Source organism: Pseudomonas sp. NFACC39-1 (assembly GCF_900110355.1).
In the GTDB taxonomy this organism is placed as follows: Bacteria; Pseudomonadota; Gammaproteobacteria; order Pseudomonadales; family Pseudomonadaceae; genus Aquipseudomonas; species Aquipseudomonas tehranensis.
The window spans coordinates 57,672-115,342 of the sequence record NZ_FODL01000007.1; the positions used below are offsets into that span (position 1 = coordinate 57,672).

Genomic DNA, 57,671 nt, shown 5'->3' on the forward strand with positions numbered 1-57,671 from the left:
ACTCGCCACTAGGCAACGGCCCAGTCAGCCGCTACATTGGCTGACTTGTGCCTGCCTTTTCAGGCACTCATTTCTAATCCTTTCGAATATACGGAACCCGCAAAACTCCATCATGGACCCTTCCCCTGGCTTGTCCCTGGCAACACTCTTCGCCGAATTCGGCATGATTCTTTTTGCTCTGATCCTGGTTCTGCTCAACGGCTTTTTCGTTGCGGCCGAATTTGCCATGGTCAAACTGCGCTCGACCCGGGTCGAGGCCATCGCCGAGAAAAACGGCTGGCGCGGGCACATCCTGCGTACCGTTCACAGCCAACTCGACGCTTACCTGTCGGCCTGCCAATTGGGCATCACCCTGGCTTCCCTGGGCCTGGGTTGGGTCGGTGAGCCGGCGTTCGCCCACGTTCTGGAGCCGCTGCTAGGCGCGGTCGGCGTTGAGTCGCCGGAAGTGATCAAGGGCGTATCGTTCTTCACCGCGTTCTTCATCATTTCGTACCTGCACATCGTGGTCGGTGAGCTGGCGCCCAAATCCTGGGCGATCCGCAAGCCCGAGCTGCTGTCGCTGTGGACCGCCGTGCCGCTGTACCTGTTCTACTGGGCCATGTACCCGGCGATCTACCTGCTCAACGCCAGCGCCAACGCCATCCTGCGTATCGCCGGCCAAGGCGAACCCGGCCCGCATCACGAGCATCATTACAGCCGTGAAGAACTGAAACTGATCCTGCACTCCAGCCGTGGCCAGGATCCAAGCGACCAAGGCATGCGCGTGCTGGCCTCGGCGGTGGAAATGGGCGAGCTGGAAGTGGTGGACTGGGCCAACTCCCGGGAAGACCTGGTGACGCTGGAGTTCAATGCGCCGCTCAAGGAGATCCTGGCGATGTTCCGTCGCCACAAGTTCAGCCGCTATCCGGTGTATGACAGCGAGAGCCAGGAGTTCGTCGGCCTGCTACACATCAAGGATCTGCTGCTGGAACTGGCCGCCCTGGATCACATTCCCGAGTCGTTCAACCTGGCCGAACTCACCCGCCCGCTGGAGCGCGTGTCGCGGCACATGCCGCTGTCGCAGCTGCTGGAGCAGTTTCGCAAGGGTGGTTCGCACTTCGCCCTGGTTGAAGAAGCCGACGGCAACATCATCGGTTACCTGACCATGGAAGACGTGCTGGAAGTGCTGGTGGGCGATATTCAGGACGAACACCGCAAAGCGGAGCGCGGCATCCTGGCCTATCAGCCGGGCAAGCTACTGGTGCGCGGCGACACGCCACTGTTCAAGGTTGAGCGCCTGCTGGGCATCGACCTGGACCACATCGAGGCCGAGACCCTCGCCGGGCTGGTCTATGAAACCCTCAAGCGCGTGCCGGAAGAGGAAGAAGTGCTGGAAGTCGAAGGCCTGCGGATCATCATCAAGAAGATGAAAGGGCCGAAGATTATTCTGGCGAAGGTGTTGATGCTCGGTTGAGCCTTAATTGGCTCAAAAGATCGCAGCCTTCGGCAGCTCCTACAGGGTTATGTGTACGCCTGTAGGAGCTGCCGAAGGCTGCGATCTTTTGCTTTATGGTCTCATTGCTTGCCCAACGCAAAGTTGGGCAAGCCTCCCACCGGTTGATTGAACTGGTAGGGAATCGACACCAGCCCCAACCCGGTATTGCGCTGCACCACGAAATGCAGGTGCGGACCTGAACTGTTGCCGGTGTTGCCCGACAACGCCAACGGCGTTCCCACCATCACCCGTTGCCCCTCCCGCACGCTCACCGAGCCCTTTTGCAGGTGCAGGTACACACCCATGGTCCCGTCATCGTGCAGCACCCGCACGAAGTTGCCCGACGGGTCGGTGCCACGGCCGGTCTGGTGATTTTCCGTCTTGACCACCACGCCGCCGCGCGCCGCGATGATCGGCGTGCCCTCGGGCATGGCGATGTCCATGGCATAACGGTTTTTCGGGCCATAGTGGCTGTATTGACCGTTGGCCCCCTGACTCAGCCGAAACGGACCGCCACGCCACGGCAGCGGGTATCGATAGGCCTGCGCCGTGCCTGCAGGGTCGCCCAGGGAGTATTCGAACCGTGGGGTGTACACCAAAGGCTTTCCGGGGCGCGTGGCCGTGAGCAGCGCCAGACGCAGGTTACTGCGCGCCGGCAGCACCCGCCGGATCGGCCGGCTCGGTGCCCCGCTGACGTTGCGTAGCCCGGCAAAACTCAATTCGATCTCCACAGGCGCGTACAGGTCGTTGCGCACGAACACCGCGTCCGCGCCCTTCTGTTTCTTGATATCGAGAAACACCTGGCGCTCGAGACGTTCAACCATGCGATCACGGAACACGAACACCTGCGCACCCTTGCTGGGGCGGTCGCTGTAGGACACCACGCCATTGGCATCGGTGGATTTGTAGATCGTCATCGCCACGGCCGAGGTGGAGGCCAGGACAAGACCACAGGCAAACAGCAGGGGCAAAAACATGGGCAAAAATTCTGTCGAAATGAAGGCCTGCACTGCAGCCTAGCAGCTGGATGGACCAGCGTAGTCGACGGATGTTTCAAAATGGGTTGGCCGATAGGGCTCTATTGCCGCTGGTGGCCCCATCGCGAGCAGGCTCGCCCCCACATTCTGATCTGCGGTGGGCACACATTTCGTGGCGACCAAAGATCAATGTGGGAGCGAGCCTGCTCGCGATGACTGACTGAAGTGCGCCGCCGAATCAGGCGCCAGGTACGAAGTGCTTCTGCGCTGTACCGCGGGCGATCAGGCGGGAGATGTAGTCGAGTTTCTGTGGGTCTTTATCGACGAAGCGGAAGGTCAGTTGCAGCCATTCGCTGTCGGGGGTCTGCTCGTGAGCAACAATGGCGTGCAGGTAACCGTTGAGACGAGCGGTTTCGGCGTTGTCGCCCTGCTCCATGTCCAGCACGGCGCTTTCCAGCACCTGTGGCAGGGTGTCGGTGCGTTTGACCAGCAGCAGCGCTTCCTTGAGGCTCAGGGCCTTGATCACGCATTGCTGGGTGCCGCTGGAGAGGCGCAACTGGCCCTGACCACGATTGGCACCGGCCGGGGCGGCTGAAGGCGCCTTGACGGGCGGGCTGTTGAGCATGCCGCGGGCTGGAGCCGCAACAGCGGCAGGCGCGGCAGCTGCAACGACAGCAGGCTTGGCAAACGGATTGACCGCCGCAGCCGCGGCCGCAACCGGAGCCGCCTTGCCGCCGGTCAGCGCGCTGAGCGAATCATTGCCGAACGCCGAGTTCATTTTGGTCGGCGCGCTGTTCATCAGCGTGTCGAGCTTGCCCACCTTGTGCAGGGCCTGTTTGACCTTGGTCAGCAGTTGCTCGTTGGTGAACGGCTTGCTGACGTATCCGGAAACACCGGCCTGGATGGCCTGGACCACGTTTTCCTTGTCGCCGCGGCTGGTGACCATCACAAACGGCATGCCCTTGAGGTTATCCTGCTGGCGGCACCAGGTCAGCAGCTCCAGGCCCGACATTTCCGGCATTTCCCAATCGCACAGCACCAGGTCGAACGCCTCACGGGCCAGCAGGGATTGGGCTTTCTTACCGTTCACTGCATCTTCGATGCGGATGCCCGGGAAGTAATTGCGCAGGCACTTCTTCACCAGGTCACGAATGAACGAAGCGTCGTCCACGACCAACACACTGACCTTACTCATCCAGATACACCTCTAAAAAATCCCGGCAAGCATACCGCTTTTACTGATGGCATATTGCCAAAAACCTTCAGTCACGCCGGGACTCTTCGTTCGCGGGGTGCTGCTTTCGATTAAAAAAGCCGCAAAAAAAAGCCCGACCAGAAGGCCGGGCGCTTTTCTTGGGCAATCTTACTTATCGTCAGTTTCGCCCGGAACATTAGCGGTTTCGGACGAGGTGCCCTCCACTTCGGCCTTCATACGCTTGAGCCCCAAGTGCCGCACGTCGGTGCCGCGCACGAGGTAGATCACAAGTTCCGAGATGTTGCGGGCATGATCGCCGATACGCTCCAGCGAACGCAGTACCCAAATAATGCTCAACACCCGGGAGATGGAACGCGGGTCTTCCATCATGTAGGTCGCCAGCTCACGCAGCGCGGTCTTGTATTCGCGGTCAATGACCTTGTCGTACTGGGCCACCGACAACGCCAGATCGGCGTCGAAACGGGCGAAGGCATCCAGTGCATCGCGAACCATGTTGCGCACCTGGTCGCCAATGTGGCGAACTTCGACGTAACCCCGCGGCGCCTCGCCTTCTTCGCACAACTGGATGGCGCGACGGGCGATCTTGGTGCTTTCGTCGCCGATTCGCTCCAGATCGATCACCGATTTGGAGATGCTGATGATCAAACGAAGGTCGGAAGCGGCCGGTTGACGACGTGCCAGGATGCGCAGGCACTCTTCGTCGATGTTGCGCTCCATCTGATTGATCTGGTCGTCGATCTCGCGCACTTGCTGGGCCAGGCCGGAGTCGGCCTCGATCAGCGCGGTCACCGCATCGTTGACCTGCTTTTCCACCAGCCCGCCCATGGCCAGCAGGTGACTGCGCACCTCCTCGAGCTCGGCGTTGAACTGGGCGGAAATGTGGTGAGTAAGGCCTTCCTTCGAAATCATGGTTTTGCTCCGCAAAAGCTGTGAGCTGCAAGCTTTAAGCTGCAAGCTGATGTATGTCGTTACCCGGATCGCTTTTACTTGCCGCTTGCAGCTTAAAGCTTGCGGCTCTACGGCTAGCCGTAGCGACCGGTGATGTAGTCTTCGGTCTGCTTCTTGGCCGGGTTGGTAAACAATGTGTCGGTGTCGCCGAATTCCACCAGTTTGCCCATGTACATGAAGGCGGTGTAGTCGGAAACCCGCGCTGCCTGTTGCATGTTGTGGGTCACGATGACGATGGTGAATTTGGATTTGAGCTCGTAGATCAGCTCTTCGACTTTCAGCGTCGAGATCGGGTCCAGGGCCGAGCAAGGTTCGTCGAGCAACAAGACTTCCGGCTCAACGGCGATGGTACGGGCAATCACCAGACGTTGCTGTTGACCACCGGACAGACCCAGTGCCGATTCGTGCAGGCGATCCTTGACCTCGTCCCACAGCGCCGCGCCCTTGAGCGCCCACTCCACCGCTTCGTCGAGAATGCGCTTTTTGTTGATACCCTGGATGCGCAGGCCGTAGACCACGTTCTCGTAGATGGTTTTGGGGAACGGGTTAGGCTTCTGGAACACCATGCCCACACGACGACGCAGCTCGGCTACATCTTCGCCCTTGCGGTAGATGTTACTGCCGTAGAGGTTGATTTCGCCCTCGACGCGGCAGCCGTCCACCAGATCGTTCATGCGGTTGAAGGTGCGCAGCAAGGTCGACTTGCCGCAGCCCGACGGACCGATGAACGCGGTAACGCGCTGCTTCGGGATGTTCAGGCTAACGTCATACAGCGCCTGCTTCTGGCCGTAGAACAGGTTCAGACCGGGCACTTCGATGGCGACGGTTTCCTGAGCCAGGTCCAGGCTCTGCTTGTCGCGGCCCAGGGCCGACATGTTGATGCCGCGTGCTTGTGTCTCGGGTTGCATGGGAGGCTCCCTGTGCTAACAAATTCGGTTCGGTTGTGTGGGAGCGAGCCTGCTCGCGATTCGGGCGACTCGGTTTGGCTTTAAAACCGAGGTGATGCCATCGCGAGCAGGCTCGCTCCCACAAAAGATCAGTGTGAAATCAGCTATCGAGTGCTTTGTACTTCTCGCGCAGGTGGTTACGGATCCACACCGCCGACAGGTTGAGCGTGGCAATCACCAGCACCAGCAACAGCGCCGTGGCGTACACCAACGGTCGCGCCGCTTCGACGTTCGGGCTCTGGAAGCCTACGTCATAGATGTGAAAGCCCAGGTGCATGATCTTCTGGTCCAGGTGCAGGTACGGGTAGTTGCCGTCCAGCGGCAGCGATGGGGCCAGTTTCACCACGCCCACCAGCATCAATGGCGCCACTTCACCTGCGGCGCGAGCCACCGCGAGGATCATGCCGGTCATCATCGCCGGGCTCGCCATCGGCAGCACGATTTTCCACAGTGTCTCGGCTTTGGTCGCGCCCAGGGCCAGGGAGCCTTCGCGCACGGTACGCGGGATACGCGCCAGGCCTTCTTCGGTGGCCACGATCACCACCGGCACCGCCAGCAGCGCCAGGGTCAGGGACGCCCAGAGCAGGCCCGGGGTACCGAAGGTCGGCGCCGGCAGGGCTTCGGGGAAGAACAACCGGTCAACCGAACCACCCAACACATAAACAAAGAAGCCCAGGCCGAACACGCCGTAGACGATGGCCGGTACGCCCGCCAAGTTGTTCACCGCAATACGGATCAGGCGGGTCATCGGTCCCTGACGAGCGTATTCGCGCAGGTACACCGCTGCCAGCACACCGAATGGCGTCACGACCATCGCCATGATCAGGGTCATCATGACGGTGCCGAAAATCGCCGGGAAGATCCCGCCTTCGGTGTTGGCTTCACGAGGATCGTCGCTGAGGAATTCCCAGACCTTGCTGAAATAGAAACCGATCTTGGTGAACGTCCCCATGCCGTTCGGCTGGTAGGCGTGAACCACTTTGCCGATTTCGATTTCCAGTTCTTTGCCATTGGCATCGCGGGCGGTCAGGCTGTCGCGGTTGAACTGCGCGTGCAGATCACCCAGACGCGCTTCGATGTCCTTGTAACGGGCATCGAGCTCAGCACGGTCAGCGTCCAGGTCCGCTTGTGCAGCAGCGTCCAGTTTGCCTTCCAGCTCCAGCTTGCGGCCTTTGAGACGAATGCGCTCAAGCCCTGCGTTGATGGAGCCGATGTCGGATTTTTCCAGGGTCTTGAGCTCGGCCGCGAGCTTGTTGACCCGGGCCACGCGAGCTTGCAGCTCCGGCCAGGCCGCTTCGCCTTCGGCGATGACCTTGCCGTTCTCTTTGACGTTGACCAGATAGCCGTAGAAATTACCCCACTCGCGACGCTCGATGGCCATCAGCTCCGGCGGCGTGGTCTGGTTGGTCAGCCAGTCACCGACGATCCAGGTAAAGTCAGTGCCGTTGAGGTCCCGGTTACCGACCTTGATCAACTCGCGGGTCATGAACTCGGGGCCTTCGTCCGGCACCGGCAGGCCAGCGCTTTTCAAGCGCTCGCGGGGCACTGATTCCTTCTGCACTACTTCGCCTACAACCAGATGCGCGGGCATGCCCGGCACGTTGTAGCTGGCGTGGATCAGGTCCGCCGGCCAGAAATGGCCCAGACCGCGCACGGCAATCACTGCCAGCAGGCCAATGGTCATGATGACCGCGATGGACACCGCGCCACCGCTGATCCAGACGCCGGGGGCGCCGCTCTTGAACCATCCTTTCAGGGAGTTCTGTTTCACAGACTTCTACCTTTCTTAAAGCGACGAATATTTCTTGCGCAGACGCTGACGGATCAGCTCGGCGAGGGTGTTCATGATGAAGGTGAACAGCAGCAGCACCAGCGCCGACAGGAACAGCACGCGGTAATGACTGCCGCCGACTTCCGATTCAGGCATTTCCACCGCCACGTTGGCCGCCAGGGTGCGCAGACCTTCGAACAGGTTCATTTCCATGACCGGCGTGTTACCGGTGGCCATGAGCACGATCATGGTTTCACCGACCGCACGGCCCATGCCGATCATCAGCGCCGAGAAGATGCCGGGGCTGGCGGTGAGAATCACCACGCGGGTCATGGTCTGCCACGGCGTGGCACCGAGGGCCAGCGAGCCCAGGGTCAGGCCACGCGGCACACTGAACACGGCGTCTTCAGCGATGGAGTAGATGTTCGGGATGACCGCAAAACCCATCGCCAGGCCGACTACCAGGGCGTTGCGCTGGTCGTAGGTGATGCCCAGGTCATGGGAGATCCACATGCGCATGTCGCCACCGAAGAACCAGGCTTCCATGTACGGGCTCATGTAGAGCGAGAGCCAGCCCACGAACAGGATCACCGGGATCAGCATCGCGCTTTCCCAGCCTTCTGGCACTTTCAGACGCACGGACTCAGGCAAGCGGCTGAAGACGAAACCGGCCACCAGGATGCCGATCGGCATCAACATCAGCAGGCTGAAAATACCCGGTAGATGCCCTTCGACGTAAGGCGCCAGGAACAGGCCGGCGAAGAAACCGAGGATCACCGTCGGCATCGCTTCCATCAGCTCGATCACCGGCTTGACCTTGCGGCGCAAGCTTGGGGCCATGAAGTATGCGGTGTAGATCGCGGCAGCAATCGCCAGCGGCGCAGCCAGCAGCATCGCGTAGAACGCAGCTTTCAGGGTGCCGAAGGTCAGCGGCGAAAGGCTCATCTTGGGTTCGAAATCGGTGTTGGCCGCGGTCGATTGCCAGACGTACTTAGGCTCGTCGTAGTTTTCGTACCAGACCTTGCCCCACAACGCGCTCCACGAGACTTCCGGGTGCGGGTTCTCCAGCAGCAACGGTTGCAATTTGCCGCCTTGCTCCACGAGCAGACGGTTGGCCCGAGGCGACATACCGAACAAGCCCTGGCCGTCGACCACCTGGTCCACCAGCAAGGTGCGGTGAGCGGTGCTGTGGAACACGCCGAGTTTGCCGGACGCGTCCAGGGCCACGAAACCTTTGCGCCGTTCCTCGGCGGTGATCTCGATGACCGGCGCAGTGCCCATCTGGAAGGTACGAATCTGCTTCAGACGCTGTTCGCCGTCCGGGTCACGGGCCATGAACCATTGAGCCAGGCCACCGGTGGAGTCACCAATGATCAGGGAGATCCCGCCCACCAGCTGCGTGCTGGCAGTGACCTGGGCATCGCCGTTCTCAAGCAGCTTGTAGCGGCCGTTGAGGCTCTTGTCGCGCAGGCTGAACACGTCGGCCTGGGCACGTCCGTTGACGACATACAGCCATTGCTGACGTGGGTCGACGAAGATGTTTTTGACCGGTTCGGTCATCTGCGGCAGATCGATACGCGTCTGCTCGCTGGTGACTTCACCAGTCATCATGTTTTCTTCACTGGTGATCGACAACACCTGCAGTTGCGCGCCCGTGGAGCCGGCGAGCAACAGGGTCGAATCAGTGGCGTTGAGCGATACGTGCTCCAGCGGCGCGCCCTGCTCGTTGAGCACAATCGGCGTTTCACCGTAGGGGTACTCAATGGCGGGCGAGATGGTTTTCTTGCCGTCTGGATAGCTGACTTTATAGGTATGGCGCAGCACCAGCGCCTGGCCGTTGGACAGACCGATCACCACCAGCGGGCTGCCGGGCTGGTCTTCGCCGATGGAGGTCACGCTGGCACCCGCCGGCACCGGCAGGTCGACACGACGCAGCTCTGCACCGGTATCGATGTCGAAGAACAGCGCCTGGCCCTTGTCGGAGATCCGCATCGCCACCTGGTTTTGCTCTTCGATGGCGATCATCAGCGGTTTGCCGGCGTCCTGCATCCAGGCAGGGGTAATCGAGTCCTTGGAGGTCAGGTCCGCGCCCTGAAACAGCGGGAGGACCACGTACGCCAGAAAGAAGAAAATCAAGGTAATGGCCGCCAGCACGGCGAGCCCGCCGACCAGAACGTACCAGCGGGTCAGGCGATCCTTGAGCGCACGGATGCGGCGCTTGCGTTGCAGTTCAGGCGTATTGAAGTCAATGCGCTTGGGAGGGGAAGTCGTAGTCATTGTGGAATTGGCCAGATCATTCATGCGCACACCCTAGCGATCCTGTATGACAGAAAGATGACAATGCAGTGACGCAACAAATCCGCCGCCCGTGGGCACCGGCAGCGGACAGGAAATTGGTCTGTGGGAGACGGCTCGCGAAGGGGCCAGATTCAACAGTGATGTTGACTGTCCCACCGCTATCGCGAGCAGGCTCGCTCCCACAGGACCCGGGCTAGGCCGGGCAGTTACTTCTTGGCGACGTTGGCGCCTTCGGACAGACCCAGGTCAGCCAGGGCCTTGGCGGCAACCTTGGCTGGCAGTGGGATGTAACCGTCCTTGACCACAATGGTCTGACCTTGCTGGGACAGGACCAGCTTCAGGAACTCGGCTTCCAGCGGGGCCAGAGGCTTGTTCGGTGCCTTGTTGATGTAGACGTAGAGGAAACGCGACAGTGGGTACTTGCCGTTCAGGGTGTTTTCTTCGGTGTCTTCGATGAACTCGCCGCCTTCTTTCTTGGCAAGGGCAACGGTTTTCACGCTGGCGGTCTTGTAGCCGATGCCCGAGTAGCCAACGCCGTTGAGCGAGCTGCTGATGGACTGTACAACCGACGCCGAACCAGGCTGTTCATTGACGTTGGACTTGTAGTCGCCTTTGCACAGGGCTTCTTCTTTGAAGTAGCCGTAGGTGCCGGATACCGAGTTACGACCGAACAGCTGGACTGGCTTGTTGGCCAGGTCACCGGTCACGCCCAGGTCGCCCCAGGTCTTGACGTCAGCCTTGGCGCCGCACAGACGAGTGGACGAGAAAATAGCGTCGACCTGAGCCATGGTCAGACCCTTGATCGGGTTGTCCTTGTGTACGAACACCGCCAGGGCGTCTACGGCAACCGGTACGGCGGTAGGCTTGTAACCGTATTTGGTTTCGAAGGCCTGCAGCTCGTTGTCCTTCATCTTGCGGCTCATCGGGCCCAGGTTGGAGGTGCCTTCAGTCAGCGCAGGTGGCGCAGTGGAGGAACCGGCGGCCTGAATCTGAATGTTTACGTTCGGGTATTCTTTCTTGAAGTCCTCTGCCCACAAGGTCATCAGGTTGGCCAGGGTATCGGAGCCGACGCTGGACAGGTTGCCCGACACACCAGTGGTCTTGGTGTAGCTCGGGATGGCTGGGTCGACAGCGGCAACCGCGTGGGCGGTCGCAACGCCAGCGGCGACAAAGGTCATTGCCGTCATCAAACGCTTCAGTTTCATGCCTTACTCCTAGCAGATAGGTGTGTTAAGTCGGCCAAGTATCGGTAAGCCGTGTGAACACTCTATGGCTGAAATATGACAATTGGATGAAAGGCCATTATTGCGATTGAAAAGACAATCGCGCAGGTCCAATCGCGAGCAGGCTCGCTCCCACAGGGACCGCGTAGATCCTGTGGGAGCGAGCCTGCTCGCGATGAGGTCAATACCGTCGATTAAGGCCTAGCGACCTTTCTTCCAGAGATACGCCCCCACCGCAATCCCGATGCCGCAGATAACGGCCACGTAATAGGCCGGCCCCATCGGGCTTTCCTTGAGCAGGAGGGTGACGATCATCGGAGTCAGGCCGCCGAAGACTGCATAGGCCAGGTTGTAGGAGAACGACAGGCCGCTGAAACGCACCACGGCCGGGAACGCCTTGACCATGACGTAGGGCACCGCGCCGATGGTGCCCACCAGCAGCCCGCTCAGGGCATAGAGCGGAAACAGCCAATCGGGATGATTGAACAGGCTGTGGTAGAAGGTCCAGGAGGTGATCAACAGCAACGCGCTGCCGAACACGAACACTCGTCCGGCCCCGAAGCGGTCGGCCAGCATGCCGGAACCGATGCAGCCAAAGCTCAGGAATACGATCGCCAGACTGTTGGCCTGCAACGCGGTGGTCGGGCTGAAGTGATACACCGTTTGCAGCACGGTCGGGGTCATCAGGATGATCACGATGATGCCGGCCGACAGCAGCCAGGTCAGCAGCATCGAAATGACGATGGCGCCACGGTGATCGCGCATCACGGTGCGCAACGGCACTTCTGCGGCCAGGGCCTTGCGCAGTTGCAGCTCGGCGAATATTGGGGTTTCGTGCAGCCAGCGACGCAGGTACACCGAGAACAGGCCGAACACACCTCCCAGCAGGAACGGAATCCGCCAAGCGTAATCCGCCACTTCTACGGGCGTGTAGATGCTGTTGATGGCAGTGGCCATCAGCGAACCGAGCAAAATGCCTACCGTCAGGCCGCAGGTCAGCGTGCCGCAGGCATAACCGATGTGGCGCGCCGGGACGTGCTCGGAAACGAATACCCAAGCCCCCGGCACTTCACCGCCAATGGCCGCACCCTGGATCACCCGCATCAGCAACAGCAGAATCGGTGCCCACATGCCGATCTGGGCATAGGTCGGCAGCAATCCCATGATGAGGGTCGGCACGGCCATCATGAAAATGCTCAGGGTGAACATTTTCTTGCGTCCCAGCAGGTCACCGAAGTGCGCCATGATGATCCCGCCCAGAGGCCGGGCCAGATAACCGGCGGCAAAAATGCCGAACGTCTGCATCAAGCGCAGCCACTCAGGCATTTCGGCGGGGAAAAACAATTTGCCGACCACGGTGGCGAAGAACACGAAAATGATGAAATCGTAGAACTCCAACGCACCGCCCAAGGCAGAAAGCGACAGGGTCTTGTAATCGTTACGGGTCAACGGACGAGCCGATTGAACGGGTGTCGCCGTGCTCGAAGGCGCAGTGGTCATGGCAAGGGCTTCTCTTATAGTCAGTTCTGCAACCCCGGACAACGGTGGGCAGGCTCGGCACGATAGCAAATTGTTCAAAAAAGCACATAGAGGTGCGTAATTGACAGTCAAAATCGGAACCGGATGGTCGTCTCGACGTCTATCGCTCGATATACTCGCAACCTTGCAACACTCTGTAAGGGGTTGCTGTGCGAAAACGTCGTTGGTGGCGTAGTAACCTGCCAGCCGGTTTCGCAGAGTTTCCCTTTGGCACGCCTTTATGAAAAACGTGACGAACGCATGTTCGGGCTGAATCGTTTTTTTCAAAGACGGCTATTCACCTGATACATCAGACAGAGTTACGGGTCAGAGGCCCCCCCGGCATGATAGAGCTCGAACAGGAAGATCCAATCCCGCAAGGCGACCTGGCCCTGCAAATCACCGCGCTTCCCCGCGAAACCAACGGCTTTGGCGATATTTTCGGCGGCTGGCTGGTTTCTCAGATGGACCTGGCCGGCACGGCCATGGCCAGTAAAGTGGCCGGTGGACGCGTGGCCACCGTGGCGATCGATCGCATGGCGTTTCTGGTGCCGGTGGCCGTGGGTGCCCAGCTGTCTTTTTATACCCAGGCGCTGGAGATCGGCCGCAGTTCGATCCAGATGATGGTCGAGGTCTGGAGTGACGACCCGCTGTCCAGCGAATGGCGCAAGGTCACCGAGGCAGTGTTTGTGTTCGTCGCCATCGATGGCAGTGGCCGTACCCGCTCGGTTCCGCCGCGCGCCCGTTAAACACGGGGGCCGTTTTGCGGTCCATTGCAGTTCATGTTCCTGAGCGAGATTTGCAGTATGCCTACGCCCCATGTCGAAGCCGTCAAACTGGATGAACTGAACGGCTGGCGCATCCGCCACGGTCAGGCCGAGTTGCTGGTGGCCCAGCAAGGCGCGCACATCCTCAGCTATCAGGTCGACGGCCAGCCGCCGCTGATCTGGCTCAACGACCAGGCAACGTTCAAGGCGGGCAAGAGCATCCGTGCCGGGGTGCCGGTGTGCTGGCCGTGGTTCGGCAACCTGACGCGCAACCCCGACAGCGTGCAGGCCATGCGCGTGAGCAACGAACCGGCCACCGCTCACGGCCTGGTGCGGGCGATGGATTGGGAGTTGAAGGGCATCGAAACCGAAGGCGAAAGCCTCAAGGTGGAATTCGTGCTGCCCTACCCCGAAAATGGCCTCTCGGGCTGGCCCCATCAGGTGGACCTGACGCTGACTATCGTGATGGACGAGCAGTTGCACATCCACCTCACCAGCCATAACCGCGGCAGCGAAATCGTCAGTCTGAGCCAGGCACTGCACAGTTACTTTGCTGTCAGTGACGTGCGCAACGTGCATGTCGAAGGCGTGGATGGCTTGCGTTATATCGAAACACTGGACGACTGGAATACCGTAACCCAGGCCGGCGATCTGCACTTTGCCGGCGAGACTGATCGCATCTATCTCGATACCCCACCGAAGCTGAGCATCGTTGACCCGCACTGGGAACGACGCATCGAACTGACCAGCAGTGGTTCACGCTCGGCGGTGATCTGGAACCCCTGGACCGAACGCGCCAAGGCCTTCAGCGACATGGCCGACGACGGCTGGCAGCGCATGCTGTGTATCGAGACGGCGAATGTGATGGACGATGTGGTAACGCTGCTGCCGCAGGCCAGTCATACCCTTGGCGTCAGCATCGGCAGCAAGCCGCTCTAAGCCACACTGAAAATCCCCTTGTGGGAGCGAGCCTGCTCGCGATGGCGGAGTATCAGTCAACATCTGCATCGACTGACACACCGCCATCGCGAGCAGGCTCGCTCCCACAGTGGATCTACGCCAAATTTACTGGCACCTACAGATCCGCCTCCTGCACCACCCTCACCTTTTCCGCTTCCAGCGCGTACGCCGCGCTGGCCAAGTCGTTGTCGACCTTTTCGATCTTCAGCGTGCCGGTCACCCAGAGCGGTGTGTAGATGTCGTCCAGCTTCAAACCCTTGGGATAGCGCACCAGTACCAGTTGATTGGGCGGTGGTGGCGGGACGTGGATGCAGGCGCCAGGGTAAGGCACCAGGAAGAACAGCGTGCTGCGGCCCTTGGCGTCGGACTCCAGCGGCACCGGGTAGCCGCCCAGGCGGATATGCCGGTCGTTCATCGACGCTACGGTCTTGCTCGAATACATCACCGCTGGCAAGCCCTTGCTTTGTTTCAAGCCACCTTTTTCGGTGAAAGTGCCGCTGGCTTCGGGGGTGTTGTGGTCAATCTCGGGCATGGCCTCGAGGGCTTTCTGGTCCGACTTGGGCATCAGTTCGAGCCAGTCGGTTTCCGGCAGTTCGGCGGCGTGGGCCAGGCCGCTGCCCAGCAGAAGGAGGGTCAAGACTAAACGGCGCATGAATGGGCTCGGCAATAAGTAGGAAGTGCGACGCCGGGCATTCTAGCCCTCCCTGCGCGCCAACGCAGAGGGGGCTTTGTCACAGAATAGAATCAGTTTCTTTTGATCAGACCGTAGATCACCAGCAACACCACCGCGCCCACCAGGGCACCGATGAAACCGGCGCCTTCGCCAGCCTGGTAGATGCCCAGGGCCTGGCCGCCGTAAGTGGCTGCCAACGAACCGCCGATACCGAGCAGGATGGTCATGATCCAGCCCATGCTGTCATCGCCCGGTTTCAGGAAGCGCGCCAGCAGGCCCACGATCAAGCCGATAAAGATGGTTCCAATGATTCCCATGGCATTTCCCTCTGAGATAAGTAGCCAGACCAAAGCCCGTTGAGACTTTGGCACCTAGCCATCAGAGAAGTTAGCCGACCAATGGTTCCACCGACGCTTGAGACTATTGTTCGGCGATCAGTGTCTCGACCTTGATGATCTGCTGGGCCAGCGTGGCCCGGTCAGCGCAACGCAGGTTGGCGTGACCGACCTTGCGCCCGGCCTTGAAGGCCTTGCCATAGTGGTGCAGATGGCAGTCGGCAATCCTCAGGACTTTTTCGGTGTCCGGCACCTTGCCGATGAAGTTGAGCATCGCGCTTTCGCCGACTTTGGCGGTCGAGCCCAGCGGCAGCCCGGCCACCGCCCGCAGGTGGTTTTCAAACTGGCTGCACTCGGCGCCTTCGGTGGTCCAGTGCCCGGAGTTGTGCACGCGCGGGGCGATTTCATTCGCCTTGAGGCCGCCGTCCACTTCAAAGAACTCGAACGCCATGACGCCGACATAGTCCAGTTGCTTGAGCACCCGGCTGGAGTAGTCCTCGGCCAGGGCCTGCAGCGGATGATCGGTGCTGGCCACGGACAGCTTGAGAATGCCGTCCTTGTGGGTGTTGTGCACCAGCGGATAAAAACGGATTTCACCATCGCGGGCACGCACGGCGATCAACGAGACTTCCCCGGTGAACGGTACAAAACCTTCCAGCAGGCAGGCCACGCTGCCCAGCTCGGCGAACGTGCCGGCCACATCCTCAGGAGTGCGCAGGACTTTCTGGCCCTTGCCGTCGTAGCCCAGGGTGCGAGTCTTGAGGACGGCAGGCAGGCCGATGGAAGCAACGGCGGCTTCCAGGTCGGCTTGGGATTGGATGTCGGCGAACGCGGGTGTAGGGATGCCCAGGTCCTTGAACATGTTCTTTTCGAACCAGCGGTCGCGGGCGATGCGCAAGGCTTCGGCACTCGGGTAAACCGGGACGAACTGGGACAGGAAGGCAACGGTTTCGGCAGGGACGCTCTCGAACTCGAAGGTCACCAGATCGACTTCATCGGCCAGTTGGCGCAGATGGTCCTGATCACCGTAGTCGGCCCGCAGGTGTTCACCCAGCGCGCTGGCGCAGGCGTCCGGCGCCGGATCCAGGAAAGCGAAGTTCATTCCCAGCGGCGTTCCCGCCAGGGCCAACATGCGACCCAACTGGCCGCCACCGATTACACCGATCTTCATTCGTCAACCACCTCAGGCAATGCGTGGGTCTGGATTGTCCAGGACGCTGTCTGTCTGCTCAGCGCGGAATTTTTTCAGCACGGTATGAAATTGTGGGTGCTTGGCGCCCAGGATGCTCGCCGACAGCAGGGCCGCGTTGATCGCACCGGCCTTGCCGATGGCCAGGGTCGCGACCGGAATACCGGCCGGCATCTGCACGATCGACAGCAGCGAGTCGACGCCCGAGAGCATCGACGACTGCACCGGCACGCCCAGCACCGGCAGGTGGGTCTTGGCCGCACACATGCCTGGCAGGTGGGCCGCGCCACCGGCACCGGCGATGATCACCTCAATGCCACGAGCCTCAGCCTCTTCGGCGTACTGGAACAGCAGATCCGGGGTGCGGTGGGCGGAGACCACTTTCACCTCGTAAGGGATGCCGAGCTTTTCCAGCATATCGGCGGTGTGGCTAAGGGTGGACCAATCGGACTTGGAGCCCATGATCACGCCAACCAGTGCACTCATCGTCGTGCCTCTTCTCTCTGGGCGCCCGCAGGCGCGTCAAAAAACAACAAGCCACGCAGGAAACCGGCGTGGCTTGTTGTACGAATTATGGCCGATCTGGACCGGCCGAAGGCCGCGCAGTATACCTCAATGAAATAGATAAACAGCCCCTGTCGCGACCATCTGTCATTTGTGGTTAAACAGCGGTTTTATTGACTCTCAGGTCAGCGAACAAGCACCACAATTCCCCTGTGGGAGCGGGCTTGCTCGCGATAGCGGACTGACATTCAACATCATCGTTGCCTGACACACCGCTATCGCGAGCAGGCTCGCTCCCACAAAGAGTTTTCGTGGTATCAGGAGCCAGTCACCCCCTGCGCTGCGCCACCCTCGAGCTTGCGCCACAACAATCGCACATTGGCCTTGCGCACCAGTGCGCAGCGGTACAGGCGGATTTCCAGGGGCACGTGCCATTGGGCGCCGCCGCAGACCACCAGTTCGCCCCGGGCCAGTTCGGCGCGCACGCTCAGTTGTGGCACCCAGGCGATACCCAAGCCTTCCAGCGCCATGCTTTTGAGGCTGTCGGCCATGGCCGTTTCGTAAACCGTGGTGAAACGCAGGGCACGCTGGCGCAATAACTGGTTCACCGAGCGACCGAGAAAGGCACCGGCGCTGTAGGCCAGCAAGGGCACGCTGGCCTCGCCTTCAAGGTCGAACAACGGTTTGCCGTCAGCATCGGCGGCACACACCGGCAACATTTCGGTCTGACCCAGGTGCAGCGAGGGGAAGATCTCCGGGTCCATCTGCATCGCCGAATCCGGGTCATAGAAGGCCAGCATCAGGTCGCAACCCCCTTCGCGCAATGCATGCACGGCGTCGCCGACGTTGGTCGCCACCAACCGCGTGGCGATGTTCAGGCCTTCATTGCGCAGTTGTGCGATCCAGCGCGGGAAGAAGCCCAGCGCCAGGGAGTGTGCGGCCGCCACTTGCATCACTTCGCCCTGCCCGCCTTCCAGATGGTGCAGATGACGCAGCACTTCACCCAGTTGCTCGACCACGGTACGCGCCGTCACCAGGAACAGCTGCCCCGCTGCTGTCAGTTCGATCGGTGTGCGGGAGCGGTTGACCAGGGTCAGCCCCAGCGCCGCCTCGAGGCTGCGGATGCGTCGGCTGAAGGCCGGTTGCGTCACGAAGCGCCGTTCGGCCGCCTGGGAAAAACTGCGCGTCGCAGCCAGGGCACTGAAGTCCTCGAGCCATTTGCTTTCTAGATTCATCACGTCCTCCCAAGGCACGCACCAAAACAGGTCACACGCTCACCGTACGGTCGGCGTCACACTCCCATTATGCCGAATGTGCATAGGGCAGTGTTTAACAGCATTGGCTCTAATTTTTCTGAAAGCCTAGGATTCACAGCGTTCCGGCTCAGACCGGGTCCTTATCGAGATGATTTCTATCATGTCTTCCGCTGCATCATTCCGCACAGAAAAAGACCTGCTTGGCGTACTTGAAGTACCGGCGCAAGCGTATTACGGCATCCAGACCCTGCGAGCGGTGAACAACTTCCGTCTCTCCGGCGTCCCGATCTCGCATTACCCCAAGCTGGTAGTCGGTCTGGCAATGGTCAAACAGGCCGCCGCTGATGCCAACCGTGAGTTGGGCCAGCTCAGCGAAGCCAAGCATGCCGCTATCAGCGAAGCCTGTGCACGACTGATCCGCGGCGATTTCCACGAAGAGTTCGTGGTGGACATGATCCAAGGCGGCGCTGGCACTTCAACCAACATGAATGCCAACGAAGTCATCGCCAACATTGCGTTGGAGGCCATGGGCCACAACAAAGGCGAATACCAGTACCTGCACCCCAACAACGACGTGAACATGGCGCAGTCCACCAACGACGCCTACCCGACCGCGATCCGCTTGGGTCTGCTGCTGGGTCACGATGCGTTGCTGGCCAGCCTCGACAGCCTGATTCAGGCCTTTGCCGCCAAGGGTGAAGAGTTCAGCCACGTCCTGAAAATGGGCCGCACCCAACTGCAGGACGCGGTGCCGATGACCCTCGGCCAGGAATTCCGTGCCTTCGCCACCACCCTGAGCGAAGACCTGGCACGCCTGAAAACCCTGGCGCCTGAATTGCTCACCGAAGTGAACCTGGGCGGCACCGCCATCGGCACCGGCATCAACGCCGACCCGCGCTATCAGGCCCTGGCCGTGCAGCGCCTGGCAACCATCAGCGGCCAGCCACTGGTACCGGCCGCCGACCTGATCGAAGCCACCTCCGACATGGGCGCCTTCGTGCTGTTCTCCGGCATGCTCAAGCGCACCGCAGTCAAGCTGTCGAAGATTTGCAACGACCTGCGCCTGCTGTCCAGCGGTCCTCGCACCGGCATCAACGAGATCAACCTGCCGGCTCGCCAGCCAGGCAGCTCGATCATGCCAGGCAAGGTCAACCCGGTGATCCCGGAAGCGGTCAACCAAGTCGCGTTCCAGATCATCGGCAACGACTTGGCCCTGACCATCGCGGCCGAAGGCGGGCAACTGCAATTGAATGTGATGGAGCCGTTGATCGCTTTCAAAATCTTCGACTCGATCCGCCTGCTGCAACGGGCCATGGACATGCTGCGCGAACACTGCATCGTTGGCATCACCGCCAACGAAGCGCGCTGCCGCGAACTGGTCGAGCATTCGATCGGTCTGGTCACCGCCCTGAACCCGTACATCGGCTATGAAAATGCCACCCGTATCGCCCGTGTTGCGCTGGAAAGCGGCCGCGGCGTGCTGGAACTGGTGCGCGAAGAAGGCTTGCTCGACGACGCCATGCTCGACGACATCCTGCGCCCGGAAAACATGATTGCTCCGCGTCTGGTCCCGCTGAAGGCGTGATCGAGACGATGACTGCTCACCAGGTCGAGGGACTAGACACCTCTCACCTTTTGAGGGCTTGGGGACTTGTTCCCCAGGCCCTTTTTTTTAACTGACTCGAGGCTGCAAAGAAGTCTGGAAGCTGAACTGTGTGGGAGCGGGCTTGCTCGCGAAGGCGGTGCGTCAGCTTGCCCCCCTACCGGATGGGCCGCCGCTTTCGCGAGCAAGCCCGCTCCCACAGAGAAGCAGCCTCCCCACAACCCTGGTCATAAAAAAGCCAGGTGATTCAAAGGTCCGTTTCGTCGCACGCACCACAATCGTGCAGACGGGCGCCGCACTGGTAGGTATAGTGCCGCCCCTCTTCGCGTGAGCGGTCGTCAGAAACGAGACCCCCAACACATGCGAAAACCGAACTAATAACAACCCGCGAAATGGACCAGGACGAAACATCGCCTCACCTGTCGTGCCGCGCGCCGACCGATGTAACAGGATGTTTCCAAATGGCCAGCATTCGCTTAAACAAAAAACAGCGAGGAATACTCATGCTAGAAGTCATCAACGACTTCCTCTCAGGGAAAGTGCTGATCGTGCTCATTGTCGGGCTTGGCAGCTACTTCACGATCCGCTCGCGCTTCGTCCAGTTCCGTCATTTCCTTCACATGTTTGCGGTATTCCGCGACAGCCTCAAAAGCAGCGCTGGTCAGCTCAGTTCCTTCCAGGCCTTGATGCTCAGCCTGGCCGGTCGTGTCGGCGCAGGCAACATCGCCGGTGTCGGCATCGCCGTCACCCTCGGCGGGCCCGGCGCTGTGTTCTGGATGTGGGTGACCGCGCTGGTCGGCATGTCCAGCAGCTTCTTCGAATGTTCCCTCGGCCAGCTCTACAAGCGCTGTGACGCCGAAGGCCAGTTCCGTGGCGGCCCGTCCTATTACATCCAGCACGGTCTGCAGAAGCGCTGGTTGGGCATGATCATGGCGTTCCTGCTGCTGATCACCTTCGGTTTCGCCTTCAACGGCCTGCAAGCCCATGCCGTGACTCACTCGCTGAACAACGCTTTCGGTTTCGACACCACCTACACAGGCATTGGCCTGGCAGTGCTGTTGGGCCTGGTGTTCATCGGTGGGATCAAGCGCATCGCCAAAGTCGCTGACCTGCTGGTGCCAGTCAAAACCCTGGCGTACATCGGTGTAACCCTCTACGTGATCGTGCTGCAGTTCGATCAGGTGCCGGCCATGCTGACCACCATCGTCAAAAGCGCCTTCGGCCTTGACCAGGCCTTTGGCGGCCTGATCGGCAGCGCCATTGTCATGGGCGTCAAACGTGGCGTGTTCGCCAACGAAGCGGGCCTGGGCAGTGCGCCAAACGTCGCCGCCGTGGCCTCGGTCGAGCACCCGGTGGCTCAGGGTGTGATTCAAGCATTCAGCGTGTTCCTCGACACCTTCTTGATCTGCACCTGCACCGCACTGCTGATCCTGCTGTCGGGCTTCTACACCCCGGGCTTCGAAGGTGACGGTATTGCCCTGACCCAAAACTCCCTCGCCGCCGTGGTCGGTGACTGGGGACGGATATTCATCTCCGTGGCGCTATCGTTGTTCGTGTTCACCTCGATCCTCTACAACTACTATCTGGGCGAAAACAACCTGCGCTTCATGGTCGGCGAAAACCGCAAGGTGCTGATCGGCTACCGCACCCTGGTACTGGTGTTGATCTTCTGGGGTGCCATCGAGAACCTCGGCACCGTGTTTGCCTTCGCCGACATCACCATGACCCTGCTGGCGTTCGTGAACCTGATCGCGCTGTTCCTGCTGTTCAAGGTCGGCATGCGTATCCTGCGCGACTACGATGACCAGCGTTCGGCCGGCATCAAGGTTCCGGTTTTCGACTCCAGCAAGTTCCCCGACCTGGATCTGGACCGCAAGGCCTGGCCAGCGAACCCTTCGGCACCGGTAGCCGCGCCTGGAAAGGCTCCGGCAGGCGTGGCCGCTGCGCAACCCTGATTCGGCAGGCTGATTGGAGAAAACCGGGCGCACTTTTTCTGCGCCCGGCGTGACACAGCCTGAGGTCGGCGTCATGCTCGGCCTTATGTTGTGGCAGCCCGATGAGCTGCCGTTTTCGTCCTCGGAGAACACCCATGAATTTCTCGACCTACCCTGCCGCCCAGCACGTCATGGTGCTCTACACCGGCGGCACCATCGGCATGCAAGCCAGCGCCCATGGCCTGGCTCCGGCATCCGGTTTCGAAGCACGGATGCGCGATTACCTGCACAGCCAGCCCGAACTCGTCATCCCGCAATGGCGTTTCCGGGAAATGTCGCCGCTGATCGACAGCGCCAACATGACCCCGGCCTACTGGCAGCAACTGCGCGAAGCAGTGGTCGATGCCGTGGATGTGCAGGGCTGCGACAGCGTGTTGATCCTGCACGGCACCGATACGCTGGCCTACAGTGCAGCGGCGATGAGCTTCCAACTGCTGGGCCTGCATGCCCGGGTATGTTTCACCGGCTCCATGTTGCCCGCCGGCGTGACCGACAGCGACGCCTGGGAAAACCTCAGTGGCGCGCTGGTCGCCCTCGGCCAGGGGCTCGCGCCGGGGGTGCATTTGTATTTCCATGGCGAGCTGTTGGCCCCGACCCGCTGCGCCAAGGTGCGCAGCTTCGGCCGTCATCCGTTCAAACGCCTGGAGCGTCAGGGCGGTGGTATCAAGGCAACTTCGCTGCCGGCACAGCTGAATTACGACCAGCCCAAGCAACTGGCGAATATCGCGGCGCTGCCGCTGTTTCCCGGCATCAGCGCCGATATCCTCGATGGCCTGCTCGGCAGTGGTATCCAGGGCCTGGTGCTGGAGTGCTACGGCAGCGGCACCGGGCCAAGCGACAACCCGGCCTTCCTCGCCAGCCTGGAGCGGGCGCGGGACAGCGGCGTGGTAGTGGTGGCGGTGACTCAATGCCATGAAGGCGGCGTGGAACTGGACGTGTACGAAGCCGGCAGCCGCTTGCGAGGCGTTGGCGTGCTGTCCGGTGGCGGCATGACCCGCGAGGCGTCGTTCGGCAAGCTGCAGGCGTTGATCGGCGCCGGGCTGGCCGTGGAGGACGTCCGCCGGCTGGTTGAGCTGGACCTATGCGGCGAGCTGAGCTGAGCCCTGCAAACCGCTGAGGCGCGAATCTCCTCGCGCCTCACACCGCTACACCGAGAGGAACAACGCCTTGGCGGCGGCGCTGCCAATGTCGGCACGCCAGATTCTCTCAACCGCCTGGCCGGCCTTCTGCTGGGCTTTCTGGAACTCAAGCCCCCGCCCGCCCTGCTCGAATGTCTTCAGGTGAGCCTTGGTAAAGGCATCCGCCGCTGCATCCTGTTTCAGATAATGGAAGTGCGCGAACCACAGCACGCGGTTGTTGCGCCTCTCGCGAATCTCGTAGACCTGCAGGAAGTCGTTGCCTTTATTGTCTGAAATATCCACCCGGCCACCGGCCTTGCGGATGCTGATCTCCTGCTCCTGTAACAAATACTCCACCGCGCCGACGTTGGGCAGCTTCGCCTTGGTCATCACGATGCGGGTGGTTCGCCCCAACTCCCGCAGACGCCTGGCACCGGCCCTCAGCTCCTTGATCAACGTTCGCGGAGCCTGGTCACCCAGCGCTTGCGTCAACTGCTCGATCTCCTCGGCACAGCGATCGAACCCGGTTGCCTTGCCTACGATGAGCTCCTCTACGTCGATAGGCGGACGCTCACTTCTGGACAACCAACCGACGTCAGACATTTGTTGATCAAGTGTGCCCAGCAGATCGCGCCCCTTCTTCTCCAGGCTCTTGAGTTTTTTTGCGGCACGGATACTCAACCCACCCGCACCACCGAGCAATCGCGGGCGGTGTCCCAGGCTCCAGCGACCTTGCCCATCATGTTCAAGCCAGGGACCGGTCCGCGCCGGATGGGCGGCGTCGATGATCACCACCCCCTCAAGGCGGCGTGACACTCGATACCACTTGCCTTCGACCTGGGCAAACCACAGGCTGCCCCGTTGATAGAGCCCCTGGTATTCACCCGAAACCACCCGACCTTGCAACGTGGAAGGAGCCGCCAGTTGGAAAGTATCGAGGCGGGCCAGCTCAGGGGCGGAAAAATGGGTACGAGGGCTCGACCAACCATAGACCAGCCGCGCTTTCGCCCCGTAAGGGCTAGCGGACGCAGGTAACGCCGGCTCTTTGATGATCGCATTGCCCGGCAAGACAACCAGAGCCTCATGCTCGAACATTGCCAGCGCCTCCAGTCGGCTGATCGCTCCCAGGCGCGCCCCTCCCTGTACCAGTACCAACGCCAGGCCCATCAGCGCCGCGGCCAAGGCTTCCCCGCTGTCTTCCACCCCCTCGCTGTCAACGAACTCATCAAGCTGCTCCGTGAGCTGGGCCAGGAAGCCGATCATCATTACCGGACCATCCAGCAGCGGCAGCAACAGGTTGAACGCTACCCAGCCAAACTGCATGAACCTGTCCCAGCGCGCCTGCGAGTCGGACACCGAAGCCCGTTTGGCCTGTTCGATCAAGGCCTGGGCACAGGCTTTGTACAACGCACCGACGATATCGCCTTGTAACGGCTCGCGGCCGAGCAACGCAGGTTCCGGAGTCCGGGGAGCGGTGGCATCCGAAAGCAGCACCCGGCCGATGTGCGGCTCCTGGAAACCGCCGTTGGCATAGACCCGACGGGCAGAAGGTTCAAGCCCGGCAAGCACGCTGTCCTGTAACGCTCCGGCCTGCTTGATGGCATCGAAAAGAGCGGCTCGCGAGGCAAATTCCATCAGGGGCGTTGACGAAGCAGGCCTGTAAAGCACATGAGGCCCCAGGCTGACATCCTCGGGGCCGATCACAAACATGTCGGCGACCACATTGGGCGTTGCCTGGGCATCGGTCAGGAAAGCCAGGGGCCTGATGACCGGTTTGTGCCCGGCAGCGAAACCGGCCGACAGGGTCGGTCGCAACACCGCCACGACAAAGCGATAAGCCATATCGGTAAGGTTCTTTTTGATCTTCAGTTCCAATGCCTGCAATGGCAGCAGGATGGCGAGGCGATCAGCGAAATGTTGCTGCCTGCGGGCCGCATCCAGGGGATCATTCAGTAACTTGCGCTGCAGCAGTTCGGGATAGTGCTGGCCGATGTCGGCTCGCGAGGTCAGGTCCCGCAGATACTCATAGGTCATCCAGGCGGGTGGTTCGCCCCCTCGGTAGGTAATCTTCGAAGGGACCCAGGGAAAAGCTCCGAGATTTCTGATCGCCATCTCGGGGAAAGTCCGGGTTTGAGTTGCACTGTGAGGGGGCGGAAACGGCGGATCGATGATCTCGAACGGGGAATTGCTCGACCGAAATAACGTCACTTCAATTTCGTTCACCGAGATATCCGTGCGCGAGGGGTCATCCTCCAGCATCTTTTCCTTCAAGGCCTGGTCAGCGAACTCAAGGATGTTCGAAATACCCGCCATGAATGACACGGACCTTCGATGCTGCGCCGCCAGCGATAGCAACAAACGACTGTAGGCGCCGCGATCCGCCAACGGTGCATTCCTCAGCCAGGATGGAAGCACCTGCTGCAGTTTCGACAGCCTGGCCTCATGCCCCGAGCGAAAGGCCCCCAGCAGCGTGCCGGGACCGGAAACCAGCGCCACTTCGCGTTCAAGACTGGCCGTGTCGGGATAAGCCGAGGGTTTGATCCTGGCGAGCAGTTGCAACTGACGCTCCAGGAGACAGAGGGTCAAGGCGTCGAAGATGTCCTGCTCGGGGGTGTAGTTTCTCAGCTTCGAATCGTCCGCCCGGCGCGCACCAAACCAGGACGCTTCCATTGCCGCCACCGAGCCGAACACCTCGATCCCGCCAGCCGATGTGTAGAGCAAAGCGATTTCTCGCTCACCCAGACGGCGCGACATGGCCAGCACCAGCACATCCCCCGGATGAGGAACGTTGCTGTCGCCCTCGTAGACAAACGTGACGTAGGCTCGGGTGGTGCCCTGCCCCAGGGCTCGTTGTCGCCGAGCCGGCTCCGGGTAGTCGAGGACGGCCTGGACGGTGGCGAGCTCCTCGCCTACGAGCGCCGAAGCGGCCTGTTGCAACTGCGCCTTGAACAGATCGGACAGTTGTCGCCAGACGCTGGGAGCGTCTGTGCTCCAGAAATCCACCAAGTGCTGTTGATAGCCCTCAAGCAGCATGGAGGCCCCTTCATCGAGCATTTGCTGGAGTTCATCCAAGGGGATCTTTTCGCCCTGGGGCGTCTCTGCGCCAGGGAATTTCGCAAGAAAGCTGCCCTGGCTGAACGTCCTTGCCCCCACGCCCCTGCAGCGCTCGAGCAACAGGTCGGCCAATCCATGGGTGTCGTACCCGACCTTGTGCGGTTGCCCGCCGTCCATGCGCCATTGAGGTTCAAGGATCACGGCGGTTGCGGCGGCTGGTGCCAACGTTGGATAACGTTCATTGAGGAGCGCTTGAAGCGTCGTCCGTGCGACGTCCTTCAGCGACGGGCGTGACGCGAACAGCAGGTGCACGTTCAGGGCCCATGAGGTGATCTCATCATCGGTTCGCAGGGGGCGTGGCGAGCTTGTCATCGAAGGGGTGGGACTCGAAGTCGACATGGCTTTTTTCCATTGGCAGGCAATGAGTGGAAGTCTTCAGCCCGCCTAAAGAAGCGAGCCGCGACCGTTACCTGCGAGCGTAAGCAGCCCGTTGGGGGGGTGTGCGGTATCGGGTTATCGCTTTTCCCGGCATACAACTTGCTCGATATCCAGCCTCCCCAAGGCTGGAAACGAACATGCTGCACTCCCACCTCACCACCCTCAACGCTGTCTCCCTGGTGCTCAACACCTTCAAGCGCGAAGGTCTGCCCAGTGAGGTGTTGCTGGCCGGTAGCGGCATCAGCGCGGCGGACCTGAACCGGGCCGATACGTGCATCACCACCAATCAGGAGATGCAGGTCTGCGCCAATGCCGTGGCCCTCAAGCGCGACATCGGCCTGGAACTGGGCTTGCGCATGCACGTGTCGTCCTACGGGATGCTGGGTTACGCCCTGCTCAGCAGTGCCACTTTGGGTGACGCTTTGCGTTTGGCACTGCGCTATCCGGCGCTATTGGGAACACTCTTCGAGCTGCACCTGGAAGAAGGCCATGAAACGGTCTGGCTCAGCGCCAGCGATTATCGGGAGAGCCCGGCCCTGGCGGTGTTCAACGCCGAGTTCTGCATGGTGTCGCTAAAAGTCATCTGCAACGACCTGCTCGGCCAGACACTGCCCCTGCGCGCGGCGCGTTTCGAACATTCGGCGCCCGATTATCAGGCGCGCTACGCAGCGCTCTTTGACTGCCCGGTGCGTTTCGACAGCGTCGATAACGCCTTCGCCTTCGACCGCCACTGGCTGGAACAACCGCTGCCACTGGCCGACCCCATCACCCACCACGCCATGGCCGAACGCTGCCGTCGGCAGAACACCGAGTTCACCGGCCGCCAGGCCTGGCTGGGACGGATTCGCCAGTTGCTCAGTGCACAATTGAATGCCGCACCCGGCCTGGAAGGCCTGGCAGAACAGATGAACTGCTCGTCGCGCACCTTGCGCCGTCACCTCAAAAGTATGGGCTGCAGCTATCAGGAATTGCTCGACGAACTGCGCTTCGAACGGGCCAAGCAGATGCTGTGTGAGGACCAATTGCCGATCCATCGGATTGCTGAAATGCTCGGTTTCAGCGAAACGGCCAGTTTTCGCCATGCGTTTGTACGCTGGAGTGGCGTGGCGCCGAGTCAGTTCAGATCTTGAATCGCAGCTTTCGTGTACAACACCCAACCCCGTGGCGGGCGGGGGAGCTTGCTCCCGCTGGGCTACGCCTGTAGGAGCTGTCGAGCGAAGCGAGGCTGCGATCTTCCCCAGACCCTTGAGCCTCAAGCGAAAGATCAAAAGATCGCAGGCTTCGCCAGCTCCTACAAAGCCGAACGGGAGCAAGCATCCTCACCACAAATTCCCGGGCAGTCACGAGCCCTGTTAACCCTCCCTCAGCCAAGCTTCCAACCAGCCACGCATTCTTGCGCCATTGCCTACAACTACGCCAGAAACCGTCGGCTTGTGCGCCTTGCTCCCGGGCTCTATCGTTTCCCTGCCGCTGCCCATCAGTGGTCGGGCTTAGTAGCCCGGATGACCTACCGGTTGCATGAGTCTCATCAGTCAGGCATTGCCTGCACTCGATGGTGGCTGTGCGCATGGCGCCTTCGGGCGCGCCGGTTTGGGTATATCACCGGGCTACTAACCCGCGCACAGCTGTCACCCTGCTCTCCACCGTCGTAAAAACATCAACAACGAGTCCCTGCTCGCCAACCTCAGCGAAACCCTGGCTTCTACCGAAGCGACGGTCAGCCCTGGCCGCAGAGCGCGGAGGCGTAAGACACCACTTCGTCCTCGGTATCCAGCAACTTATCGAACTGAGTTCATTGCTGGCGAACCGGATGCTGGATAACGTTGAGCCGCGCTAGCAGGGTCTCGGTGCAAAGAAGGGCGACAAATTCGTTGAAACAAGGATTGAGAAGTGGCAAGAGTTTCACGGCGCAAGTATGAGGAATGGCGGGCTTATGCCAATGCAGCCCGCACAGCTTCCAATGAGCTATTGGCATTGCTAGCACAAGAATCAGCAGATCCTGAACGAGCGGGTGAGGTTGATTTCGCACTGGTGCGCTTCGGAGACATCGATGCTCGCGCACTCGAACAATTTGATCTATGGGAGTCAGACCACGGTTTCCCCTGGCATGATTCTCCGGGGGTCATCAAAAGCGATGCCCGGCATCTCGATCTCGCGCTTTGGTACGGGGATTTACTGTGTGGCCTATGCTTCGCCACGCCCAGCGGCAAACGCGCTGTTGTGCGGATCAAATTACTGGAGGGGCATCCCAAACGGGAGGATGGCCCGCATCCTTTAAAGAGAAGAGTCATCGAACTTTGCGTGCTTGCTGTTACTCAGTATTGCAAGATCATCGGAGCGGAACTCATTGAAATCGATAGCCCATTGCCCGGAGCAGTCCCGGTATACGTCGAGAACGAGTTCCAGATGGTAAACGGCGCCCTTGTGTTGACTCTTGATGAGTAATAGCATCATTTCAGAGGTGATCGAAAAATGAGCAAATTGAAAGCAACCCAAAGCGGTAAGGCCGGCAAGCACAAAGGGCAAGATACCTTTGGCTGCTTGTACGTGCGCGGCTTGCGCAAAGCTCGTGTCACTAGCTCGATGGATCTGCGGATGCTCGACCGTATCCGTCGTGGTTCGTCCGATGAGCCAGAGGGTGCGCTCGCTGGTTCGCGTCAGACCAAGCTTTCTGCCAGTGCGTAAGACCACGACAGAGTGAGAACTGGGCGACCTTGGTCGCCTTTTTTGTGTTTATCCTGTGACGGCCAATAGCCCTGCCCGCCCATCTCAGCGAAACCCCGGCTTTTGCCGATGCGGTGGTCCACGAACTGCCTCCGAGCTGGAAGGCTCCCGCCGCCCCATCGCCCTCGGCATCCAGCAAATGATCGAACTGAGTTTATTGCTGGCAAACCGTGCACTGGATAACGTCGACCCACGATAGCCGCTACACCCCAACCCCGTGGCGAGGGAGCTTGCTCCCGCTGGGTGGCGAAGCCGCCCCAAAAAAGCCAGCGCATTCCTACAGAAAAACCGCTGCGCCACCGAGCGGGAACAAGTACCTTCGCCTCGAATCCTGAGCATTACGAAGGCTTGTTTATTCTCCCTGTGCAACGCTTCCACCAAGCTACGAATCCTTGCGCCATTGCCTACAACTACGCCAGAATCCGCCCGCTTGTGCGCCTTGTCTCCGGGCTCTATCGTTTCCCTGCCACTGCCCATCAGTGGTCGGGCTTGGCGGCCCGGTACACGAAAGGCGCAACAGCCCCTCAATATGATTGCGATGCCTCTGGCATTGGCACTCCGATGTTATGGCGGGTTGCGCAAGGATCCCTTCGGGGATGCCGGGTTCCTTTCGTTCCGGTCCGCCAACCTTGTGTAATCCGTCACCCTATCTGCTTGGCGGCAGACGGTGATGGTTCCTCTTACGAAAGGAACTCCACCATGTTCAAAATCACACCAAATCCCCCCGAAGCAGATCACACCTCTGCGTCCACTCAAACCAAAACGAAGAAACAAGACGAAGCAGAAAAGCGCGCCTTGGATTACTACCTGCTACCGAAACCGGAAAAGTCCGAAGATGCATCCAAACCGGGCCAGCTATTCACCGTGGCAAAAAACGCCGACAACGAATGCCTGCTCGCCAACCTCAGCGAAAACCTGGCATCCGCCGACGCGATGATCAGCAACCTGGCTTTCGACCTGGAAGGCCCCCGCCGCCACATCGCCCTCGGCATCCAGCAACTGATCGAACTGAGTTCACTGCTGGCCAGCCGTGTGCTGGATAACGTCGACCAACGCTAACCGCTACACCATCAATCCTGTGGCGAGGGAGCGATCTCTCGCCACGAACCATGTATATCCTCGGAGCGGATAATAAACGTTCTATCGCCTTCGCTAGCTAGCACACACAGGATTGGCGATGACCCTATTTTGTAAAAGCTCAGCCTGAACAGTCCAAGGGTGAGCTATCTCTCCTCTTAACAGCAGGGGACGATTATCCACGTTCGTCACGATCAACTTTAGGTTACCCGCCGTAACTGGGAACGGTTAGAGCTAATGATCGGAAATACCTAGGAGGCAATTCCCCTTAAACTACCTCTACGCCATACACATCAGGAGACGCACAAAACACTTGTAACGCAGCCTCTCTAACGCAAACTTTATTATATCCAGCAAGCATCGCCTCGTCGTTAATACGAAGCGTGCCGTACACGTTTGTTGCAAGAATTTTCATTAAACGCAGTCGCTCGCTCTCCGGTAATGATAGCTTAGCCATAAGCTCATCTAAGTGATGTCCATCCACAAATGTTTGCTGCAGTAAAATTATGCAATTTTTAGTTATATTCATATATATTGCCGGCCCAGCTTTAAGCGGCTCTTTAACGACCCCGGTATCAGATAGTAGCGCACACTTTTCATCAAACACGAAGGCCAGGATGCTCGTGCTAAACTCTTTCGCCAAAAAAAACTCATCAACAAACCCATCAAGGCTCGTCGATTCATCACCTTCAGCGTACAAAAACAACAGCAGCAGTCGAATCCATTCCTTATATTCCTTTGGTGAGACTCCGTAGGAGTCGCAGATATATTTTTCTTCTGCGTTACTTTTCTCTGTTAGAGCTACATATAGCGCAAAGGCTCCGGGCTTATCGATACAATGATCCACATAAGAGTCAAAATTTTTCAAGACCTCCTTAATTTTGTATGGATTTCTTAGCCAGTTCATTATTTATAGATATATATACTTAACATGCTTTAAAAATACTGCAAAATCACACCCTTTAATTTTTTGTAGGTCAATCGATTCGCTAGTAACATCAACACTTGCTCTAGCAGTACTGACCATTATATGCACCCAAAAATCCGATAAAAAATTCCAGGTAACAACTCAAACCGATCGCAAATGTGGTTTCGCAAACCTAGTTTTTTCTAATGCAAGGAACTTAGCTAACCCTTCTTCCATTGCTGATACAAAGCTCCCTCAGGCCACAATCTTTTCATCCCGGCCACTAAAGCATTTTCTAATGCTTCCAACACAGGCTCAAATTTTTCTAAAAAATCGTAGTTTGGCGAAGCCTCAGCCATTCCAAGCATTGTTAACATAAATTGATTTTTATGAACCCCACCAACTTTGAACTCACTTACGCCACCCGCAGCATCAGGCATAAATACTTCAAACCATCCAGGATGTTTCTGGTGTAGCTCTACAACCCAATGATCTGGGAACAATCCCTCAATCGCAACTTTATTGGGAATAATTACGTAGTCCTGATTACCATTAAAACACCCCCTCTTTCCAAAATAACCAGATAACTCCTGAACGCTTCTTCTTCCGGCATCATCACCGTCGAATAGCGAAACTGCTGCTACTTCTTGCCGCATTAGCTCATAATTTGCACGCAAAAAACCTTTCAGCTCTGTAACTCCACCAAACTCTCGAAACTGGACAATATCTGACGCCAACAACATAGGCGTAGCATATGCACCCTGATAATAATCCGCCATCGTAGTCAAATAATTAATATCAGTCTCACCCTCAACAAACACATTGAGATCAGTTAATCCAAAATAGTCTGAAAACTTAACTCCTAACGACACACGAATATCCTCAGTTGCCTGCTGCATAGTGTCATATACGTGAAGACGTGTTCCAGCACCTTTCGGCCCGGTTGTAACACCTTGAACGTCTGCAACTGATTGCGGCATAAAACTTAAGGAGTGTGTGGTTTTTATCACAGTGGAGATGCTGGAAAGCTGCTCTAATATTTTAGAACTTTGATAAGCGAGTGAAGGATGCATATACGTCTCCGGCTCCTCGATTAACCAAACTACAGACTTCTCCGGATTTTGTTGGGTAATCCATTTAAACGACGACAAAAGTACCGCCGACTGCAACCCCATGCCTTTCGTAAAAATAGAGCTTTTACTTGTATCATGCACCATCAACTCGAAACCTGAGATCAAATGTTCCAGCGCATTTCGAGGATATTCCAAGTATGAATTAACTTTACTCAAACCTGATTCAGCTAGCTCTTTGTCCATACTATCGGTAAGAGACGATATGCTTTTCCTTATCTCTAAATCGTAAGGTTTAAGAGCCTCAGCAACCTGTTTTTTAACAAAAGGCGAAACAAATTCATCATATAGTTGCGCAATTGACTTGTTAGAAGGAATGTAATAACACTGAAAACATTCCAGCACGGAAGAGACTATGGTTTTTTGCAGCGTCGAATATTGCGGTGACTTGCCGTCGGCTTTTTTTGCCCCCGGGTAAACCTGATAGACCGGAAGCGACTTATTGAAATAAACGTTTATGGAGAATGTATTTTCAGATGCTTCGGTTTTTGGAACTTTAAGCATTTGCCTCAACTTTCTAAGCTTATCTAAAATCTCTTTATCGGCATCTGGGTCGGCTTCAAAAAAACAAGTCAGACTAGTTTGAATATTTTTCGAGTTAAATGGTAAGTCGCGATCTGGATCATAGTTATATTTATTATCATGACCGGTAAAAAAATAATAAAGCGCTAATAACGCATTTGTTTTACCTGAGTTATTCGGACCGATGAGAGTAAGACCATTTCTAATATTTAATGTCTGATCAGTCGATATAGTCCTAAAATTTTTTATCCGTATGCTGACAATTCGCATTTTTCTTCCTTTAATTATTAAGCAAGTTGATTCCAGCAGATGAAACATTCAATTACAACTGATGCTTTTGCCAAATAGCTCTTTCCCAAATTTTCCTAGCTGCGTCCTTTAATATTTCTACCGCTCCCAGTTACCCAGTCTTGGGATTGCCTGCCCAATTCATATTTTTCGTGCCCAAAATAGCGGTGGAGCCCATGAATGCTAGCAGAGAGACATCACTTTGCCATATGCGCCCAAGGTCGAACGAACCGCACCGAACGCGGTAGCTTTGTCGAAGAAGTGCTCTGTTAATGGGTGTTAAGGGGAGCGCCCGCTGCTGGTCGTAAACTCAATTGATTAACCAATTGCACGACTTCCTCTGGCTGCCCACTAACGACCACCTCGACCAATTTCAGATACGCGGCATCAACAGATGTGAGGACTTCGCTCAAAACGTTGTGCCACCCTACGGCGGCTGCGCCGCCGAGCGGGAGCAAGCTCCCTCGCCACGGGGTGCAGGGCAGGCATCCAAGCATCACTCACGCCCCACCCCCGCGCACACCCGCGCCACCAAGGGGCGATTTACGGTCAAACCTTTTGGCCATTTCGATCCCCTTTTGGCCTCTCCTGCCGTTCTCCGAAACGCCGCGCGCCGCAAGACTGTGAGCAACCGAATCAGCCCTGCGGAGAACAACAATGCTGACGATCTACTCAGACGATCACCACCTGCACCACGGACGCTGCGAGTTGATGGACGGGCAATTGATGCCCTGCTTCGAAATGCCCTCCCGGGCCGATCACGTGCTGGAGCGGGTCAAGGCGCGCGCGCTGGGGCCGGTGGAGGCGCCGCAGGATTTTGGCCTGGGACCGATCCAGCGTATCCACAGTGCGGCGTACCTGGAATTTTTCAAAGGTGCCTGGGACCGCTGGGCCAAGTACAACCGCGACGGCGACTTGTTGCCCTACACCTGGCCGGCACGGACCCTGCGCACGGTCATCCCGACCAGCCTGCACGGCCAGCTCGGTTATTACAGCTTCGACGGCGGCGCGCCGATCACCGCCGGCACTTGGCAAGCGGCCTACAGCGCAGCGCAGGTCGCCCTCACCGCCCAGGTCGAAATTCAGCGCGGCGCGCGCAGTGCCTTTGCGCTGTGTCGTCCACCGGGGCACCACGCTGCCAGTGACTTGATGGGGGGCTATTGCTACCTGAACAACGCTGCCATCGCCGCCCAGGCCTTCCTCGATCAGGGCCACAAGAAAGTCGCGATCCTCGATGTCGATTACCACCACGGCAACGGCACCCAATCGATTTTCTATGAGCGCAGCGACGTGCTGTTCACCTCGATCCACGGCCACCCAGAGGCGGAGTTTCCGTTCTTCCTGGGCTATGCCGACGAGCATGGCGAGGGCGATGGCGAGGGCTTCAATTTCAACTACCCTTTGCCAGCCGGCTCAGGCTGGGACACCTGGAGCGCGGCACTGGAGCAGGCCTGCGGGCAAATCCGGGGTTACGACGCCGATGTCATCGTCGTGTCCCTGGGCGTAGACACCTTCAAGGACGATCCGATTTCGCAGTTCAAGCTCGACAGCCCGGATTATCTGGCGATGGGCAAACGCATCGCCGCGCTCGGCAAGCCGACGCTATTTGTGATGGAAGGCGGCTACGCGGTGGCCGAAATCGGCATCAATGCCGTCAACGTTCTCGAAGGTTTCCAAAGCGCCCCATGAGGAACACAAGCATGATCAGACTCAAGCGTTCGATGGCGCCAGCCCTGTGCGCCATGCTGCTTTGCGGTGCCGTCCAGGCCGAGGAGCGGACCCTGCGTGTCTACAATTGGTTCGACTACATCACGCCCAAGGCCCTGGACGACTTCAAGGCGCAAAACAGCCAGGTCAAACTGGTCTACGACATCTTCGACACCAATGAAGCGCTGGAAGCCAAGCTGCTGACCGGCAATTCCGGCTACGACGTGGTGGTGCCGTCCAACGTGTTCCTGGCCAAGCAGATCGAAGCCGGCGTGTTCCAGCCCCTGGACCGCAGCAAACTGCCAAACTGGAACCACCTCGATCCCAAGCTGATGAAGCTGATCGAAGCCAACGACCCAGGCAACAAATTCGCCGTGCCCTACATGTACGGCACCATCCTGATCGGCTTCAACCCGGACAAAATCAAAGCCGCCCTCGGTGACAACGCTCCTGTGGACAGCTGGGACCTGATCTTCAAGGAAGAGAACATCAGCAAGCTCAAGCAGTGCGGCGTGGCGCTGCTCGACTCACCTTCGGAAATCCTGCCTCTGGCCCTGCAGCACCTGGGCCTGGACCCCAACAGCAAGCAACCGGCGGACTATGCCAAGGCCGAAGCGCTGATGATGAAGATCCGCCCGCACATCACTTATTTCCACTCGTCAAAGTACATGGCCGACATCGCCAACGGCGATATCTGCGTGGCGGTCGGTTATTCGGGCAGCTTTTCCCAGGCGGCCAACCGCGCCAAGGAGGCCAAGAACAGCGTGACAGTGGACATGAGCCTGCCCAAGGAAGGCGCGCCGATCTGGTTTGACATGCTCGCCATCCCCAAAGGGGCAGCCAACCCGGACGACGCTTACGCCTTTATCAATTACCTGCTGCAACCGAAGGTGATCGCACCGGTGAGCGATTTCGTCGGCTATCCGAACCCGAACAAGGACGCCACGGAAATGGTCGACCCGGCGATTCGCAACAACCCCAACCTGTACCCGACCGAAGCGGCCATGACCTCGCTTTACACCTTGCAACCTTTGCCCAGGGACGCCGAGCGGGCGCGGACACGGGCCTGGACCCGGATCAAGTCCGGCCAGTAGCTCAGTCTGTAGCAAGGAGTTTGTCTGGCCCGGGGATAAGGTGGCCTCTCACCCGGGCTGACACTGCGCCCTATACATAGTTACCACCGTCTCTGTTCTGCCGCGCCCTAGCATGGCGTTCCCGAAGCGTTCGGCTTTGGGCATGCCATGTATCGCGAGACAGGGAGACTCAGATGACCCAACCCTTAACACCTAAACCCGCCGCACCCGACGCCAGCGTTGGCGACGCGGTGCTCAACCAGTTGCTCGCCGGCCCGACCTCGCCGGAGGTAGCCGCCGCCCTTCTGCACAACGCGCTCAAGAAGCTCTATCCCCATTTGCATCTGGACCCGAACAATACTGTGGTCGGTGAGCCGGACTGGGAAATCGTCGACGGCCAGATCGTTGAGCGGCCCACGCGTTACCAGACACTCAGCAACATGCTGGCGGCACGGATGAATGAGGACTATGCGACGCTGCTGATAGAGGGCTTTCACTTTCTGACCCACCTGCCACTGACGACCCCCGAGGTGCACCTGCCGGTGCGCATCGCTCAGATCGGCAGCCTGATCAATGAACTCGCGCCCGTCATGGTGTCCGCCTGCCAGGAACAGCAACTGGTGTACTGGAACGCCACGATCGGCACCGCGCCGCCGCGTTGGCATGAGCTCTCCAGCCTGCTGCACAGACTCTGGGACGTTAAGCAGGTCAAGGGCTGGACGGACTCCGACTGTGCCATGGCCAGGCAACTGTTCCTGTACCCCGACCTGCAGGACCGAAAGGCCAACGACCCTTATGGCACCCATGCGTACCTGATCGACATCGATGAGGTGGATGGCGACAAGTTGACACGCATGATCGACAACTCCCTGGTGGTGCTGATCGGAACCGTCGACAAAAAACAGACCATCCTCGCCTACTCGCTGCGTCGCAGCTACGAGAAGTTCGACTCACTGCAAGCATTGGAGCAGACCTTGCCTGATCATCTGGGCAACGTGGAGGGCAAGAAGATCCAGTGGCGCTTCTTTGAGCCCGAAGGCAACATTTTCGATCACAAGGCCTGCGGCTTGATTGCCACCCAGGTACAGATCCTGGGCTCTCCCGAGATCCTGAAAGGGTTCATGGCCGACGACAGCGAGCAGCCCGCGCTCAGTGGAACACAGACCGACACCGGTCCTGATGCGGCCTGGTACGAGAAGCAGATGCCGGACTGGCTCCAGCAAGCATCGACGTCCGACCAGATCCTGTTCGCCCAACACATGAAGAACCTGTCCGCGCTGAGCAGCTCCCATGCCGGCAAGACCTACCTGGACGATATTCCCCCCATCAAACACTATGCGCTGAACGCTTTGAAACAGCAGATGCAATCGGAGCATGCCGACGCCGCGACGCTCGACCCGCAACGGATCGAACTGCAAATCCGCAGCCCCGTCGTCTGGGGCACCTTCGTTGTTCCCGGCAAAATCGAGATCACGCGGCTCAACCTCGTCGACCTGGCGCTACAGAACCTGATTGCGCTGCCCCTTGGCGACAAAGTGGTCAGATCTCTCGACGGCGACAAGCTGCCCGGATGGATGACGGTCGACTACGTCGAAAATCTGGTGACCAAGGTCGACGTCGGTCGCGTTTATCCCGAACTGGTCAAGAGCAAGCTACTGGGCGATACCGTCGAATCGACCCGCCGGGAAAATCTCTACACTGCTCAGCTACGCATCCAGTTACCCATGCTGGCGCTGGAGAGCAAGATTCGCGGCGATTGCAACATCGACGAGCGCGGCTACCGTTACATCGCCGCCGTGATGGAGACCGACGAAGCCGAGCGCAAGGTCGACGGGCAGACAATCGTCATGCGCGAGCTGGCTTTCGTCTCCGGCCAGTCCCAGGGCACTGCGGGAGACGTCGTGACCAACATGTTCGTGATCGGTCCGCAGGATTTCGATGCAGGCCCCTGCGTGCTCTATCGCCCGCTGCTGGAACCGCAGCTGTGCCAGTATCCGACGCCGAGCAATCTGATCTACGCCATCCGGCAGACTCCCTCCTTGCGTCAATCGGTGCTGGCCTGGCTGCCCGACGGAGTACGCGAGAACTACAGCCGATACCTCTTTTCCGGGCCGATCCCCTCGCCCTGGATGATCGTCGAATTCGCCACCGACCCCTTCTCTTCGTGGACCAACAGCGCCCCCGTCAGCTTGAGCAACCAGACTCTGGGGGCGGATTTTCTGCCGCGGTTGTTCAGGTCCAATGCCGAGGCCCTGACCGCCCTCGCCGACCGTCAGTCTGTGTCCAATAGCGAGAACCGCTGGGAAACCTTCAAACAGGCCAGTTGGTTGATTTTCAACCTGGCCCTGCCCTACCTCGGGGCTGCGGTAGGCACCGCCATCTGGCTTTGGCAAATCCTCGACGACGTTGAAACGATGACACAAGGCGACGAAGAAGCCGACAGCCAGGCCACGTGGGAAGCGTTTGTCGACCTGTTGCTGAACATGGCCATGGCGATTACCGCACACGCCATCGAGCGCGCCCGGGAGAATACTGATAGCCGCCTGACAGAAGCCCCCCAGGTCGTGCCCGAGCAGGAAAAACTGACCAAGCCTGCGCCCATCATCGAGCAATTCATACCGCCCAAGGACACCAGACTGCCCGCCGAGCACTACGACACCATTCATTCCAGTGGCGCCTTGGCGGGCAAGTCCGGCGAGCATGCCAAGCTGCTCAGGCCCTTGAGCGTCAACAAGCCCGAGCACGCCGAACAGCTCAAGAGCGAGGGCCCGCTCAAGGGCCTCTACCAACAGGGCGATGACTGGTTCGCCAAAATGGCCGACAAGTGGTTCAAGGTAAAGGTGGAAGGGGACCATGTGTCCATCGTCGACGAAAAAGACCCCTCCCACCCAGGGCCGGCACTGATGCGCCATGCCCACGGCGAATGGCATGTCGACACGCGCCTGCGTCTGCGCGGTAGCGGATCGAAAGGTGCCCGGCAGGAGGTCATCGCCAATGCCAGGCGCCGTGGCATTCAGCTGCTGGCGCAGTTGACTCGCTTCGAAGAAAAGAAAATCGAAGGCCAGAAGTTGCTGACTATGGATGCCAAGGAGCTGGGTAAGGCGTCCGGCTCTGCCAAGGAGCTCAAACGCATCGTCTATTTGAGTACGTTGAAGACCCAACGGGAAAGCTACGAAGAAGCGTTGAAGATCCTGACCGAATGGCCGGTCTTTCAATCAAGGCCCGACGCGCCTCAAGTCCGACTCGGCTACTTGAACGCGCAGATCAATTTTACGTTCGAGGAAATAGACGCGCTGAAGGCTCGCTTCACCCCCGCCCTGAGAGAAGCCCTGGACATGGCCACTTCGACGATCGAGGAAGTCGAGCAGCAACACGTCGATGCTGCCGATGCCATGATCCGGGTCGGTGACGACATGATCGAGCGCCTGGATTACATGGAAACCCGCTTCTACCGACTCAAGAAGCAGGGGCGCGAAGGCTTTGAATTCCTGCGCCAGCACCGCGGGAAAATGCCGGCCTACAAAAGCGATGCGATCCGCCTGATCCAGTTGGACATGTATCGCCACCTTTGCCTGTCGCTCGACAGCATCCACACCGTGCCTGAGGGGTGGGCAGATCTCAACCAAGTGGTCGATAACATCACGGTTGCGTTCCAAAGCCTGCACGACGCCATCGAGGAGCGAAGTGTGATCAGGCTGGACGAACAGATCGATGCATTCGGCAGCCTGACGGAACAGTTCACCGCCATCGAAGAACATCTCGAATACCTGGGCGATGAATATAAGGCCAGTGTGCGCCCGGCAGAACTCAATCGACTGATAAAGCAGATTGGCCAGATCAAGAAACGCGCAGTCCGTCACCTGGCCTGGGCCCTCGATGAGCGAAGCAACCGGCGCAGCCTCGGCAACCCGTACGAGCAGCGCCCCCGGCCTCGGAAAAAGTTCATCAGGGCGCGTTTCTGGGGTCTGGTCAGTGGCGAACCCCGGCTCTCGAAAACCAAGGAAGAGACGGGCTGGGTCGATGTGAAAAACCCGCTTTCAGAAAAAATCATTGCCACGTTTCATCGCAAGGAAACCGGTGAGTGGGTGCCTCACGTCATCGCCGAAGCGCCGGCGCCCGTTCCTGCGTTGGCAACCAGCATCACCAAGGGTAAGGCCCTGATTGACGGGCTGGCAGCGTTCAAGACGCAAATCCAGGAATACGCCAACAAACCCAGTCGATCACCCACCGGCATCGGGATGATTCTGAATGCACACGCTGGCCGCATGGAGAAAGTCGCCGTGGCGATCACCAAGGCGCTGGACAACGCCTCTAACGAAACGGTGGGTGTGTCGGCCCAGGACCGGCAGTTGGCCGAGTCCACCCGCAAAACACTCAAGCAGGCGTCCAAGACCCTTTATGAGGAAGGGTTCGAAGGCATCCTCAAGGTCATCAAACAACGGCCACCGACCATGAGTGGCTTGATATGGCTTAAAAGCCGGAACCAGATTTCCATCACTCGGCAAAAGAACCGGCAACGCCTCAGAGGTCCTGTTTATGGCTATCTGGACCGGTACGAGATCAAGGACCTGAAAGAGAACAAAACGCTGTGGTTCGCCGACTTCCGTTATTCCACTGACTGGGCGCCTGCCCATGCTTATCTTTCGGCGCGTTTGAAAACACCGGAACAAGTCAGCCTGGGCCGGGCCGCCGACTCGACCAAGGAATTGACCCAGCGGCAACTGATCGATCTTTACCGCAGCGAAATCGCCGTGGACCAGGCCAGGGAGGTGTTCTTTCCAAAACGACTGTCGTGACGGACAAAGCCAGGCGTCTATCGACGCCGGCACTCATGTCGGCCAGGCCTTCGCCAGACGCGCCAGCGCGGCATCGATCGTCGCTGGCGGGACCGCCGCGAACCCCAGCACCAGCCCCGCCCGTACCTGCGTCGGGGTAGTGGCAGGCAACCAGTAGCTGCTCAAGCCATTGACCTCGACGCCGACTTCGGTGGCCCGGGCGATCAGCTCGCGCTCGCGCTCGATGTTGTCCACCGGCACCGTGACGTGCAATCCGGCGACGACCGTGGGCATGGCGCCGACGCCGTTCAACGACTTCGGCCAACCGGCCAGCAGCGCGTCGCGTCGGGCCAGTGCGGCCCGACGCATGCGCCTGATGTGCCGCTGGAAATGCCCGGCGGCCATGAACTCGGCCATGACCGCCTGGGTGCTGACTTCAGAGTGACGTACATCCACCGCGCGACGTTGGGCGAAGGCGTCTACCAGGCCAGATGGCAACACCAGATAACCCAGGCGCAAGGCCGGAAACGCGACTTTGCCGAACGTCCCCACATAAAGGACTCGCCCTTGCCGATCCAGTGCAGCCAGAGGCGCCAGTGGCGCACCGCTGTAGCGATACTCGCCGTCGTAGTCATCCTCGACGATCCAGCCGTTATTGCGCTCGGCCCAAGTCAGCAGCTCCAAGCGCCGTGCAAGGCTCATGACCACCCCGGTCGGGTATTGATGGGACGGCGTGACGTAGGCCAAGCGGCAGTGGTTCAACGTACCGAGCGCCGCGCAATCGAGGCCATCGCTATCAACCGGTACCCCCCTCACCTCGGCACCGGCAACAGCGAACGCATGCCCGGCGGCGCGGTAGCCGGGATTTTCCACCGCCACGATGTCGCCAGGGTCCACCAGCAGTTGTGCACAAAGGCTAATGCCCTGCTGAGCTCCGCTGGTGATCACAATTTGTTCAGCTGTGCAGTACAAACCTCGAGAGCTGCGCAGATAGGCTGCGATAAGACCGCGCAAGCGCGCATCACCTTGGGAATCGCCATAGCACAGCTGTTGCAGGTCCGGCTTGCGCCAGAAAGCCGCATTCAGCTTGGCCCACACCTCGAAAGGAAACAGGTCGAACGCCGGAACACCGACCCGAAAGGCCCTTGGCGGGCCGAGGGGTGGTTGAGGTAAATGGTTCTTTTCGACCCGTTTCAATGCCCCACTGTGGATAACTTTACTGGATGGACGCACAGGCAAATCGAGCCAATCTGTGGATAAACCAGTGGATAAGCCTGTTGAAAACCCTGTGGACACTTTTGTGGATATGTTTTTCAAAGGCAGGGCCGTGGACGACAGTCTTGCCACATAAGTGCCGTCACCGACCCGCCCTTCGATGAAACCCTCGGCGTAGAGCTGGTCATAGGCCCGCACCACGCTGTTGCGTGAAATCGACAAAGCCGCTGCCAGGTCCCGGCTGGCCGGCAGCCGCGTGCCGCTGGCCAGGCGGCCGTCCAGCACTCGTGAACGCAAAGCCTGATAGAGCTGGCGACTCAGCCCCTGGCGGCGGTCCAGCTCGATACCGGCGGGATTGAAAGACAGGGGCGGCACAGGGTTGTTCATGACAGTCCTCGTAATGGACCTATCCAATTGACCATAAGTGGCTCTTACAACAGACCAATAGCCTGCCTAGGATGCTCGCATTCGCCAAGGAAAATCATCATGTACAACCCCAACGCCTTTGCCGTCGAAGACCTGCCCCAGTTGCACGGCATGATGAATGATTGCCGTCTGGCCGTATTGATCACGCACGGTGAACACGGCTTGCAGGCCAGTCACTTGCCGCTGTTGCTGGACACGCAACAGGGCCCCAATGGCAGCCTTTACGGGCACATGGCCCGGGCCAATCCGCAATGGCGCGACCTGGAAGCCGGCGCCGAAGCCTTGGTGGTCTTCGCCGGGGCCGATGCCTACGTCAGCCCCGGTTTCTACCCCAGCAAGGCCGAACACGGCAAAGTCGTGCCAACCTGGAACTACCTGGCCGTGCATGCCTATGGCGCGGCCGAGGTGTTCAGCGACCCCCATCGTTTGCGCAACCTGGTCGGCGCCCTCACCGACCGCCACGAAAGCGGCCGCGCCCAGCCGTGGACAATCGACGACGCGCCAGCCGAGTACATCGACAGCATGCTCAGGGCCATCGTCGGCTTCGCCCTGCCTATCCAGCGCCTGGAAGGCAAGCGCAAGCTCAGCCAGAACCGCAGCCCGGCGGACGTCAGCGGGGTGCGCAATGGTCTCGCCGCCAGCCCCGTCCCCCAGGACCAGATGCTCGCGCGCCTGATGCCTGATCCATTGTCCAAGGAGTGAACATGAGCCAACCCCAGATCCGCCTCGTCACCGCTGACGATCACGCCGCCTGGCTGCCGCTGTGGCAGGCCTACTTGCGCTTCTACAACACCGAACTGCCGCAGACCGTGAGCCAAAGCACCTGGCAACGCCTGCTCGATGATCAAGAGCCGACCCACTGCGCCCTCGCCTGGGACGGCGACACCGCAGTAGGCCTGGTGCATTTCATCTATCACCGTTCGAACTGGAGCATCGAAAACTCCTGCTACCTGCAAGACCTGCTGGTGACGGAGCACAGCCGCGGCACCGGCGTCGGGCGCCAGCTCATCGAATTCGTCTACACCACCGCCAAGGCCGATGGTTGCTGCAAGGTGCATTGGCTGACCCACGAAACCAACGCAACCGCGATCCAACTCTACGAGCGCATCGCCGAACGCCCAGGCCTCATTCAATTTCGCAAAGCCCTGTAAGGAGCACAGCATGCCGATTTCACCCGCCGACTGGAAAGGCGTCCCAGCGCCGTCTGCGCAGTTGATCGAAGGGCGTTTCATCCGCCTGGAGAAACTCGATCCGGCGCGTCATGCCGATGGCCTGTGGCAAGCCCTCGAAGGGCCGGGAGCAGACCCCAAGCTCTGGGATTATTTGCCCTACGGCCCGTTCAAGGATCGCGACGCTTTTGATGCGTGGCTGGCCAATCACGCAGCCAATACCGATCCGTATTTCTTCAGCGTGATCGACCGCGCCAGTGGCGAAGTGCAGGGAATTCTCAGCTTGATGTCGATCGTGCCAGCACAAGGTCGCATCGAGATCGGCCATGTGACCTTCGGTGCGCCGATGCAGCGCTCGCCGAAAAGCACCGAGGCGGTTTATCTGCTGGCCAGGGAATCTTTCGCCCTGGGTTATCGGCGTCTCGAATGGAAATGCAACAACGCCAACGCCCGCTCCAAATACGCCGCCGAGCGGCTGGGCTTCACCTTTGAAGGGGTGTTCCGCCAGCACATGGTGGTCAAGGGACAGAACCGCGACACTGCGTGGTACTCGATGCTGGACTCGGAATGGCCGGCAATCCGGGTGGGATTCGAGCGGTGGCTGAGTGAGGAGAATCAGCGCGAGGGTGGACAGGTGCTTGGGTTGGTGGAGTGTCGGTCATGAGGTGTGGGTGACTGAGCGTCCGCTATCGCGAGCAGGCTCGCTCCCACAGGGGGGCAGCGGTGTACACATATCCGGTGTTCACCTCGGTTCCCTGTGGGAGCGAGCCTGCTCGCGATGGCGGCGGTACAGTCGACATCACCTTGCGAGCATCACAAGTAAATTATCCTCACTCAGGTTTAGGCTTCATCTCACCAATATTCTTGAGTGAATCCGCGGTCACACCTCGCCTTGCATACTGCCAGGCCCAGTCCGGAATGGTCAGATGGCTTTCCACGTACATCGCAAAGTCCAGACGACTATGGCCCAGGCGATTGGTTGGGAAGTCGAAGTTGTAGAGGTACTGCTGGGCCCGACGTTGGCCGATGGAGAGCAAGCGCTGCATGATCTGGTTGGCGCGGAATTCGTCCGGGGCAAGGCTGCTTCTCAGGGCAAGGGCAAGGTGCATCTCGGAATTCAGCGCCCCAGGTCGGGCCAGGGCGAGCCGGATGGTGGCGTCGCTGAAGTGCGGCCCAATCAGGTCGGCCCAGATCTGGCTGGCGTAATCCTTGCGCAGCTTCTGCAAAGAGCCCCAGAGATTCGGAACATCGAATAACGACGCGACCCTGTCGTTGGAGGGAGGCTGCCCCGCAAAGCTGAACAGCTTGGCTACAGCCGGTATGTCGTTGTCCATGATGTTCCCCCAGGCGCCCCCCAGGAACACCAGGAAATCCGCCAACTCGTCTTGATGCGTGACGATATTTTGCAGGTTCCGGTCGTCAAACAACTGCATCCAGTCGACATCGATGCTTTCGGTGCGCTGCAATTCGCTGTAGCGGGTGCTCGCATACTCCGCAAGAAGCTGGAAACGCCTATCGGACAAGGCCGGGTTACGTAGCCACCGGGCCACTTCGCCCACCCGCAACAAACCGCCCAGGTTATGCGCGATGATCGGCGACCTGAACAGAAAATTCGCCCGTCTCAGCAAGACGGGAAAACGCCCGAGAGCGGTCTTGAACAAGTTGACAGTCCTATCGGCCCTGTCCGTGTAAATGAAATGATCGAACAGCTCCGAAGTATCACTGACGGACTTGCCAGAATCGGCCACCAACAGACTCTTGGCATCAGCCAGATCGTCGCTATCGACCAGGTAGGCCCCATCGAGCAAGGCTTCAAGCTGGTCTTCGTCCAGATGACCGTGCAGCGCTTCGTCATACAGGATATAAGCCGAACTGTTATTGGGATGGTGATTGACCAGTTGCCTTGCGGTCACGCCGTACTCCAGCAGGATATGGGCCACGTCAGGGGTCATTAGCAGGAACTTGTCATCAAGCAACTTCTGGATCAGTGCAGGCTCAACGGGCCCCACCAAGAGGTCCTCGAACAGTTGCTGCATGGTTTGTCGCTCTTCCCCGGAATATGGCGCATAAACGCTGGCCGCCAATTTCGCCGGAGGCCGCTGCGACAATATGCGCCCGACTTGCTGGAGGATTTCCGGCGGCAATCTGGAGGCCGGGTTTGCGGTGATCGCCGTTCGCACCGAACTGTTTGCTTGCAGGTCCAGGTAACGCAACGTTGGCTGGAACAGGCGATGCGGGTTGGGTGCGCCATAGACGATCCGCGACAGATCAAGCATTGCCGCCTGGCCCAACAGGTTGTCCAGCGAGGGCGCATTCTCAAAAAGTGCCTGTTGAATCCTGGTCGGTGGCGACGCCACGTATTGCCCGATATGCGGATGCCGGTCGATATAATCAGCCACTTCATTTCGCAAACCCTGCATCGAGAACGTTTGCTGGGTCTGTCCTTCATTCAGCCCACGGGTAACAGCATTGAAGAAACAATCACCGTCGCCAGGGATCGCCACGGTCTCCTCGCCCAGCACCAGGTTGTAATGATGCTGGGTCGTGCGATTGAGGACGACATCGGTGTCAGTCCTCTCTGGATGGCTGCTCAGGGGATAGATGGTTTCGTCTTGCCCAGGCGTAAAGCGCAACGACCAGACATGTTCAGGATCCTGTTCATTGATGATTAGCAGGCTCCGGTTCTGTGGCCAACTTTCCAGACGCGTCATGATCGACGGAATCAGGTCCATCAGCTGATTGTTCCAGGTACCTGGCGTACGAACCTGCGAGGACAGCGCCGCAGACGACAGGGCCGGTCTCTTGGGTTTTGACGGCCCTGGCTGGGGACTCAGATCCCCCGGCCGTTTACCGCCTCCGCGGCCAAACCCCACGGCGCGCCACTGCCCATCGGACATTCGCGCCACGGTGCTTCTCATCACGCCAGTGGAGCGGATGTCCAATCCCGTTAACGGGTCGACCAGAATGGCCTCGGTCGCGTCCAGCCTCGTGTGGTCATGCACCCGAAACACTGTCCCCTCGGGTTGTCGCACATACACGGGGCGGGACGTCACGCTGCCGGTGGTCGTATTGCTGACAGTCGCGCGATAAAAACCCCGCGCATCCGCTGTCAGCCCGCGTATTACCGATGCATCCGTCACGGCATAACGGCCATAAATCGCCGCGTCCAACGGCAGTCCGGTCAGTGCTTCATCCTGACTCTGCTGAGCCGTCACCGCGCGAAAAAAGGATTGACTCCGAGTGGGTACCCCCACGCCTCGGGTAAGGCGCCAGCCGCCATGATTGGCCACGGTGTGTACCAGCGCCAGGGTTTTCAGGTTCAGCGGAATAGCCCCGGTCCTGTAGATCAACAAGCCCGTTTTAACGGCGCTCTTGAGCATCTGAAAACCCGGCGCCAGGAACATACCGGCCAGTTCCATGACGATCTCGATCACCATCTGCCCGAGCCTGCCATAGGTCTGATGACGAACATTGCGGTTACTGTTGGAGCGGTGATCGGCATGGGCACTGTGAAAGTTGACGTGTACCCGGTGGAGGGTGTCAAGCAGATCGCCGCTGATCAACGAACCGCGAATCAGCGGACGACCGCCCTGTTGACCCAGGGTCCGCTTTATCTGCGCCGGGTCGTTCGTGGAGATGCGCGAACGGAAATACGCCTGCCAATCCTCCCGTGGCAACAGCTCGGCAATGCCGTCGCTCAGGTCGGCGAACTCATGGAAATCCTCGCCCTCGGGGCTGTCGGGCAAATAAACGCCCACGGTGCCCTTGATATCGGGCCCTTCCTGATCGGAAAACACCAGCGCACCATTGATGCTGTTCGCATTGCCCATATGGGCGTGCCGACCGCCGGCGGCCATGCTTCCGCCCAATAACAGACCGTACACATGCACCCTGCGTCCCATGACCGGGGTACGGCCCTCAGTCGACGGTGAGCGCAGGACAGCGTCCAGCCAGAGGACGAGCTTCTTTGTCGATTTCGGTGGGTTGAAGGCCTTATCGACCACCATGGCCTTGAACACGGTGTCGCCCTGGAGCGAGGCCTCATACCCTTTGAATTTCAGATTGGCCAGATACGCTGTCTGCCAAGCCTTTTTGTAGACAGGTTTATTCATTTCCTCCCTGAGCATGGCTTCATAACTTCCACCGGCATCGATGCTCGTGACCATCCTGGCAAGTTCGCGCCCGCTCATCGTGAGGAAATAACCGTTGGCCGGGTTCCGGATCCGCTCGCCGCTGGGATCGATGATATAGACACTCAGCACTTCCCTCATGGCATTCGGGTACTGGGACGGTCGCAGGTTATCCAATAGCAGTTGGGTCAGGCTGGTGACACGGGACTGCCTCGGGTTGGTCCTTTTTCCATAGAAGAATGTGACCATGGACTGGTCCGGATCGGGATCTATGTCCGGGTGCACGGTGGCCTGCAGGTACTGCCTGATCTTCTGGCGAGTGAACTGCAGCAAGGTCTTGATATCGCTGTCTGCCAGCGTATAGGCGGCTTCCAGCACCCGTAGCTCCAGGCTGCGGTAATGGGCTCTCTGGGAAGCATTCGCCGCTTTGAAGAAGTCGGGGCGATTGTTTTCCACCAGTGCCTCCTGGCGGACAGCCAAAGGCCCGGCAAGGGACAACATCGGAAGCTCAAGCGCATCGTCGACGCCCAGGGCGAAGGCGGGCAAGGCGAGCGTTTCGTTTGCCGGGGCGTTCAGAAACGCCTCCAACGCCGCGCTTTGCAAACGCAGCAGGTCATCTGCCGCTGTTTCGAAGACGTGCCCGGACAACTCGGTGGAAATATCCCGGATTTTGCGTTCCAGCCCCTCAAAGACCGGGTTTGTCTTTTGCACCAGTTCCTGGAAGGAGCGGAATTTCTGTATCCCCCCTTCCAGCGAATACAGGAACAGAAAAGACTGATCGGCCCGTTTGATGACCATGGCTGCCGGCCACTTGCGTGGCGTCGCGGCCCCCATGTCGAGCATGACGGCATAGGCATGGGGAATGGGTGCCCGCAACAGGTGGTTCCTGTCCGACATGCGGGGATGGGTTGTGATGATGTCCAACAGGCGGTCTTCGTCGTTGCGCAGGTTCCGCTCATCCTGGGTCAGTACAATGGCCGGATCCCGATCTGCCTTGTACAGATCGAACAGATACAGGAAGCGCCGGCCCAGAAAATACGCCAGCGCCGTTTCTGCCGTGGATGGGCTGGGCATATCGAGCGCGCGCGCTACGCTTTTGTTCGTGCCAAACGCGACAAGGTCATCGAGGAACTGGCGCTTGAGGCTTTCGTTGGCAATGGGTGGGGCGATATAGAAGACCGACTCCATGGTCGCTGCAGTCTTGTGGTCCAACGGGCTGACAAACAGGCTGTCAGCCTCTTCCACTGCGTCCGGACGGGTAAAGAATCCCACACTGCCGACGGTGTAGGTGGGCGGCGTATCCGTTGCCAGGCAGCCCAGCATGACGTCGGTGAAACGCTGGGAGGAGGTCAACGAACGCTTGCCCATCGAGTCGACGGCAAAATGATTCACATAGCAGTGATCCGGCTCCATGTGCTCGAGCACCGAGGCATGGAGTTTCCCTTGGGCGATACTGGCCTTGATCCGGCCCACCAGCAGGCTTTTGAGCACTGTGTCGAACGTTGGAAGCGCGGCGAACAACCGGGCCAGTTGCACCTGATTGGCATCCAGAAACCCCAGTTGGCGCAGTTGCTCCTTTTCACGGACGCCGAGCAGATTACCCTCGGCATCCACCTCGGTGATGACGGGTTGTCCGATGCCCTGGTAACCGGGCGCGATGCCGGCTCGCAATTGCTGCAGGACATCTTGCGAGAGCGCTTTACCGTTGGCCCGCAGTGACGAAAAGTCCAGGGACATCTGACTTCGGTGGGGATAAACCCAGCCCTCTCGCGGGGACAAGGCGGAGGAGGAAGCCCGGCTTTGATGGGCCCTCAGAAAGCCTTGTGTGACGGCGTCCCGCAACGGAACCGATGCGGTTTTGCGTTCGGCGGCCGAATCGACAGTCTCGACCTCCTGATAAGTGACCTGAACCTGCGCGTCGCCGGTAAGGCCCCATTGACCGAGCCATTGATCGGCGAATTTATGCGGCTGAAATCGAATACCGTTGGGTAACAGGCTAATGGGTTTCAAGGATAGGTCCCGGTTGTAGTTAAGGAACCAGGAACCTATCGCTTCGTCCGACCCGCGATGACATACATATGTATTGTGGCGGCGGGGAAATGTAAGCCGCCATGTCTGCTTGAAGGGATCAGACCAACTTTTGCGCCAACACCGCGATGTGCTCCGGCCCGATGCCGCAGCAACCGCCCAGGTGACTGGCGCCGCGCTTCTGCCAATCGGCCGCCCACTGCAGATAACCGGGTGGATCAAGGTCGTCGCGCAGCGGGTCCAACCCGTCGTTGGCCGTCGCTTCCTTCGGTTGAGGAGGAAAGGCGTTGGCGTAGGCTCCAATGTGGATCTTCACTCCCAGGTGCTCGAAGGTGTCCCGCGCGGCATCGATTGCCGCGCCGATCACTTCTGGTTGGCTGCAATTGAACAGCAGCGTCTCGACGCCGAGCTCGGCGGCCACTGCCGCCGCGTCCACCACCGGCTCACCGGAACGCAGGCGCGGCACTTCATCGGTGTCTTCGTCTTTCAGGGTGAATGACAGCCAGAACGGCTTGCCATCCTTCGGCAGCCCGGCGTGGATCGCCCGCGCTTCGACCGTCGAGCTTTGGGTTTCGGCCAGCCACAGGTCAACATGAGGCGCCAGGCCTGTCACCAGCGGCTCCAGCAGTTCATTGGCACGGGAAGCATCGAACAAATCGGGTCGATAGGAACCGAACAATGGCGGCAGCGACCCGGCAATCCGTACTGATTTGCCTGAGGCCTGTACCGCTCGCTGCGCCAACTCCCCCGCCAGCGCCGCCAATGCCTGGCCCTCTGCTGCGAAGCGCTCCTCTCCGATGTGAAACGGCACCACGGCGTAGCTGTTGCTGGTAATTACATTGGCGCCGCTAGCGATATAGGCCGCGTGCACCGCCTCTACCGCCTGGGGTGCTTCGCTCAAGGCCAGCGCCGACCATTCGGGCTGCCGAAACGGCGCGCCCCGGCGCTGCAATTCGCGGCCCATGCCGCCATCAAGGATGACTATCGTTGCTGCGCCCATATGCGATTCACTCATAAGCTTATGAAAATAACTCACTACCGGAGTTGTTCTTATAACTATTTAATACGCACCCATCGCTCAACCACAACTTATTTTTCAGCCAGGGATCTCTCGTGAAATTTCAACCGCTGCTGGCCCTCGGCCTGACTCTCTTGGCCGTTTCGTCGCAAGCGCTCGCTGGCGCCACGCTGGATCGCATCGAGCAGAAAAAAGAACTGGTCGGCGTGCTGATGGAAAGTTATCCGCCCTTCTCATTCCTCAATGATCAGAACCAGCTCGACGGTTTTGACGTGGATGTCGCCAAAGCGGTCGCTGAAAAACTGGGTGTGAAGCTGCGCCTGGAAACCCCCTCCTGGGACGTGATCGCCGCCGGGCGCTGGAGTGGGCGCTATGACATCTGCATCTGCTCCATGACGCCAAGTAAAGCCCGCGCCGAGGTGTTCGACTTCCCGGTTCAGTATTACGCCTCGCCCGCGGTGATCGTGGTCAACGCCAAGGACGACAGCATCCATGGCGCCAAGGACCTGAGCGGCAAGAAAGTCGGCCTCACCAGCGCCTCCAGCTACGAGAGTTACCTGAACAAGAACCTGGTGATCGAAGGCGCCGAGGACACTCAACTGAACTACCCCTTCGAAAACGTGCAGATCGCCCCGTACGACACCGACAACGTGGCTTTCCAGGATCTGGGCCTGGGTGCCGGCGTGCGGCTGGACGCGGTGCTGACCAACCTGGTGACCGCCCAGCCGCGGCTGACCGAAGACAAGCGCTTCAAGCTGGCGGGCGAGCCGCTCTATTCCGAACCGAACTCAGTGGCCATCGAAAAAGGCGACGTTGAGTGGAACAGCAAGGTACGTGAGGTTTTCGCCCAGTTGAAACAGGACGGCACCTTGAGCAAGCTTTCGCAAAAATGGATCGGCGCCGACATCAGCCAATGACTTCCTTTCCATCCCCTTCTCGGCCACCGCAACCGGTGGCCGAGTCGCGCCTGAAAAAGATCTTCGGTTTTCGCACACGGCTGTACCTGACCTGGGCGGCCATGCTGGTGTTGTTCGCGAGTTTTTTCCTGAGCTTCGACCTGAAATTCGCCATCATCCTGGACAAACTGCCGAACCTGCTCGGCGTGCACCTGGCACCCAACGGCTTTCTGCAGGGCGCGGCGCTGACGCTGTTTCTCTGCCTGTGCTCGATCGTCGCTTCGTCCTTGCTGGGCTTCATCACCGCCCTGGCGCGGCTGTCCAGCAGCGCGGTGGCGTTCGGCATTGCCAGTTTCTACGCGTCGTTCTTTCGCGGCACACCGCTGCTGATCCAGATCCTGCTGATCTACCTGGGCCTGCCACAACTGGGACTGGTCCCGGGCGCGATTGCCGCCGGGATCATCGCCCTGTCGCTGAACTACGGCGCCTACCTGAGCGAAATCTTCCGCGCCGGGATCCTTGGCGTCCCCCACGGCCAGCGCGAAGCCTCCCTTGCGCTGGGCATGGGCGAAACCGTGATCTTCTGGCGCGTCACCCTGCCCCAGGCCATGCGCACCATCATTCCACCGGCCACCAACCAATTCATCTCCATGCTCAAGGACTCGTCTCTGATCTCGGTGATGGGCGTCTGGGAAGTGATGTTCCTGGCCCAATCCTATGGTCGCTCCAGCTACCGCTACATCGAAATGCTCACCACGGCGGCGATCATTTACTGGTTGATGTCCATCGCGTTGGAGCTGATCCAGGCGCGGATGGAGCGGCATTATGGGAAGGCGTATCTCAAGCGCAGCTGACAGAACGGTTCCGAGGATCTTGTAGGGCATCGCTTCAGGCCATGGAAGCCAACGCGACGATGTCTGGATCGCAACTCGACCAGCCTACAGATTTCATCTGCTGTGTCTTGCCCAAGGCGAGGCGGTAGCTGGCATCGTGATCAAGGGTGGAATTTTTAAAGTGCGGACTCCTTTCAAACGAGACCGCACTCGATGTCTATCCAACCTTTACACCCACCCCAACACCTTGCCCTGGCAGTTGCCTTGGTCGTCGGTTGCGCCGATGTTTCGAGGGCTCAGCCACCCGCCGATATCCTCACGACCGCCGAGCAACAAGAGCACCTCAGAGCCTTCGCCGAAGCTAGGGACACCAAGCGGCAGAATGCCATCTCCCCCCGTAAAGGCGACGCGAGATGGACTGGCAAAAATGACTTGGTCATCATCAGCGCAAACGCAAAATTCCCCGGGATCATTGATGGCGGCGGTGGAAAAAACGTCCTGCAACTAGACGCCGCCAAGCATCCGATATTGGCTGAAACCCGAAATTTCATGGCATTGCAGGTTACGCAAGGCGAATGGCAACACACCGGGAGTTTCACAGGCTGGGGAGTGATCGAGCCAGACACCACGTTGCTCAATACTGGCCAAATCGAGGGGCAGGTAGGGGTTCTCGGCAAGCTGGATAACCAGGGCATGGTCGCCAATCACGTGACTGTCGAGCCAGGTGCCAGCATGACGAACTCAGGCGTGGTCAATGGGCAGGTTTACGTACGCGAGAAGGCCCGCTTCAGCGGTAATGGCACTGTGGATTTCTTGAGTATCGCGGGCCAGTTGGAAGTCGGCCCCGAAACAGGCGCACCCTCCGTTACTAAGGATTTGTCGTTGGCAGAGACTGCCGAACTGATCTACGGGGTTAATGCAGAGGGCGGTAGCTCCACGATCAACGTTGAAGGCACCGCGCTCCTGAACAACGCGACGCTGACCGTCGCCGGCGTGCCGGGCGAATACATTGAGACGCGTGAGCACACGGTCATCCGCGCGGGGAAGATTGAAGGAGCGTTCGGCACGGTCTCCAGTAAGCTGGCATTCATGACGGCGACGCTGACTCCCACCGATACGCAAGTCAACCTGACTTACGCCCGCAACGATGTGCCAATCGAGGAAGCAGCAAGTTCCGAAAACGGGCGAGAATTTGCGGCCCATATCGAAGAGCGGCAACCGGTCAAACCTCCAGCGCCCGCCCCCACGGCTGTGCCCGCCGTTGCGCAGGCAGCAGGAGCCCGACCAGGGATCGAAGCCCCTGCAATCAAACCCGCCGAGCCACCAAGAATCACCAGCGCCGCTCCCAAACCCACCGGCCAATTGCCAACCACCCAGCCAGTCGCAAAACCCAACGCTGCCATCAACGCCTTGCTCGGCAGCGATATGATGACCGCCGCCAGCGCCATCGACCAACTGAGTGGCTATAACACTGCGGATCTGGGCAACGCCACCTTGAGCAGCATGGCGCCGATCAGCAGCGCAATGCTCTCGGCCATGGGCCAGAAAAACCCGGGGAGCGTGCATGCTGACGGTCAAGTCTGGGTCCAGGCCATCGGTAACAGCGGCAGTATCGGCAAACAGTTGGGCAGCTATGCGCTGAAACACTCGACCAGCGGTGTGATGCTGGGAACCGACTGGGCCATCAGCCCGGATTGGCGCCTGGGCGTGATCGGCAGCAAGACACAAACCCGGCTGGACAGCCAGCAGTTCGATGGTCGGCTCGACAGTTGGCACCTGGGCGCCTATGCCTTGCGCCAGGACGGGCCATGGGCCCTGCGCCTGGGCGCCGTTTACGCCAATCATGACGGCAGCACCAAGCGTCATGTGGTCTTCAACGGTTTCAGGGATCGCCTCAAAGGTCGCTACGATGCCCATACGCAGCAGGTCTTTGGCCAGCTCGGTTACAACCTGAATATCGGTCACTTCGATGTCGAGCCTTACATCGACCTTGGCTACCAGCGCTACCGACGCGATCGCTATTCAGAGAAAGGTGGCGACGCGGCGTTGCAGTTCAACGGCCAGACCCAGGACTATTTCCACAGCAATCTGGGCCTGCACCTCGCCCGGTCCTTCTCTCTTGACCAAGGCATGCGACTGACGCCGCGCTTGAGTCTCGGTTGGAAACATCTCTATGGCGAGACCCGAGGCGCTTCCCGCCAGGGCCTGGCCGGCGCAGGCAAGTCGTACACCGTCGAAGGCGTCGAACTGGACCGTGACAGTCTGCTTTTCGAAACAGGGCTGGACCTGGCCGTTTCGCCTCGGCATACCCTGGGGGTGAGTTACAAGGGTGAAACCGGTCAGGACAACCATAACGGGGCGTTGACGGGCCAATGGCGAATGATGTTCTGACAAGCAAAAAAAAGGGGAGCACATGCCCCCCCGAGGTTAAACGGTTGTATCGAAGCTGTTAGCTCAGCCTTCGATCTCGATCAGGATCTCGCCCGGATTGACTCGGTCGCCCTTGGCGACATGAATGGCGGAGACCTTGCCGGCGATGGCCGCCTGTACTTCGGTCTCCATTTTCATGGCTTCGGTGATCAGCACCGCTTGGCCGGCCTTCACCACATCGCCCTCCTTGACCAGCACATCGACGATGTTGCCTGGCATGGTGGTGCTGACGTGGCCCGGTGCAGTGGCTTGCTTACGCTTGCTGCTGCCGCCGCTGACAAACTCATTGAGCGGCTCGAACACGACCTCTTCGGGCATGCCGTCGATGGACAGGTAGAAGTGACGCTTGCCTTCAGCCTTGACGCCCACCCCGGTGATGTCGACGCGGTAGGTTTCGCCGTGAACGTCGATGACGAACTCGGTCGGCACGCCTTCACCGCCCGCCGAGCTCACACTGCCGGCCTCAGGGATTGGCAACAGCACTTCCGGAGTCAGGGTGCCGGCTTCGCGCTCTTCGAGGAACTTGCGCCCGATGTCCGGGAACATGGCGTAAGTCAGTACGTCTTCTTCGGATTTGGCCAGTGCGCCGATTTCGCCACGCAGCTTGGTCATTTCCGGCTTGAGCAGGTCGGCCGGACGCACATCGATCACGTCTTCGCTGCCGATGGCCTGGCGGCGCAGCTTCTCATTCACCGAACCCGGAGCCTTGCCGTAGCCACCCTGCAAATAGAGCTTCACTTCGTTGGTGATGGTCTTGTAGCGCTCACCGGCCAGCACGTTGAAAAACGCCTGGGTGCCGACGATCTGCGAGGTCGGGGTCACCAGGGGCGGGAAGCCAAGGTCTTCGCGCACTCGCGGGATCTCTGCCAGCACCTCGTTCATGCGGTTCAACGCGCCCTGCTCTTTGAGCTGGTTGGCCAGGTTGGAAATCATCCCGCCCGGTACCTGATTGACTTGGACGCGGGTGTCCACCGCCGTGAACTCGCTTTCGAACTGGTGGTATTTTTTGCGCACCGCATAGAAATACAGGCCGATTTCCTGCAGCAATTCCAGGTTCAGGCCGGTGTCGAACTCGCTGCCCTTAAGGGCAGCAACCATCGATTCGGTGCCCGGATGGCTGGTGCCCCAGGCGAAGCTGGAGATCGCGGTGTCGATGTGATCGGCGCCGTTTTCGATCGCCTTGAGCTGGCACATCGCGGCCAGGCCAGCGGTGTCATGGGAATGGATGAATACCGGCAACGACTGCTCGGTCTTCAATGCCTTCACCAGCTCACCAGTGGCGTACGGGGTCAGCAAACCGGCCATGTCCTTGATCGCCACCGAGTCGCAACCCATGGCTTCCATTTGCTTGGCCTGGGCGACGAACGCCTCAATGGTGTGCACCGGGCTGGTGGTATAGGCGATGGTGCCCTGGGCGTGCTTGCCAGAGGCCTTCACCGCCTCGATGGCGACCCGCAGGTTACGCACGTCGTTCATCGCATCGAAAATACGGAACACATCGATGCCGTTGACCGCAGCCTTGGCCACGAACGCCTTGACCACGTCATCGCTGTAATGGCGATAGCCCAGCAGATTCTGGCCGCGCAACAGCATTTGCAAACGAGTGTTGGGCAGCGCCGCGCGCAGTTGGCGCAAGCGCTCCCACGGGTCTTCCTTCAGGAAACGCACGCAGGCGTCGAATGTTGCGCCGCCCCAGACTTCCAGCGACCAATAGCCGACTTTGTCGAGCTTGTCGCAGATCGGCAGCATGTCTTCGGTGCGCATGCGCGTAGCAAGCAGCGATTGGTGGGCGTCGCGCAGGATTGTGTCGGTAACAAAGATCTTCTTGGACATGGTCATACTTCCTTACAGGCCTGCGTGGGCGGCAATGGCGGCGGCGATGGCCAAGGCCAGCTCTTCGGGTTTGCGCTTGATCGAGTAGTTGGTCAGCTCAGGATGGCTTTCAACGAAGCTGGTATTGAACTGGCCACTACGGAATTCCGGATTGCGCAGGATTTCCTGGTAATACGCCGCGGTGGTCTTGACCCCCTGCAGGCGCATGTCGTCCAAGGCCCGCAGGCCACGGTCCATGGCTTCTTCCCAGGTCAGCGCCCAGACCACCAGCTTCAGGCACATCGAATCGTAGAAAGGCGGAATGGTGTAGCCGGTATAGATCGCTGTGTCGGTGCGCACGCCCGGGCCGCCGGGGGCGTAATAGCGGGTGATCTTGCCGAAACTGGGCAGGAAGTTGTTTTTCGGGTCTTCGGCGTTGATCCGGAACTGCAGCGCGAAGCCACGGTGATGAATGTCTTCCTGCTTGACCGACAACGGAAGCCCGGAGGCGATGCGGATCTGTTCGCGAACAATGTCGATGCCGGTGATTTCTTCGGTGATGGTGTGTTCCACCTGCACCCGGGTGTTCATCTCCATGAAGTACACCTCGCCCTCGGCGAGCAGGAACTCCACGGTGCCGGCATTTTCGTAGCCCACGGCCTTGGCGGCGCGCACGGACAGATCGCCAATGTAGGCGCGCTGCTCGGGCGTCAGTTGCGGGCTGGGGGCGATCTCGATCAGCTTCTGGTTGCGACGCTGGATCGAGCAATCACGCTCGAACAGATGCACCACGTTGCCAAAGCTGTCACCCAGGATCTGCGCTTCGATGTGCTTGGGATTGACGATGCATTTTTCCAGGAACACTTCCGCCGAACCGAAGGCCTTGGTCGCTTCGGAAATGACCCGAGGGAAAGCCTGTTCGAGTTCTTCGCGGCTGTTGCAGCGACGGATACCCCGACCGCCACCACCGGACGTAGCCTTGAGCATTACCGGGTAACCAATGCGGTCGCCTTCGGTCAGGGCCTCTTCGATGCCCGCTACGTTGCCTTCGGTGCCCGGCGTGACCGGTACGCCGGCCTTGATCATGCTGCGACGCGCTTCGGTCTTGTCGCCCATGCGGCGAATGACTTCAGCCGACGGGCCGATGAATTTGATCCCGCGCTCGGCGCAGATGTCCGCCAGCTCGGCGTTTTCCGAGAGAAAGCCGTAACCGGGGTGCAACGCATCGCAACCGGTTTCCACGGCCAG

Annotated in this window: 41 protein-coding genes and 2 pseudogenes (1 of these 43 only partly in view); 21 read left to right on the forward strand and 22 right to left on the reverse strand. The window is 59.4% G+C overall.

Annotated elements, in window-relative coordinates:
• Nucleotides 1-112 precede the first annotated feature (112 nt).
• Nucleotides 113-1,453, forward strand: coding sequence for a hemolysin family protein (locus tag BMY45_RS16645; protein WP_092399458.1), 1,341 nt, complete (start codon nucleotides 113-115; stop codon nucleotides 1,451-1,453).
• Nucleotides 1,454-1,554: 101 nt separating this feature from the next.
• On the opposite strand, the gene BMY45_RS16650 is transcribed toward BMY45_RS16645, so the two are convergent.
• From BMY45_RS16650 to BMY45_RS16685, 8 genes are all read right to left on the reverse strand, one after another.
• Complete coding sequence (locus tag BMY45_RS16650; protein WP_092399460.1) at nucleotides 1,555-2,451, reverse strand: peptidoglycan DD-metalloendopeptidase family protein; 897 nt, start codon at nucleotides 2,449-2,451, stop codon at nucleotides 1,555-1,557.
• Between the two features lie 238 nt (nucleotides 2,452-2,689).
• Nucleotides 2,690-3,646, reverse strand: a complete 957-nt coding sequence (locus BMY45_RS16655) for a response regulator (protein ID WP_092399462.1) — start codon at nucleotides 3,644-3,646, stop codon at nucleotides 2,690-2,692.
• A gap of 168 nt (nucleotides 3,647-3,814) precedes the next feature.
• Nucleotides 3,815-4,576 carry a phosphate signaling complex protein PhoU gene (gene phoU, locus BMY45_RS16660; RefSeq protein ID WP_092399464.1) on the reverse strand — a complete coding sequence of 254 codons (762 nt, stop codon included), beginning with the start codon at nucleotides 4,574-4,576 and terminating at the stop codon, nucleotides 3,815-3,817.
• 113 nt (nucleotides 4,577-4,689) lie between these two features.
• Complete coding sequence (pstB, locus tag BMY45_RS16665; RefSeq protein ID WP_092399466.1) at nucleotides 4,690-5,523, reverse strand: phosphate ABC transporter ATP-binding protein PstB; 834 nt, start codon at nucleotides 5,521-5,523, stop codon at nucleotides 4,690-4,692.
• A 139-nt stretch (nucleotides 5,524-5,662) separates the two neighbouring features.
• Complete coding sequence (pstA, locus tag BMY45_RS16670) at nucleotides 5,663-7,333, reverse strand: phosphate ABC transporter permease PstA (protein ID WP_092399468.1); 1,671 nt, start codon at nucleotides 7,331-7,333, stop codon at nucleotides 5,663-5,665.
• Between the two features lie 15 nt (nucleotides 7,334-7,348).
• Nucleotides 7,349-9,382: an ABC transporter permease subunit gene (locus BMY45_RS16675; protein WP_177193363.1), complete on the reverse strand. Its 2,034-nt coding sequence runs from the start codon at nucleotides 9,380-9,382 to the stop codon at nucleotides 7,349-7,351.
• Nucleotides 9,383-9,837: 455 nt separating this feature from the next.
• A complete protein-coding gene (locus BMY45_RS16680) occupies nucleotides 9,838-10,836 on the reverse strand; it encodes a phosphate ABC transporter substrate-binding protein PstS family protein (RefSeq protein WP_092399472.1) in 999 nt (332 codons plus the stop codon).
• A 219-nt stretch (nucleotides 10,837-11,055) separates the two neighbouring features.
• The gene (locus BMY45_RS16685; protein WP_092399474.1) at nucleotides 11,056-12,354 is read right to left on the reverse strand and encodes an MFS transporter; all 1,299 of its coding nucleotides are present in this window, start codon (nucleotides 12,352-12,354) and stop codon (nucleotides 11,056-11,058) included.
• 362 nt (nucleotides 12,355-12,716) lie between these two features.
• Between BMY45_RS16685 and BMY45_RS16690 the strand changes: the two genes are divergently transcribed.
• Together BMY45_RS16690 and BMY45_RS16695 are read left to right on the forward strand one after the other, a co-directional pair.
• Nucleotides 12,717-13,121 carry an acyl-CoA thioesterase gene (locus tag BMY45_RS16690; RefSeq protein WP_003177184.1) on the forward strand — a complete coding sequence of 135 codons (405 nt, stop codon included), beginning with the start codon at nucleotides 12,717-12,719 and terminating at the stop codon, nucleotides 13,119-13,121.
• Between the two features lie 57 nt (nucleotides 13,122-13,178).
• A complete protein-coding gene (locus BMY45_RS16695) occupies nucleotides 13,179-14,078 on the forward strand; it encodes a D-hexose-6-phosphate mutarotase (protein WP_092399831.1) in 900 nt (299 codons plus the stop codon).
• 136 nt (nucleotides 14,079-14,214) lie between these two features.
• Here BMY45_RS16695 and BMY45_RS16700 read toward each other — a convergent pair whose 3' ends face one another.
• The 5 genes from BMY45_RS16700 to BMY45_RS16720 form a co-directional block, all read right to left on the reverse strand.
• Entirely contained in the window at nucleotides 14,215-14,751 is a 537-nt protein-coding gene (locus tag BMY45_RS16700; protein WP_076383207.1) for a DUF3299 domain-containing protein, read from the reverse strand.
• A gap of 92 nt (nucleotides 14,752-14,843) precedes the next feature.
• Nucleotides 14,844-15,089: a GlsB/YeaQ/YmgE family stress response membrane protein gene (locus BMY45_RS16705; protein ID WP_039593587.1), complete on the reverse strand. Its 246-nt coding sequence runs from the start codon at nucleotides 15,087-15,089 to the stop codon at nucleotides 14,844-14,846.
• A gap of 103 nt (nucleotides 15,090-15,192) precedes the next feature.
• A complete protein-coding gene (locus BMY45_RS16710; protein ID WP_092399476.1) occupies nucleotides 15,193-16,278 on the reverse strand; it encodes a 5-(carboxyamino)imidazole ribonucleotide synthase in 1,086 nt (361 codons plus the stop codon).
• Between the two features lie 12 nt (nucleotides 16,279-16,290).
• A complete protein-coding gene (gene purE / locus BMY45_RS16715) occupies nucleotides 16,291-16,782 on the reverse strand; it encodes a 5-(carboxyamino)imidazole ribonucleotide mutase (protein ID WP_003196369.1) in 492 nt (163 codons plus the stop codon).
• 335 nt (nucleotides 16,783-17,117) lie between these two features.
• The gene (locus BMY45_RS16720; RefSeq protein WP_092399478.1) at nucleotides 17,118-18,035 is read right to left on the reverse strand and encodes a LysR substrate-binding domain-containing protein; all 918 of its coding nucleotides are present in this window, start codon (nucleotides 18,033-18,035) and stop codon (nucleotides 17,118-17,120) included.
• A gap of 181 nt (nucleotides 18,036-18,216) precedes the next feature.
• Here BMY45_RS16720 and aspA point away from each other — a divergent pair, with 181 nt between their 5' ends.
• The 3 genes from aspA to BMY45_RS16735 all read left to right on the forward strand — a co-directional run bounded on the left by aspA (nucleotide 18,217) and on the right by BMY45_RS16735 (nucleotide 22,753).
• Nucleotides 18,217-19,641 carry an aspartate ammonia-lyase gene (gene aspA / locus BMY45_RS16725; protein WP_025216214.1) on the forward strand — a complete coding sequence of 475 codons (1,425 nt, stop codon included), beginning with the start codon at nucleotides 18,217-18,219 and terminating at the stop codon, nucleotides 19,639-19,641.
• 521 nt (nucleotides 19,642-20,162) lie between these two features.
• Nucleotides 20,163-21,614 carry an alanine/glycine:cation symporter family protein gene (locus tag BMY45_RS16730; protein ID WP_092399481.1) on the forward strand — a complete coding sequence of 484 codons (1,452 nt, stop codon included), beginning with the start codon at nucleotides 20,163-20,165 and terminating at the stop codon, nucleotides 21,612-21,614.
• Nucleotides 21,615-21,748: 134 nt separating this feature from the next.
• Complete coding sequence (locus BMY45_RS16735; RefSeq protein ID WP_092399483.1) at nucleotides 21,749-22,753, forward strand: asparaginase; 1,005 nt, start codon at nucleotides 21,749-21,751, stop codon at nucleotides 22,751-22,753.
• Nucleotides 22,754-22,798: 45 nt separating this feature from the next.
• On the opposite strand, the gene BMY45_RS16740 is transcribed toward BMY45_RS16735, so the two are convergent.
• A complete protein-coding gene (locus BMY45_RS16740) occupies nucleotides 22,799-26,224 on the reverse strand; it encodes a dermonecrotic toxin domain-containing protein (RefSeq protein ID WP_143071655.1) in 3,426 nt (1,141 codons plus the stop codon).
• A gap of 176 nt (nucleotides 26,225-26,400) precedes the next feature.
• Between BMY45_RS16740 and BMY45_RS16745 the strand changes: the two genes are divergently transcribed.
• From BMY45_RS16745 to BMY45_RS16770, 6 genes and pseudogenes are all read left to right on the forward strand, one after another.
• Complete coding sequence (locus BMY45_RS16745) at nucleotides 26,401-27,393, forward strand: AraC family transcriptional regulator (protein ID WP_092399487.1); 993 nt, start codon at nucleotides 26,401-26,403, stop codon at nucleotides 27,391-27,393.
• Between the two features lie 520 nt (nucleotides 27,394-27,913).
• A pseudogene (locus BMY45_RS28425) lies at nucleotides 27,914-28,100 on the forward strand (DUF6124 family protein); the annotation flags it as partial.
• Between the two features lie 53 nt (nucleotides 28,101-28,153).
• On the forward strand, nucleotides 28,154-28,708 hold the full coding sequence (locus tag BMY45_RS16755; RefSeq protein WP_025216218.1) for a hypothetical protein: 555 nt from the start codon (nucleotides 28,154-28,156) through the stop codon (nucleotides 28,706-28,708).
• A 27-nt stretch (nucleotides 28,709-28,735) separates the two neighbouring features.
• Nucleotides 28,736-28,948, forward strand: a complete 213-nt coding sequence (locus BMY45_RS16760) for a hypothetical protein (RefSeq protein ID WP_003187072.1) — start codon at nucleotides 28,736-28,738, stop codon at nucleotides 28,946-28,948.
• A 71-nt stretch (nucleotides 28,949-29,019) separates the two neighbouring features.
• A pseudogene (locus BMY45_RS28430) lies at nucleotides 29,020-29,186 on the forward strand (DUF6124 family protein); the annotation flags it as partial.
• 500 nt (nucleotides 29,187-29,686) lie between these two features.
• Nucleotides 29,687-30,046: a DUF6124 family protein gene (locus BMY45_RS16770; RefSeq protein WP_092399491.1), complete on the forward strand. Its 360-nt coding sequence runs from the start codon at nucleotides 29,687-29,689 to the stop codon at nucleotides 30,044-30,046.
• 286 nt (nucleotides 30,047-30,332) lie between these two features.
• On the opposite strand, the gene BMY45_RS16775 is transcribed toward BMY45_RS16770, so the two are convergent.
• Together BMY45_RS16775 and BMY45_RS16780 are read right to left on the reverse strand one after the other, a co-directional pair.
• Nucleotides 30,333-30,932, reverse strand: coding sequence for a hypothetical protein (locus tag BMY45_RS16775; protein WP_092399493.1), 600 nt, complete (start codon nucleotides 30,930-30,932; stop codon nucleotides 30,333-30,335).
• 260 nt (nucleotides 30,933-31,192) lie between these two features.
• Nucleotides 31,193-32,893, reverse strand: a complete 1,701-nt coding sequence (locus BMY45_RS16780) for an ATP-dependent nuclease (protein ID WP_092399495.1) — start codon at nucleotides 32,891-32,893, stop codon at nucleotides 31,193-31,195.
• Nucleotides 32,894-33,568: 675 nt separating this feature from the next.
• Between BMY45_RS16780 and BMY45_RS16785 the strand changes: the two genes are divergently transcribed.
• From BMY45_RS16785 to BMY45_RS16795, 3 genes are all read left to right on the forward strand, one after another.
• Nucleotides 33,569-34,600, forward strand: coding sequence for a histone deacetylase family protein (locus tag BMY45_RS16785; protein ID WP_092399497.1), 1,032 nt, complete (start codon nucleotides 33,569-33,571; stop codon nucleotides 34,598-34,600).
• Between the two features lie 11 nt (nucleotides 34,601-34,611).
• Nucleotides 34,612-35,712 (forward strand): polyamine ABC transporter substrate-binding protein, encoded by a 1,101-nt coding sequence (locus BMY45_RS16790; protein WP_092399499.1) that lies wholly within the window; start codon nucleotides 34,612-34,614, stop codon nucleotides 35,710-35,712.
• Between the two features lie 173 nt (nucleotides 35,713-35,885).
• The gene (locus tag BMY45_RS16795; protein WP_092399501.1) at nucleotides 35,886-40,487 is read left to right on the forward strand and encodes a dermonecrotic toxin domain-containing protein; all 4,602 of its coding nucleotides are present in this window, start codon (nucleotides 35,886-35,888) and stop codon (nucleotides 40,485-40,487) included.
• Nucleotides 40,488-40,520: 33 nt separating this feature from the next.
• On the opposite strand, the gene BMY45_RS16800 is transcribed toward BMY45_RS16795, so the two are convergent.
• Nucleotides 40,521-42,068: a MocR-like pyridoxine biosynthesis transcription factor PdxR gene (locus tag BMY45_RS16800; RefSeq protein WP_092399503.1), complete on the reverse strand. Its 1,548-nt coding sequence runs from the start codon at nucleotides 42,066-42,068 to the stop codon at nucleotides 40,521-40,523.
• 99 nt (nucleotides 42,069-42,167) lie between these two features.
• Between BMY45_RS16800 and BMY45_RS16805 the strand changes: the two genes are divergently transcribed.
• From BMY45_RS16805 to BMY45_RS16815, 3 genes are read left to right on the forward strand one after another with little or no spacing between them, the layout of a single operon-like run.
• Entirely contained in the window at nucleotides 42,168-42,809 is a 642-nt protein-coding gene (locus tag BMY45_RS16805; protein WP_092399505.1) for an FMN-binding negative transcriptional regulator, read from the forward strand.
• A gap of 2 nt (nucleotides 42,810-42,811) precedes the next feature.
• On the forward strand, nucleotides 42,812-43,258 hold the full coding sequence (locus BMY45_RS16810; RefSeq protein ID WP_092399507.1) for a GNAT family N-acetyltransferase: 447 nt from the start codon (nucleotides 42,812-42,814) through the stop codon (nucleotides 43,256-43,258).
• 10 nt (nucleotides 43,259-43,268) lie between these two features.
• Complete coding sequence (locus BMY45_RS16815; RefSeq protein ID WP_092399509.1) at nucleotides 43,269-43,940, forward strand: GNAT family N-acetyltransferase; 672 nt, start codon at nucleotides 43,269-43,271, stop codon at nucleotides 43,938-43,940.
• A gap of 166 nt (nucleotides 43,941-44,106) precedes the next feature.
• On the opposite strand, the gene BMY45_RS16820 is transcribed toward BMY45_RS16815, so the two are convergent.
• Together BMY45_RS16820 and BMY45_RS16825 are read right to left on the reverse strand one after the other, a co-directional pair.
• Complete coding sequence (locus BMY45_RS16820; protein WP_371913961.1) at nucleotides 44,107-49,416, reverse strand: OTU domain-containing protein; 5,310 nt, start codon at nucleotides 49,414-49,416, stop codon at nucleotides 44,107-44,109.
• Between the two features lie 118 nt (nucleotides 49,417-49,534).
• Nucleotides 49,535-50,434, reverse strand: a complete 900-nt coding sequence (locus BMY45_RS16825; protein ID WP_092399511.1) for a homocysteine S-methyltransferase family protein — start codon at nucleotides 50,432-50,434, stop codon at nucleotides 49,535-49,537.
• Between the two features lie 113 nt (nucleotides 50,435-50,547).
• On the opposite strand from BMY45_RS16825, the gene BMY45_RS16830 reads away from it, so the two are divergent.
• Both BMY45_RS16830 and BMY45_RS16835 read left to right on the forward strand, forming a co-directional pair.
• The gene (locus BMY45_RS16830; RefSeq protein WP_092399513.1) at nucleotides 50,548-51,369 is read left to right on the forward strand and encodes an ABC transporter substrate-binding protein; all 822 of its coding nucleotides are present in this window, start codon (nucleotides 50,548-50,550) and stop codon (nucleotides 51,367-51,369) included.
• Entirely contained in the window at nucleotides 51,366-52,202 is an 837-nt protein-coding gene (locus tag BMY45_RS16835; RefSeq protein ID WP_092399515.1) for an amino acid ABC transporter permease, read from the forward strand. Before BMY45_RS16830 ends, BMY45_RS16835 begins: the two co-directional genes overlap by 4 nt.
• 207 nt (nucleotides 52,203-52,409) lie before the next feature.
• Here BMY45_RS16835 and BMY45_RS28435 read toward each other — a convergent pair whose 3' ends face one another.
• Complete coding sequence (locus tag BMY45_RS28435) at nucleotides 52,410-52,685, reverse strand: hypothetical protein (RefSeq protein WP_256573664.1); 276 nt, start codon at nucleotides 52,683-52,685, stop codon at nucleotides 52,410-52,412.
• Nucleotides 52,686-52,730: 45 nt separating this feature from the next.
• Here BMY45_RS28435 and BMY45_RS16840 point away from each other — a divergent pair, with 45 nt between their 5' ends.
• A complete protein-coding gene (locus BMY45_RS16840) occupies nucleotides 52,731-54,572 on the forward strand; it encodes an autotransporter outer membrane beta-barrel domain-containing protein (protein WP_256573665.1) in 1,842 nt (613 codons plus the stop codon).
• A gap of 63 nt (nucleotides 54,573-54,635) precedes the next feature.
• Here the strand turns inward: BMY45_RS16840 and oadA are convergent, their stop codons facing one another.
• Both oadA and BMY45_RS16850 read right to left on the reverse strand, forming a co-directional pair.
• Complete coding sequence (oadA, locus tag BMY45_RS16845) at nucleotides 54,636-56,444, reverse strand: sodium-extruding oxaloacetate decarboxylase subunit alpha (RefSeq protein ID WP_092399519.1); 1,809 nt, start codon at nucleotides 56,442-56,444, stop codon at nucleotides 54,636-54,638.
• A gap of 12 nt (nucleotides 56,445-56,456) precedes the next feature.
• Nucleotides 56,457-57,671, reverse strand: the 3' portion of a protein-coding gene (locus BMY45_RS16850) for an acetyl-CoA carboxylase biotin carboxylase subunit (protein ID WP_092399521.1). 201 nt of this gene lie beyond the right edge of the window; the window shows 1,215 of its 1,416 coding nt (coding positions 202-1,416); the start codon falls outside the window, past its right edge; its stop codon occupies nucleotides 56,457-56,459.

Excerpts from the sequence above, each read along its gene's own strand:
- BMY45_RS16780 (WP_092399495.1), bottom strand. The coding sequence starts at position 32,893 with ATGCGAATTGTCAGCATACGGATAAAAAATTTTAGGACTATATCGACT.
- purE (WP_003196369.1), bottom strand. The coding sequence starts at position 16,782 with ATGAGTGCACTGGTTGGCGTGATCATGGGCTCCAAGTCCGATTGGTCC.
- BMY45_RS16730 (WP_092399481.1), top strand. The coding sequence starts at position 20,163 with ATGCTAGAAGTCATCAACGACTTCCTCTCAGGGAAAGTGCTGATCGTG.
- BMY45_RS16790 (WP_092399499.1), top strand. The coding sequence starts at position 34,612 with ATGATCAGACTCAAGCGTTCGATGGCGCCAGCCCTGTGCGCCATGCTG.
- BMY45_RS16735 (WP_092399483.1), top strand. The coding sequence starts at position 21,749 with ATGAATTTCTCGACCTACCCTGCCGCCCAGCACGTCATGGTGCTCTAC.
- BMY45_RS16705 (WP_039593587.1), bottom strand. The coding sequence starts at position 15,089 with ATGGGAATCATTGGAACCATCTTTATCGGCTTGATCGTGGGCCTGCTG.
- BMY45_RS16825 (WP_092399511.1), bottom strand. The coding sequence starts at position 50,434 with ATGGGCGCAGCAACGATAGTCATCCTTGATGGCGGCATGGGCCGCGAA.
- BMY45_RS16700 (WP_076383207.1), bottom strand. The coding sequence starts at position 14,751 with ATGCGCCGTTTAGTCTTGACCCTCCTTCTGCTGGGCAGCGGCCTGGCC.
- BMY45_RS16710 (WP_092399476.1), bottom strand. The coding sequence starts at position 16,278 with ATGAAGATCGGTGTAATCGGTGGCGGCCAGTTGGGTCGCATGTTGGCC.
- oadA (WP_092399519.1), bottom strand. The coding sequence starts at position 56,444 with ATGTCCAAGAAGATCTTTGTTACCGACACAATCCTGCGCGACGCCCAC.
- BMY45_RS16680 (WP_092399472.1), bottom strand. The coding sequence starts at position 10,836 with ATGAAACTGAAGCGTTTGATGACGGCAATGACCTTTGTCGCCGCTGGC.
- BMY45_RS16815 (WP_092399509.1), top strand. The coding sequence starts at position 43,269 with ATGCCGATTTCACCCGCCGACTGGAAAGGCGTCCCAGCGCCGTCTGCG.
- BMY45_RS16770 (WP_092399491.1), top strand. The coding sequence starts at position 29,687 with ATGTTCAAAATCACACCAAATCCCCCCGAAGCAGATCACACCTCTGCG.
- BMY45_RS16720 (WP_092399478.1), bottom strand. The coding sequence starts at position 18,035 with ATGAATCTAGAAAGCAAATGGCTCGAGGACTTCAGTGCCCTGGCTGCG.
- BMY45_RS16675 (WP_177193363.1), bottom strand. The coding sequence starts at position 9,382 with ATGCAGGACGCCGGCAAACCGCTGATGATCGCCATCGAAGAGCAAAAC.
- BMY45_RS16795 (WP_092399501.1), top strand. The coding sequence starts at position 35,886 with ATGACCCAACCCTTAACACCTAAACCCGCCGCACCCGACGCCAGCGTT.
- pstB (WP_092399466.1), bottom strand. The coding sequence starts at position 5,523 with ATGCAACCCGAGACACAAGCACGCGGCATCAACATGTCGGCCCTGGGC.
- BMY45_RS16745 (WP_092399487.1), top strand. The coding sequence starts at position 26,401 with ATGCTGCACTCCCACCTCACCACCCTCAACGCTGTCTCCCTGGTGCTC.
- BMY45_RS16810 (WP_092399507.1), top strand. The coding sequence starts at position 42,812 with ATGAGCCAACCCCAGATCCGCCTCGTCACCGCTGACGATCACGCCGCC.
- BMY45_RS16760 (WP_003187072.1), top strand. The coding sequence starts at position 28,736 with ATGAGCAAATTGAAAGCAACCCAAAGCGGTAAGGCCGGCAAGCACAAA.
- BMY45_RS16800 (WP_092399503.1), bottom strand. The coding sequence starts at position 42,068 with ATGAACAACCCTGTGCCGCCCCTGTCTTTCAATCCCGCCGGTATCGAG.
- BMY45_RS16740 (WP_143071655.1), bottom strand. The coding sequence starts at position 26,224 with ATGTCGACTTCGAGTCCCACCCCTTCGATGACAAGCTCGCCACGCCCC.
- BMY45_RS16655 (WP_092399462.1), bottom strand. The coding sequence starts at position 3,646 with ATGAGTAAGGTCAGTGTGTTGGTCGTGGACGACGCTTCGTTCATTCGT.
- BMY45_RS16785 (WP_092399497.1), top strand. The coding sequence starts at position 33,569 with ATGCTGACGATCTACTCAGACGATCACCACCTGCACCACGGACGCTGC.
- BMY45_RS16840 (WP_256573665.1), top strand. The coding sequence starts at position 52,731 with ATGGCATTGCAGGTTACGCAAGGCGAATGGCAACACACCGGGAGTTTC.
- BMY45_RS16645 (WP_092399458.1), top strand. The coding sequence starts at position 113 with ATGGACCCTTCCCCTGGCTTGTCCCTGGCAACACTCTTCGCCGAATTC.
- BMY45_RS16835 (WP_092399515.1), top strand. The coding sequence starts at position 51,366 with ATGACTTCCTTTCCATCCCCTTCTCGGCCACCGCAACCGGTGGCCGAG.
- BMY45_RS16650 (WP_092399460.1), bottom strand. The coding sequence starts at position 2,451 with ATGTTTTTGCCCCTGCTGTTTGCCTGTGGTCTTGTCCTGGCCTCCACC.
- BMY45_RS16685 (WP_092399474.1), bottom strand. The coding sequence starts at position 12,354 with ATGACCACTGCGCCTTCGAGCACGGCGACACCCGTTCAATCGGCTCGT.
- phoU (WP_092399464.1), bottom strand. The coding sequence starts at position 4,576 with ATGATTTCGAAGGAAGGCCTTACTCACCACATTTCCGCCCAGTTCAAC.
- BMY45_RS16695 (WP_092399831.1), top strand. The coding sequence starts at position 13,179 with ATGCCTACGCCCCATGTCGAAGCCGTCAAACTGGATGAACTGAACGGC.
- BMY45_RS16805 (WP_092399505.1), top strand. The coding sequence starts at position 42,168 with ATGTACAACCCCAACGCCTTTGCCGTCGAAGACCTGCCCCAGTTGCAC.
- aspA (WP_025216214.1), top strand. The coding sequence starts at position 18,217 with ATGTCTTCCGCTGCATCATTCCGCACAGAAAAAGACCTGCTTGGCGTA.
- BMY45_RS16690 (WP_003177184.1), top strand. The coding sequence starts at position 12,717 with ATGATAGAGCTCGAACAGGAAGATCCAATCCCGCAAGGCGACCTGGCC.